Below are 41,005 nucleotides of genomic sequence, written 5' to 3'. Positions count from 1 at the left end.
AAATACAACGAACGTCTTGAAAAAGAGTATCCAGAACATAACATTGATATCCAAGCGCGTAAAAGTGGAGAAACCTTTGTGCAGGAAACGAAAGAAGTTAAATAATGATTGTAGACATGCCGTCCTGTCAAAGGGATGGCTTTTTTCTTTACTAAGCAATGGCATACCTTTAAAACATGAGTCTGTTTGTCAGAAAAGAATGATTGCTATACAATTAGTGTATCTATAGACCAGAGAGTAGGAAGTTCATTGGGGAAAAAGGCAGCAATTATACATTCAGCTATAGAAGTGTTTCAAGAGCAAGGCATAGAAAAGACCAAGATTTCAGATATCGTTAAACGTGCGGGGATTGCGCAAGGAACGTTTTATTTGTACTTTCCATCAAAGTTATCTCTTATGCCTGCAATTGCTGAAGTGATGGTAGCGAAGACAATTGAAATCGTAAAAGATACGGTTGATAACGATGCATCGTATCCAAAACAATTTGAACAAATGGTTGATGCAATTTATGAAGTAAATAGAGAATACTACGAGATTTTAGCGGTTATTTATTCAGGTTTAGCTTCTACAGAACATATCCGTGAATGGGAATCCGTTTATGCACCATTCTACGAGTGGGTCAGTGAAAAACTCGAAGCTGCTAAAAAAGAAGGGGCAATTCGTCAGTCTATTAAACCAGATCGTACAGCTAAATTAATAATAGGCCTCGTTGAATCAACAGCAGAGCAAGTCTTCCTTTACGCGCAGCATGATGAAAATGAGGCGAATCGGCAAAAGGAAGAAGTTCTTGAATTCTTAGCATATGCATTACATTTTCAGAATGTAGAAGGTTAACATAGTAAAATGTTAATCTTTATGGTAAAATGAATGACAGTCAGTCACATGAGTGATGTAAAAAATAAGTAGGAGCGAATGATATGAACAAAGCCTGGTTTTATGTAGCATTAACTAGTTTTTTTGAATTAGTATGGATTTTTGGATTTAACACAGCAACCCACTGGTGGCACTGGATTATCATAGTAGGGTTTATATTTGTGGACTTTCATTACTTAACGAAAGCATGCGAAGGTTTACCGACCGGAACCGTCTATGCGGTATTCGCTGGAATCGGTACAGTCGGTACATCTTTAATGGATGTCATGTTCTTCGGTGAACATATTAGTATAGGAAAGATTTTTTTCATCTTCATTCTAGTATTGGGTGTTGCAGGATTGAAGATAGCGGATGGACAAGATGAAAAGAAAGCGCTGAAGGGAGTGAAAGGCGATGGGTTGGATTCTAGTATTATTGGCAGCACTAAGTGAGTTTGCCGGTGTGATAGGGCTGAAGAAATTCAGTGAAAATAAAACATTGGCGAATGGATTGTTATATTACGGAGGATTCGGTATCGCATTCTTCTTTTTATATAACTCCTTTAAGTTTTTGCAAGTCAGTACAGCGTATGCCGTGTGGATTGGTATAGGTACAGCGGGTGCGGTGCTCATCAACATGCTGTTCTTCGGGGAATCGAAGAGTACAGGTAGAGTAGTCAGTCTACTCCTGATTGTGTTTGGTGTAGTCGGGCTTAAAGCTTTATCATAAAATATGCCCCTTCTATAGAAGAAGAGCAATTTATAAAATAAAAAATGGACGTGCCTGATTGTAATGGGCATGTCCATTTTATTGTATCCGAAAGATCAGCTACTGAGTTTCATCGATTCTAAGGCACGTTTCCGTATCTCACGTTCTAACATTTGGATGAACTCCTGATTCAGTTGATACTTTTGAGCCTGCTGATATGAATAGAGCAACAATTGATCCGATAAATGTAGCACAGTAGAACCGCCTCCCTTTGGATGAATAGAATCTAATCAGTGTGCATACTTCCCTCTAGATGTTATCTATTACTTTACCAAAGGTTCTTTGAAAGAACAAGCGTTCGAATTGTCCACAGTAGGCGTGAGTAAGCTGTGGGTAATGTGTGAATTGTTTACAGAAACTGCTAAGATACGCGGTGGATAATGTGCATAGAGTTATAAACAAAAAGTAATTGTCGAAAGATGTCGAGCGAAACTTGCCGAGGAACTATATGTTTTCTTTCAAATCATTAATAAATCAACTGTCTTGTGAATAGCATGAATAGATTCACAACTCATAGTAAAAGTACAAGCCTGGTTTTCATTTGTAAATAATAGAAATCAATTTGTATATCTTTTCTTTAATGAAAGAAGCAAAATAAAAACAAAAATATTTAGCTATATTTCGATATGCAATATATCGCGTTACAATGCATTTGTAAGCGTATTCAGAGGTTTTAAATTAGTCACAATTAACGAAAAACTTTAAAAATACGGTTGACCTTTGTACGCATACAAGATATGATTACAGCAATCTAGTTCGCAGCTGTGAAAGTATTCACTAGTTGTTCAGAATATTCAACTGAATGAAATTAATGTAATTAGCAATTGATTCGTTCAATTAGTATAGGAGAGATTGCAAATGAGAAGTGACATGATTAAAAAAGGGATCGATCGCGCACCACATCGTAGTTTACTTTACGCAGCGGGCGTTAAAACGAAAGATATGCACAAACCATTTATAGGAGTGTGTAACTCATATATAGATATTATTCCGGGACATATGCATTTAAATAAATTCGCGGAAGTAGTAAAAGAAGCAATCTGGGAGGCAGGCGGGGTACCGTTCGAGTTCAATACAATTGGTGTTGATGACGGAATCGCAATGGGCCACATTGGTATGCGCTACTCATTGCCAAGCCGAGAGCTGATTGCCGACGCAGCTGAAACGGTCATTAACGCACACTGGTTTGACGGAGTCTTCTATATACCTAACTGTGACAAAATCACACCGGGTATGCTGATGGCAGCTGTTAGAACAAACGTCCCTTCAGTATTTGTTTCTGGTGGACCGATGGAAGCGGGGGTTTCCGCAACGGGCGATGTTCTTTCATTAACTTCAGTATTTGAAGGTGTAGGAGCTTACAAGAGCGGTAAGATGTCAGCAGAAACATTACTCGACATCGAACAGAATGCTTGTCCTTCATGTGGGTCATGTTCAGGAATGTTTACGGCAAACTCTATGAACTCACTAATGGAAATGCTAGGAATGGCTCTTCCAGGAAATGCGACAATTCTTGCTACATCTGACGCTCGCCATACACTGATCAAAGATGCGGCTAAACATTTAATGAATTGTATTGAAAATGATATTAAACCACGTGACATTATTACAAAAGAAACAATCGACGATGCATTTGCACTTGATATGGCAATGGGAGGTTCGACAAATACAGTTCTCCATACATTAGCTATCGCTCACGAAGCGGAAATTGATTACAATATTGAAGATGTAAACGATGTAGCTAAACGAGTACCGTACTTATCGAAAATCATGCCAGCATCCGATTATTCAATGGATGATGTTCAACAAGCTGGCGGTGTCAGCGCAATTATCAATGAATTATGTAAAATTGATGGAGCGATGCATAATAAACGTAAGACGATTACTGGCAAGACAATTGAAGAAGATGTCGCTGGATATGAGATCACAAATACAGATGTCATTCGAACGAAAGATAATCCGCATAGTCCAGTAGGCGGCCTGTCCATTCTATTTGGTAACATCGCTCCTGAAGGTTCCGTCATTAAAGTCGGAGCAGTGGATCCTTCAATAAAGGAATTTAGGGGAGAAGCAATTGTCTTTGATTCACAAGAAGCAGCGCAAGAGAATATTGACAATGACACAGTTAAAGCAGGCCACGTAGTCGTGATTCGATATGAAGGCCCTAAAGGTGGACCTGGTATGCCAGAAATGTTAGCACCTACTTCCGCAATTATGGGGAAAGGTCTTGGTAAAGAAGTTGCGTTGATTACTGACGGTCGTTTCTCCGGAGCGTCTCGAGGTATTTCTATAGGTCACATCTCACCAGAAGCAGCATCGGGCGGACCCATTGCACTTGTAGAGAACGGTGATATCATCGAAATCGATTTGACAAAACGTACGATCGAACTGATGGTATCTGATGAAGTTCTTGCAGAGCGACGAAATGCACTAAAACCATTTGAACTTAAAATCAAAAAAGGCTATCTTGCAAGATATGCCCATCTCGTCACTTCAGCCAGTACAGGTGGAGTCATGAAAATTTAATATATAAAACGTTGATGAGGTTAAAGTAGATAGAAACTGTATTCACAGAGAGCCGGCGGTGCTGCGAGCCGGCAATACAACTATTTGCGACATCCCCTCGGAGTGGATTGCTTAAAGGTATACCGACTAGGCAATCCCGGGCTCGATAATCGGGCTCGTTAGCAATGAAAAGGTACGGCTTAGGCATACTTTTTCATAAGGTGACAATTGTCACGAACTAGGGTGGTACCATGAAAGCTTTTTCATCCCTATGTAAAGAGATCAGATTCTTTGCGTGGGATGAAAAGGCTTTTTTTTAGAGAGAAAAGTCACTGGCCAATATATATAGTTGAAAATTGTAAGGAGGAGTTCAGTATGAGTGCTGAAGTACAAGAAAAACAGACTGCATCTACTATGCCAAAGGAACAAGCCGTAAATAAACCTACAGATGGTTCTGCCATCTTGATTCAATCGCTTAAAGAACAGAACGTAGAAATAATCTTTGGATATCCTGGAGGGGCAGTTCTCCCAATTTATGATGCGCTATATAACGACCCGATCCCACACGTATTAGCACGTCACGAACAAGGTGCAATCCATGCAGCAGAAGGATATGCAAGAGTATCCGGAAAAACTGGGGTCGTCATTGCCACATCAGGCCCTGGCGCGACGAACTTAGTAACGGGTATTACAGATGCCATGATGGACTCTCTTCCATTAGTAGTTATTACAGGTCAAGTAGCAAGTACAGTTATTGGATCGGATGCTTTCCAGGAAGCGGATATCATTGGAATCACTCAACCTATTACAAAACATAACTATCAAGTGCAAAGTGTTGCTGACATTCCACGTATTATGCGTGAAGCATTCCACATTGCCTCTACCGGAAGACCAGGACCAGTCGTAGTCGACGTACCGAAAAATATCGCAACAGATCTCTTTGTACCTGTAGAAAAAGAAGATAAAGAAGTGAATCTGCCCGGTTATCAGCCAACTACTACACCGAATTATCTGCAAATTCAAAAAGCTTCAAAGGCCATCTCGGGAGCGAAAAAGCCGATGATCCTTGCAGGCGCAGGTGTACTTCATGCAGGTGGAACGGCTGAGCTGAAGAAACTTGTCGAAACGCATCGTATTCCTGTCGTTAATACATTACTCGGCTTGGGTACAATTCATGGAGAACATGAGTTATTCTACGGAATGGCCGGAATGCACGGAACGGCAACTGCCAACTATGCACTAAGCGAATGTGATTTATTGCTCAATGTCGGTGCACGTTTTGATGACCGTCTAACAGGAAACTTGGATGCATTCTTGCCGAATGCACGAGTCATTCATGTAGACATTGATCCAGCTGAAATTGGTAAAAACGTAGTGACCGAAATCCCAATTGTATCTGACGCGAAAGAAGCGTTAACAGCATTGCTGAAAGCAGATTTCAAATCACCGGATACAGTAGAGTGGGTAAGCTATTTGAATGGTTTAGCAGACCAATATCCGCTTTGGTATCAAACGGATGAGGAAGCTTTATTACCACAACAAGCACTTGAGATCATACATCGTATCACAAATGGTGATGCGATCGTCACGACAGATGTTGGCCAGCACCAAATGTGGACCGCTCAATATTATCGTTTCAATAATCCAGATAACTGGGTAACGTCAGGCGGATTAGGAACAATGGGCTTTGGTTTCCCAGCAGCAATCGGCGCACAATTGGCAAGACCGAAAGATCGTGTAATTGCGGTAGTTGGGGATGCTGGTTTCCAAATGACTGCACAAGAGCTTTCACTTCTTCAGGAAATGCGTATTCCGGTGAAAGTTATCATCTTGAATAACGGTGCACTTGGTATGGTACGTCAATGGCAAGAGACATTCTATGAAGAACGTTACTCACAGTCGCTAGTACCCGTACAACCTGATTTCATTAAATTGGCGGAAGCATATGACCTGAAAGGGTATCGCATTCACAATTTAGAAGAAGCAGAAAAAGTATTTACAGAAGCATTATTATCTGATGAGCCGGTCTTGATTGATTGCCGTGTGAAACAACGTGAAAACGTCTATCCGATGGTTGCTCCAGGTAAAGGATTACAAGACATGATTGGAGTGAGTCCTCAGTGAAACGAATTATTACAGTAACAGTAATTAATCAGAGCGGAGTATTAAACCGTGTAACGGGACTGCTGATGAAGCGTCAATTCAATATTGAAAGTATTACCGTAGGGGCTACTGAACAACCAAATAGATCCAAGATGACATTTCAAGTTCATGTAGAAGATGAAAACAAAATTGAACAACTTGTAAAACAGCTGCAAAAGCAGATTGATGTTATTACAGTGAAAGATATAACAGACAAAGCAATCGTGTTACGTGAGTTAGCGCTAGTAAAGGTGATCTCACCACCACAGATTCGCTCTGAGATGAACAGCATCGTTGAACCTTTCCGTCCGACAATTGTCGACTCCGGAAAGAATGTAGTAACGTACCAAGTAACGGGTGACCCAGACAAAATCGAAGCATTTATCGATTTGCTGAAACCATATGGCATCAAAGAATTAACACGAACTGGCGCAACCGGCTTTGCCCGCGATATGCAAAAGGTTCAAGCACCACAGCTATCGATTTTAAAACAGTAAAACACACACACTTAGGGGGAAATTAAAATGACAAAAATGTATTATAACCAGGATATCAATGAAGGACTATTAGAAGGTAAAACAGTTGCAATTATCGGATACGGTTCACAAGGTCACGCACACGCTCGTAACTTGAAAGATTCAGGATTTAACGTAGTAGTAGGAGTTCGTGCTGGTAAATCATTCGACCAAGCAAAATCAGACGGTCTTGAAGCACTATCTGTTAAAGAAGCTTCTGAAAAAGCAGACTTGATCATGATCTTACTTCCTGATGAAAATCAAAAAGCGGTATATGAAGCAGAGATCGAACCAGCTCTTGCTAAAGGAAAATCATTAGTATTTGCTCACGGTTTCAACGTACACTTCGGTGAAATCAAACCACCTGCTGATGTAGATGTATTCCTAGTAGCTCCAAAAGGACCAGGACACCTTGTACGTAGAACATTCGAAGCTGGCGGCGGAGTACCTGCACTATTCGCAGTGTATCAAGACGTATCTGGCCAAGCTAAAGACGTAGCTCTTGCATATGCAAAAGGTATCGGTTCGGCTCGTGGTGGCGTTTTGGAAACAACATTCGAGGAAGAAACAGTTACGGATCTATTCGGAGAGCAAGCAGTACTATGTGGTGGCTTAACTTCACTAGTTAAAGCTGGATTCGAAACTCTAGTTGAAGCTGGATACCAGCCTGAACTTGCTTATTTCGAAACATTGCACGAAACGAAACTAATCGTTGACTTGATGTATGAAGGCGGAATGGCTGGAATGCGTTACTCAATCTCTGACACTGCAGAGTGGGGCGACTTTGTTTCTGGACCACGCGTAATCGATGCAGATACAAAAGCTCGTATGAAAGATATTCTTACTGACATCCAATCAGGTAAATTCGCAAAAGAATGGATCGAAGAGAACGAAAACGGACGTCCTAAGTTCAATGCAATCGAAGAAGCAGAATCTAAGCACCAAATTGAAGAAGTTGGACAGAAGCTTCGTTCTATGATGCCATTCATCAGCGAAGGAGCTAAATCAAAAGAGGAAGAAGTGGTAGCGAGTGAGAAAAATTGATATTTTCGATACAACTCTTCGCGACGGTGAGCAATCTGCGGGTATTAATCTAAATACAGTAGAAAAATTAGAGATCGCTCGTCAGCTTGAAAAACTTGGGGTAGCCGTTATTGAAGCAGGATTTCCTGCTTCATCCCCAGGTGATTTCGAAGCCGTTCGACGCATTGCCGATACAGTGAAAAACTCAACTGTTACAGGACTTGCTAGGGCGATGAAGAAAGACATTGATATATCATGGGAAGCATTACGCGGTGGTGTAAATCCACATATTCACGTGTTCTTGGCGACATCACCGATCCATATGGAGTATAAGCTAAAGAAATCTCCAGACCAGGTAGTCGAAATTGCAGCAGATACGGTTAAATATGCTAAACAATTTTTCCCTCTCGTTCAATGGTCTGCAGAAGATGCATTCCGTTCCGATAAGGAATTCCTCGTACGTATTATCAATAAAGTAATTGAAGCAGGGGCGACAACGATTAATGTTCCAGACACTGTAGGCTATGCAACTCCTGCAGAATACGGTGCTCTATTCAAGTACTTGAAAGAGAATGTTACAGGTATAGAAAAAGTTAAGCTTTCAGCTCATTGTCATGATGATCTTGGAATGGCTGTTGCAAACTCTATAGCAGCAGTTGAGAACGGTGCCGATCAAGTAGAATGTACGATTAACGGTATTGGAGAGCGTGCAGGCAATGCGGCATTAGAAGAAATTGCCGTCGCTATGCATATTCGTAAAGACTTCTACAACATGGAAACCGGAATTAACTTAAAAGAGATTAAAAAAGCTAGTCAGCTTGTTAGCCGATTGACGGGAGTAGTCATCCAGCCAAACAAAGCAGTCGTCGGAAAGAATGCATTCGCCCATGAATCTGGTATTCACCAGGATGGCATGTTGAAAAACCGAGAGACATACGAAATCATCACACCTGAATTAATTGGTGAAACAGATATGCCGTTAGCGTTAGGTAAACACTCGGGACGTGCCGCGTTTAAAGATCGGGCTATTACAATGGGGTTTGAATTAACGGATCACCAATTGAATGAGGCGTTTGATGACTTCAAAAAGTTAGCAGACCGTAAAAAGGAAATCACGGAAGATGATTTGTTTGTTCTGTTTACTGGCCAGCAATTGTCCGACACCGATACACCGATTTACGAATTGCATAATGTTCAAGTGCAATATGGAACGAATAATATTCCGACAGCTACCGTGACAGCCACTGTGCCAAGCGGAGAAACAGTTACTGTGGCAACAACGGGTGCAGGTTCTGTTGAATCGATCTTCAATGCACTGGAATTAGCTATTAAAGGTGAAGTACTCATTCTGGATTATCGTGTAACATCGATCGGTAAAGGCCGCGATGCACTGGGAGAGGCAGTAGTCAACTTAAGACATAACGGACTCGAGCTTACGGGCCGAGACGTAGCGCAAGACGTGTTAGAAGCGTCTGCAAAAGCTTATTTGAATGCTATCAATCGTCAACTAGTTCGCGAACAATTGCGGAAAGAAGAGTTATTGAAATAGGCAACATACATTAAAGGGATAAAGTATTCGATCGAGTGATACGAGATTGATCAAGGAGGAGAAGTTCTATGGAAAAGAAAGTAGCAGTATTACCCGGTGACGGCATAGGACCTGAGGTAGTAGCAGAGGCAGTCAGAGTATTGGAAGTGATCGGTAGACGTTTTAATCATACATTCCATACAGAATATGGATTAATTGGTGGAGCGGCGATTGATGAAAAGAATAATCCACTTCCCAAAGAGACAATAGAGTTATGTGAGTCAAGCGACGCCATTCTTCTAGGAGCAGTAGGGGGTCCTAAATGGGATCAGAATCCTTCTGAATTACGGCCGGAAAAAGGGTTGCTTGCGATACGTAAACATTTTGATCTATTTGCAAACCTTCGTCCTGTTGCAGCTGTACCTTCTTTGATCCAGGCTTCTCCTTTAAAAGAAGACATCATCAAAGAGGTCGATATGATGATCGTTCGGGAATTAACTGGAGGTCTTTACTTCGGTAAACCGAGTCATCATACAGATCAATCAGCTGTTGATACGCTTGTATATACGCGCAAGGAGATCGAACGTATTGTCGACAAAGGTTTTGAGTTAGCTCGCCTGCGTAAAGGCAAAGTAACTTCTGTGGACAAAGCGAATGTGCTTGAATCCAGTAAGCTTTGGAGAAAGATTGTAGAAGAGAAGAAAGCACAGTATCCAGATGTAGAGGTAGAACATCAGTTAGTAGATTCTGCAGCAATGAAATTAATAACGAATCCAGCACATTTTGATGTAATCGTTACTGAAAACATGTTTGGAGATATCTTAAGTGATGAAGCTTCTGTCATTACAGGATCACTTGGGTTACTACCTTCAGCGAGTGTGCGTTCAGACGGTTTAGGTTTGTATGAGCCAGTTCATGGTTCAGCACCGGATGTAGCAGGTCAGGGAATCGCAAATCCAGCAGCAACAATTCTTTCAGTTGCTATGATGCTAAAGTATTCATTTGGATTGGAAACGGAAGCAACTGCGATTGAAAAGGCTGTTAATACAGTATTTGAAGAAGGTCACTTCACAGCAGATTTAGCTGGTAAAGATCAACGTTCATTAACGACAAAAGAGTGGACAGATAAGATTGTAGACGAGTTGGATCTTCAGTTCGTTTCCAATAGTATCATGTACTCGTATATTTAATAAAATACCGCTGTCTTAGTCTCGACATGCACATAAAGGGCATACCGAAACTGGTGCGCCCTTTATGTATAGCTAGAGAAAAGATTGACGAGTTGAATCACACGCCGCATATTACTATTGGCAATTGCTTGGAAGGGGAAACAATTATGGCTAAAACAATTATTGAGAAGATATGGGATCAGCATATTGTGTATGAAGAAGAGGGAAAACCGGATCTATTATATATTGATCTTCACTTGATTCATGAAGTGACATCACCGCAAGCGTTTGAAGGTTTACGTCTAGCGAACCGTAAAGTGCGTCGTCCGGATCTTTGCTTTGCAACTATGGATCATAATGTTCCGACAAAGAATTTGCCGATCATCAACGATCCTATTGCTAAAAAACAAATTACTACACTTGAAAAGAACTGTGAAGAGTTCGGCGTTCAATTGGCGGATATGCAGCATCCAGATCAAGGTATCGTGCATATAATCGGTCCTGAGCTTGGATTGACACAGCCGGGAAAAACAATTGTTTGTGGTGACAGCCATACTTCTACACACGGAGCATTCGGAGCTATAGCGTTCGGTATCGGGACAAGCGAAGTAGAGCACGTGTTATCTACCCAAACGCTTTGGCAAGGTAAACCGAAGACCATGGAGATCCGTGTAACAGGAGAAATTGGATTTGGTGTAACAGCTAAAGATATCATTCTTGCAATCATTGCGAAGTTTGGAATTGGTGTCGGTACTGGACATATCGTCGAGTATACAGGAGAAGCGATTCGCGCACTTACAATGGAAGAGCGTATGACAATTTGCAATATGTCCATTGAAGCAGGAGCAAAAGCGGGTTTGATTGGACCTGACGAAACAACAATTGATTATTTGCGCGGACGTCGCTATGCACCTCAAGGCGAAGAGTTCGAAGTAGCAGCAGAGCGTTGGCTTGCATTGAATACTGATGAAGGTGCGGAATATGATCAAGTACTTGAAATCCACGCAGATGAAATTGAACCATTCGTAACGTGGGGGACTAATCCATCCATGGGATCGGGTATCTCAGCTACTATCCCTACAACTGCAGATTATGCATCTGAAACAGATAAATCGGCACTTCGTAACGCGATGGAGTATATGGGACTTGAAGAAGGTATGGCGTTGACTGATATTGAAATTCAGCACGCATTCATCGGTTCATGTACGAATGCACGTCTTAGCGATTTGGAAGCTGCAGCGAACGTGGTAAAAGGTAAACACGTTCATCCTACAGTGACTGCGATTGTCGTGCCAGGTTCACGTACGGTGAAGAAACAGGCGGAAGATATCGGTTTGGATAAGATTTTCATAGAGGCTGGTTTTGAGTGGAGAGAGTCTGGGTGCAGTATGTGTCTAGCTATGAATGATGACGTAGTGCCAGCTGGGGAACGCTGTGCATCTACATCTAACCGAAACTTTGAAGGACGCCAAGGTGCAGGCTCACGTACACATCTAGTCAGCCCGTCCATGGCTGCAGCAGCTGCTCTACACGGACATTTCGTAGATGTTCGTAAAGTTGAAGCAACTGTGCAAAATTGAGGAGGGTATTTACATGGAACCAATTAATAAAATAGAGAGTGTACTCACTCCATTAGATAAAAATAACGTAGATACAGATCAGATTATTTCCAAAGAATTCTTGAAGCGTATTGAACGTACTGGATTCGGAAAATATCTATTTTACCACTGGCGTTTTAATGCAGATGGTACGAAAAACGAAGAGTTCGTATTGAATGACCCTCGTTATGATGGTTCGACTATCTTGGTTGCACATGAAAACTTTGGTTGTGGATCATCTCGTGAACACGCCCCATGGGCAATTTTAGATTATGGATTCCGTGTAGTGATTGCACCGAGTTTCGCGGATATCTTCCATAGTAACTGTTTCAAGAATGGAATTTTGCCTATCAAGCTATCGGTGGCAGAAATTGAAGAGTTTTTGCGTAAAGGCCAAGAAGCACCGTATAAATTGACAGTGAGCCTAGAAGATCAAACTGTAGCAGGCGAAGACGGTTCTGTTTACAGCTTTGACGTTGACCCATACTACAAAAAGATGTTGTTGAACGGTTGGGATGAGATTTCTCTGACATTCCAATATGAAGATAAAATTGCAGAGTACGAACAAAAACATGCATAACCTAAAACGGTTCATCGCTTATTTAGCGTGAACCGTTTACTTTTAGTTCTTGTTGAAATAATTATTAAATTATATTTAATAAGTTGAAACTTTTTCTGTTATTCTCCGTCTGTACGGTGCGGTTACGAGAAAGTATACAGACCTAAGGAATATTACCGCCGTAAAGAATGGAACCTTCTTCCTTTACAATGAAAGACCAAATGAAATAGCGGTTATGCTATAATTGTCGAAGGTAACTACATACTAAAATGAATAAAACACAGAGTGGAGTTGATTTCAAAGATGTTAAGCGCTTCAAAAAAGAATGTATTCGCTATTTTTAATTCTTTTCTTATCGCATCGTTAGTTTGTCTCATTGCACTACCAGTAAGCGCCAAAGCAGAAACGGTAAACCAGCGTTTCTCTGACGTAAGTAATGATTTCTGGGCAAAGGATGAAGTAACACAACTAGTAGAAGAAGAAATTATTAACGGTTACCAGGATTTACAGTTCCGTCCAGGAATTAGCATTAAACGTGGACAGGCGGCAAACTTGCTGACCGTCGCCTTAGAATTACCCGAGGCTCCCTACCAGCCGATATTTAAGGACGTCAGCGCAAAGTCTTCGAACTTGCGTGGTGCAATGTCTACTTATGAAGCGGGTATATTTAAAGGGAAACCCGATGGTAACTTTGGTGTGAGCGATGAATTAACACGTGAACAAATGGCGAGTGTGTTAGTCAATGCTTTTAAATTAAAAGATACAGGTGAAACAGTACGCTTCACGGATGAGAATAAAATAAGTGAATCTCACAGATACGGCGTAAAAGTACTTATGCAGCACGGTATTACGACAGGTAAAGAGGACGGATCATTTGCTCCGAAACTCCCCGTTAATCGTGGTTCATTCGCTGTATTCCTACATAGAGCAATGATTCAAGCAGGACTGCTCGAAAAACAGCAACCGATTGTTTTCAATAAAACACAGACAATGGGTAAATTCGATCCTATTCGATTTAATCAATTTATTACGGAAGTTCCGTTGACAGAAGAGGGACAGACATTCTTACGTTCCAATCACTTCTTATCTTTAGCGGCCAAGCGAGTGAAAGCACATGGACATGCGACGGATCAGATTTATGTTTATGGAGTCAGTGAGAGAAAAAACACAAGAGTTACTGTAACAAAACGTGAGTTGCCAAATGGTGACTACTTTACATTTGTTGAGTTGAGAAATCCGGATCGACTGCCGATTCGCGTCGATTTGGTACGGATTGACGGGAATATCAAAACGAATAAAATAGAGCGTTTTGATAAATTTCCTATGAAAAAAGATGTGGATGATACATTTGGTTTTGATATTGCAACTTCTCCTGTCGGTGTCCTTGAAACAATTTCACAGCAGGGAACAGGTCAGCAAATGATTTCGAAAACATATCGTTCGCGCGAACTCGAGCTGAAGTATAGTAGTGGCGCAGTTAGCCACACACGTGAATTGCAGGACGAGAAGGAATCTTACAGTAATATTCTGATGGGCGATACCCGAGTATCGGTATTTGAGTTGAACTCTAGAGGGTATGATGTAGTGGATCAATGGATTCTTTCATCCGATAAGAAGCTTTTCTCTTCAAATGAAAGATTAGATGCATGGCTTCGTGAATCGATTACCAACTATAAAAAGCGTAATAAATGGTATACAGCAGAAGGTCCTTACAACAAGATGGCGACTACCATTGAACCGATGCCGGCTTCGGGTCGCGGATATGGACGCAATTTACTTTTGGTAAAAGAAGATCGTGTCATGTTGTTATACAACCAAACGAAAGAACGTTATTATGAAGATGTTTTGCATAACTCCTTTACAAACTTAGCCGTTTTCAGAGGAAGCAAGCCTTATTGGGAAACAGAAGTAACGAGTACGTATTTGAAGAATTTATATAACTTCACAGCACCATTCGTTGATACGCGTTTCAATGAACAGATTGCATTATTCCTTTATAATGGCGGTAACGCATTCAATCATAAAGATTACAACGACGGTTTACGTAACTATGCAAACTTGCTCGTACAGCAACATAGAAAAGGCAATGTGAACTTCTTGTCTCCAACTGCCTATTATATTCCGGATTACTTCCCGGCAAAATCACAAGTGAAGACCCATACGTCTATGAACCATTTACTTGGCGGCATGAACATTCTCTTGTTGGCATTCCAAGAGTTCAATGATCCAGTATATTTGGAAAATGCCAGTGCAATCGAAAAAGCCATTCGCTTTGAAGAGAAGAACTGGACTCGTTCTAACGGTGACATCTGGTATAAACGTGCACCGAATGGTCAGTTTTCAGGCACAGATTATGTTCATTTGACGTTGGAAGACTTGATTCATTCTTATGAAAAATGGTCACAAATTGATAAATCAAAAGCTAAAGTATTCGAGCGCATGATTAAGTCGAAAGCGGGCTATTTGAATAGTACGAAGCAAGGATATACTACGAAGATTAAAGAAGGCTTGAAACGAATCAATATGTCTAACTTGCTACCAGCAGGTAAAGAGTACACTGACGCATTATAATGAAGCAAACACCATCTCCTTTAATTCAGGAGGTGGTATTTTTATGTAGTAATTAAGCAAGGTCGATTAACGTCACTATCAACTATACAAACAACTTAGCTCATAGAAAAACCACCATGTCCTAAACTCCAGGAGATGGTGGTTTCGCTGATTATTTAGTTTACAAGAGTTGCTAAATCTGAACGGATCCAGCCGTATGGTTCATTGGTTTGTGTGCTTGGGTTGATGTCCATGTGCACTTTGTACCAAACAAAGCCGTCTGCACCGGTTGTACGATCTGTCACTACTAGTGGGTAGCCGAATGCTGCTAGATTACCTGGATGTTTAGGCTTATAAGAGAATAGAATATTATTCTTATTAGCTGCATCTGGGCTTGTCCGGATATTAACTGCTGTATTGCCTGTATATGAAATCACAGCCAATTGTGCTTGGTTCGCATCTTTGTTGCCTAGGAACTGATCGATGCGCCACATATGACCTGCGATCTTACTACCCCAGAAAGGATCGGATGCATACTTCATATTAAATCCGACTGCCTTGTTGCCGGGAGCTGCGCCATTTGCATAAGCACCGAGTGGATTCGCATAGTTTAAGTTGATGTAGCGAGTAATGAATGCATCGACACTTCTTGTTGGATTACCATAGACTTCGCCTTTATCAGGTGAAGAGTCGAAAACGCGGATACCGAAAATATTGTTTTTCTGCTGTGCGTTGCCGCTCATCCCGTAATCACTTTCATGAATCGCTGTCGCTAATATGAACATTGCATTGACGTTATGCTTTTTCTCCATCTGTTTCACATACGTTCCAAGTCCGATTAATTTCGACTTCGAAGTAGCATTTTTATAGCGGGCAATACCTGTTTTTTGTCTAGCAAGTAATGCATTGGAGATGAAACGATCCAGTTCCTGTCCAGTGTAAGTGGAGGGTTGGCGTACCGATTGGAATTGGAAGTACGGATAATACGTAATAGTCGTTGCACCGTTTAATTCTGTAAAGTGGACACCGTCGTTACTCGTATACGTTTGTCCTTTTTTCATTGTCGGAGAAGCAGGGCCTACTGTATACTCTGCGTAACTCCCTTTATATTGTTTTGTCTTACTATCGTATGTACGATAATAAGGTTGGTGAATGAGTAAGCCGTCATTTGTTACTTTGTACTGACTTGCGCCTGTAGATAGTTGAGAAGGAATTAGGTCGATTTCTGCGTGCTTCGCATAATATGTATAGCCACCTACTTCTACTACTACACGTTCTGGGCTACTGCCTACATAATCCAGTTCATAACCTTTCTGGACATATGTGACTTCATTTTTTAATGAAGTGTCGCTATATAGTGACGTATACTGCTTAGGGTTTTCCGAAGCAAACGCCTGACCTGACTTCATCTTAATAATTTTATTATTAACGGAAATCGTCTGAACGATAGAAGAAGCGTTATACGCCGCCAACGCATCTTCAAATGTGATGTAGGACTCATCCGTGACATTCAGTTGACTATTGGAAATCGAACTGACTTTATGCACTTTAGGATTTTCCGTACCGCCAACGTTTGTAGGAGGGCGAGTACTACCTTTTCCGTCAGCGACTGCGAACATCCGGAATAGAAAAGCAGAAGCATGTGCAATCGTTGCGTTACTTGTTGGTTTGAAATATCCTTGATCACCTCGTATGATATTCAATGAAGAAGCTGCTGATACAGCGGGTACGAAGTTCGATGAAATTTTCTTGCTGTCTTTAAATTGAACCGTAGTAGATTTGATTGGAATTTCTAGGAAACGAAATGCCTTAAAAATCATTCCGGCCATTTGTTGACGTGTAATCTGCTGATTCGCTTTGAATGAACCGTCAGGATAGCCAGCTAAAATTCCAGCACCTGCAGCATTTTGAATCTCAATTGTACGGGAGTGGTCTGCTTTCAAGTCATTAAAGGTATAGCGTGTCGAAGTAGGTAATTCCAACGAACGTGCGAGATAGGAAGCGAATTCCCCTCGTGTAACCGCTCGATTTGGATAGACATTCCCTTTTGAGTCCTTTTGGATTACGCCTTTATCTACCCAAAATGTCAGCTCTTGCTGCATCTGATGACCTGAGAAGTCATTTGCACTCGCTACCGGTGTGAAGACAGGAGAAGCTACCAAGAGCAATAGTGTCAGTAATGTTATCAAACGTTTCAAATCAAAACCTCCTATATAAATCTCCTACTATTGTAGCAGAAAGTACTATAATAGGTAAGCATCATTTGGTATATTAATAGACTATTATTACACTAGACTTCTATAAAGTGACAGAAGTATATAGACAGATCGCAGCAGAAATACGGAATAAAGTGCGTATATACCTGCTTAATTTAAATTGCTAAATATAGCAATAAGCGACAATCTATAATTATTCGAAAAGATGCAACGAATGCTTTCACTATTCCGTCCTAGATAGTGATATAATGCAACAAGGAACTAGCAAGCGTAGAAAGGGTTTTATAGACTAATGAATATATGGAAACAGCGATTGGAAAAACAATCCACAAGTACAATATTGGTTGCAGTAGCTGTGATGCTCATTGCATTATTGCTGCCTTCAAAAATAGCATTGCTCGGCACGACCTTATTTTTTGTCTTATTTTCGATTATTAAACCACAGCAGAGTATTCTGTTTCTGGTCATCTATGTGAATATCCGACCTTTTTTGCTGGAAGTGAACAGCGGCCTGAAGTTAATAGGGGATTTAGTAATCTTTGTCGTATTTGCATGGACATTGTTCCACTACAGACATAATATTCGTTCTCTATTTACATTCAAATGGTTTGAATGGTCTTATTTCGCTTTTATTTTATTTGGCTCAATCATAGGATTCTTACATGATGTCACAACAACATCCATCATTTTCCAAGTTCGTACGTTTTTGATTATGTATTTGCTTTACTATACGATTTCAAGAATGAATCTGACGAACAAGTGGTTACAGCAGCTTGCATGGGTGACGGTCTGGTTGAACATTATCATGTCGCTTCATGGTTTAGTAGAAAAACTGTCTTTGCGTCAGTTACTGCTACCGGAAGAATGGAAGTATAAAGTTTTATCTGCAACAAACGCTGTGCGTATTTACGGATTGACGGGCAATCCGAACTCTTTGGCCTTATCCTTATTCTTCGGACTCATTGCGGTCGTCTATTTGCAACACGTTTATCAGCAGAATAAATACAAATGGACATTCCGTGTATTACTCGTATTGTTCTTTGGTATTCTAGTTCTTACCTATTCAAGGGGGACTTGGATTTCGGCAGTTATGTTTGGCGTCGTATTCATTCTTATGACGAGAAAATGGTATCTATTGAAACGACTAGTAATTGCCGGAGTTGCATCTATTATTTTAATTTATTATCCAGTAAACTTGGCTGTTCAATATATCCAAGAGTTAGGTGTGGAAGTAGAACAGAAGCCTGACGGTGCAGGAAGTATCGGTGGGCGCTTCGGAGAGACATTTGATGAAAAGAACTTGGCACTCATGACAGAGAGTGGACGTTTCTTCTATATCCGTAAAGGATTTGAGATCTTTGGTGATCATCCTATAACGGGAACAGGATTTGGATCGTTCGGAGGTTCCGCCACGTTATCTTACGGTTCACCGATTTATGATCACTATGGCATTAGCTCGGATATATACGGTGGGAAGTACTTCTATTCCGATAACCAGTATATTCAAGTGATTGCGGAGACTGGTGTGATTGGCGTATTGATTTTCGCGGTCTTCTTGCTTAGCATGTTGTGGTTCTTCTGGAAATCACGCCATACGAATTTCGGTGTGTTGATGATTGCACTGTGGTTCTCGACCGGTGTTTCTGGAATGTATTATAATATTTGGGAACTTAAAATGTACACGTTGTTTTACTTTATCTTGCTTGGCGCATTTGTTGCGTTTAGTAAGCATCAGCAAGATACATCAAAACCTACGAATGGATAATCCATTTGTAGGTTTTTTCTTTTGGGTTGAGTAATTGGAGGGGGCGTTGATCTGCGTTCCGGTTATGGTATCATTTATAATTCAAGCCTAGAGGGGTGAGGTGATCATAGAATCACGTTGAGCGCTCTATGTTGTCCGGCGACCGCTCATAGAATTGGCGTAACTGCTCTATACTGGTGGCTGACCGCTCATAGAGACGTGTTAATCGCTCTATCACGCCGTGCAGCCGCTCATAGACACCAAACGAATTTACCAAAAGTCATCTTTAATTTGCAAATTCCCCCTTTCTTTCTACCTTTTTCGTCCAAACGGTACATGAAAACATAGGCATTATTTGATAGACTAGAGATTGATAAAGAGTAGAAAAGGTGGAGTTGTGTTATCGGACAAAATACTTTGCTGTCTCGCACGAAGCGGAATGTAGTCATTACCGCTATGTCGGCAGCTATGCTAATCTCGTTGCCATTTTCAGCGGCAGCCAGCACAAAGGTCGTTTCTAGTTACCCTGTGTCTTCTGGTGTTACATATTCTCACTATACATATTCAGCAAGCAGTCACATCAATCACATCGGCGTTGATTTAAATGATCCATTCACGAAATTGAAGATGGGCCTTCCTTCGCCTATTTCGAAGACAGCTCCTACATTAACTTTGGCGAATCGTGATTCGAAAGAAGGGCATAGAGTAGTAGGGGCAGTAAATACTTCGTTCTTCGATATGAAAACTGGTGTGCCAATGTATTTGCTATCTGAAGGCAATGAAATTGTAAACGGTGGTGTCATCTCGAGTTCGAACTCTTACTATGTCAGCCAACCGATTGCATTTGGCGTGACGAAAGATGGCCTTTCGGAAATTGATTACTTCAATTTAGGAGTCGAAGTCGGCGTTCATGGCAGTGTTTTTCAAATGACAGGTCTTAACCGTGAACGACAAGCCGATGAAACGATGATCTTCACACCGCAGCATGTGAAAAACACGACAGGTTCGAATGAATACGGAATTGAATTGGTCGTTGAAACGAATGAACCGATTACGTCTACACATTATGGCCAGCAAGTGCAAGGTAACGTTGTGAAGGTACGTGGCTATGGAGATAAGAACCCTATCACGATTCCAAAGAATGGCTTTGTTGTTTCCATTCACGGCAAAAAAGGTTTGGAGCGCTTTAAATCAGTGACTGTCGGGGATTCTCTTTCATTGAAACTATCAATTGATGATAAATGGAAAGACTCCGAATTCATGATGGCGAGTGGTCCGATGCTTGTTAAAGACGGAAAACGTCATATCACAATGGATACAAATAATGCGCGAGCTACAGCGAAGACAGCAAGAACCGCTATTGCTATTAGTAAAGACAAAAAGCAAGTTCAAATGGTGACGGTTGATTCGAGAGCTGGATACAGTAACGGCATGTCGTTAACACAATTCGCCGATTATTTAGTTTCACAAGGTTATGATCGTGCGTTGAACTTTGATGGTGGCGGATCAACTACGATGGGAATTCGCAATTATGGTAGTAACCAAGTAGTATTGGCTAATCGTACATCCAATTCCTCTCAACGTAGCACTTCAGCTATTCTTGAAGCGGTAAGTACTGCACCAACAGGGCAACCAGCCTATGTAAGTGTATCTCGCCCTCAAATGGGAGAAATGCTAGTAGGCGCAACTGCTGATTTGAAAATTAATCACGTATTGGATGCATATTATAATCCGTTAGTACCGAACGCTTCCCAGTTGAAAACAACATCTGCAAAGGGAACTGTTGAAGGGACGGGTCTAACGTATAAAGCTATTCAACCAGGAGTAGACCGCATGAGCGTCAATTATGGATTAGCTGAACAATCCTTCCCGATTACAGTTGTTGATCAGCCAGCGAGACTTGAAGTGAAAGCTTCGGCGACAAGCGTCAAGCCGAACGAGAAAATTACCTTTACAGCTACTCCGACAGACGCATCTGGTAAACCGATCATTTATCAGCCAGAACAATTAACGTGGAGTGTTGCAGGGAATATTGGATCGATCACTACTTCCGGAACGTTTGCGGCAACAAAAGCTGGAAAAGGACAAGTTCAAGCGACTCTCGGTAAGAAAGTGATTTCTGTACCCATTGAAGTGAAGTCAACTGAAGCTCCACCTGTCGTTGATCCACCGACACCCGTACCACCAATTGTAGAAAATCCAAGTACTGAGTTATTTAAAGATGTGCCATTGTCTTATGCGTACGCAACTGAAATCTACTTCTTACGCGATCGCGGTATAATTAATGGAGATACGGACGGGACATTCAACCCTGGTAATACGTTATCAAGAGAGCATGCGGCAGTCATTTTAAGTCGAGCTTTCAATTTACCACCCGTTGAACAAGCACGTAGAGAGTTCAGTGATGTTCCCAAAACACATCGTTATTACAATGAAATCAGTGCGATTGCGAATGCCAATATTGTAGGCGGTCATTCCGATGGGACGTTTAATCCGACAGGACAGCTGACTCGTTCACAAATGGCCATGATTTTAGTGAAAGCTTATAAGTTAGAAGGGGAGTCTGCACAGAAATTCATTGACGTATCTCCGCAACACGGTGCATACAAGCAGATTCATATTCTAGCTAATCATGGAATTACAACTGGAAATGAAAAAGGCGAGTTCATGCCTGGTAAACCAGTCAACCGTGCACAATTTAGTGCGTTCCTCTATAGAAGTATAGCGAAGTAATTATAGAAGCCTTTCAATCGTTGCATGTCAACGGATTGAAAGGCTTCCTTGTCTTTTAAATACAATAAAAAAGGCTACTCTGCTATACTTGAAACAAATGACCTGTAGAGGATGGTTGAAATTGAGAATAGGAATAGTAGGAAACTATGGAAACGACAACAATGGCGATGAGGCCATTTTATTAAGCATTATATCGCAAGTCACATCCACTTTTAACGTGCCGAGTGATGTGATTACCGTATTCAGCAATAATCCTGAGCAAACAGCGAAACGCTATCAAGTGATGAGCGCACCTTTGTATTATAGAAAAGGAAGCTCAGTGAAAACATTTGGCGCAACGTATCTTAAAAATAAAAAGATCGTTAAAACATTTGACTTACTCATTATCGGCGGTGGCGGTATTCTGATGGATCTGTATAAAACAGAAGCCCCATTATACGGCTCTTATGCGATGATGGCGAAAAATTCTGGCGTTCCTTACGTTGTGTACGGCTGTGGAGCAGGACCTCTCAATAGCGAATTAGGTAAATGGTTTATTCGTTTTATGAGCAAGCATGCAAACAGTATTTCGGTAAGAGATCCTGAATCAGCAGAACTACTGAAATCAATTGGTGTGAAAAAATCTGTTGAAGTAATAGGGGATCCAGCATTTTCCTTAAAACAACAACGCAAAGAAACATCCGACAAGCCATTGAAAATTGGCGTAACAGCTGTCCCATATTACCACGCGGGCTACTGGCCGGAGAGTAAAGAAGAAATTTACCAACAGTATATAGAAGGAATGGCAAGAAACTTGGACGAATTAGCAGCGCAGCAACCCGTCGAGATCACATTCTTTGCCACCAAATTCCCTCAGGATGCCGATGTAACAAAAGATATTCAAGCTCTAATGAAAAAAGCGGAACAAACAACCATTATCGACCACAATCTTTTACCGAAAGACTTATTAGAAATTACAGCCGAACAAGACATATTAATCGGTACAAGACTACACTCCCTGATTTTGGCGACGTGTACATCAACACCTATCATCGCTGTCGGCTATCACCACAAAGTAACAGACTTCATGAAACTAGCAGATCTAACGGAAGTATCCATTCCAATTGGCGAAATGCATAAAGCAGACAACCACTTCTCCAAAGCCTTCGAATCTCTGGCTACAGACTGGAAAGAAACATGCGCCAAAACAGAAAAACTTTCTACTTCTTTATATGAAGAAGCAATGAAAGGCACAAAACAATTTACTGCAGCTATAAAAAAGAACAAATAAAAAAACTGGAGACCAATCCTGCATTAAAAGGATTGGTCTCCAGTTTTTTTGAAGAACGTTCTATCGATAGAAAAATACACTAGTTGATCGTAAGTGCAAGGCGGCGACTCCCGGAGGATCAGCGTGCGCTTTGAGACCCCGCAGAAAGCGTCCGCCTGGAACGTCGATCAACGGTGCCATCCCATTCACTCTATCTGTTTTACTTAAACTAACTAATGCTTAAAACCCTAAAAGCGCACGAACCTCATTCAAATACGTCTGACTAACCGGCAGCTCCGTACCATCTATTAGCTTAATCACAAGATTGGAAGAGAAGTCCCGCGAAATCTTCTCGATACAATTCATATTAATAATATACGAACGATGAATCCTCAAAAAACACCTAGGCAGACGAAGATGCAAATCCTTCAACGTAAAGCTGATATTATAACTCTCACCTGCAGTGTAAAACCACGTCTTCTTATGCAAACTCTCTATATAACTAACTTGATCTAAAGGAATAGGGAACCACTCATCATTTTTCTTGCCTGTTAAGAACTGTAACTGATCCTTCTTTAGTACATGGAAGTTAGGCGGTAGAATAATGATTAACGCTCCTTTATCGCCTTGTACATCAATAGGATAACCAATACCGAAGTACGATGTACCATATAGAGTGTTGTCCATGACTACTTCCACTTTGCGTTGCTCATTGATGGTGATTTCAGCAATACTGCCTGTTTGAATGTGCTGACCTTCTTTTAAATGAATATCATGCATGCCTGGAACGTAGTAGATATAGTGATCAGAAACCGCGATCGCTATAGAGGCGTCTTTTGGCACCCAGTCCTCTAATAAAGCAGCGTATTGATTGAGAATATTTTTTGGGATAGCGGTATTTGACATATTTTTCATATAAACCCCTTTTTATATAGTTAATTTCCAATGTATGCCCTTTCATCCATTCTACCATTCTTTCATCCATGAAAAAAGCCTTTTTGTCGAAATGAACTGACAATTCCGACGCACTGTTATATAGTAATAACTAACGAAGGAAGCTGTTATGAAACAGACTGTAACAGTTACCAGTCGAAAAACCTGGAAGGTGTGAAGTTATAATGTCAACTAGACAAGAACAAATTGCACAATTAGAGAAAAGCTGGGCCGAGGATAGCCGTTGGAAAGGAATCAAACGTAACTACTCTGCTGAGGATGTAGTTAAACTAAGAGGTTCACTTCTAATTCAAAATACACTAGCTGAAAAGGGTGCTGCTCGCCTTTGGGAATCTCTTCATGAAGAAGATTTCATTAATGCACTAGGTGCACTAACGGGTAACCAAGCAGTTCAACAAGTAAAAGCTGGTCTACAAGCAATCTACCTAAGCGGATGGCAAGTTGCTGCTGATGCAAACCTTGCAGGACAAATGTATCCTGACCAAAGTTTATATCCAGCAAACTCTGTACCTGCAGTTGTTAAGCGCATCAACCAAGCACTTCAACGTGCTGACCAGATCGACCATGCAGAAGGCCGTGAAGACGGATTTAACTGGTTCGCTCCAATCGTTGCTGACATGGAAGCAGGTTTCGGTGGTCCATTGAACGTCTTTGAATTGATGAAAGGCATGATCGAAGCTGGAGCTGCTGGTGTTCACTTGGAAGACCAATTAGCATCAGAAAAGAAATGTGGACACTTGGGTGGTAAAGTACTTCTACCAACTCAAAACGCAGTTCGTAACCTAACAGCTGCACGTCTAGCTGCTGACGTACTTGGTGTTGATACAGTAATCATCGCTCGTACTGACGCTGACGCTGCTGACATGGTAACTAGCGACATCGATCCAATCGACGCTCCATTCATCACTGGAGAGCGCACGAACGAAGGATTCTTCAAAACTACTCCAGGTATCAAACAAGCAATCGCACGCGGACTTGCTTATGCTGAATACGCTGACCTAGTTTGGTGTGAAACTTCTCACCCATCACTTGAAGAAGCTCAAGAATTCGCTGATGCAATTCACGCGAAATTCCCTGAAAAAATGCTTGCGTATAACTGTTCACCATCATTCAACTGGAAAGCGAATCTTGATCAAGAAACAATCGCGAAGTACCAGGTTGAACTTGGTAAGATGGGTTACAAGTTCCAGTTCGTAACACTTGCTGGTTTCCACTCACTAAACCACAGCATGTTCGAATTGGCTCACGGTTACAAAACTCGCGGAATGGCTGCTTACTCAGAGCTTCAGCAAGCTGAGTTTGAAAACGAAGCAAAAGGATATACTGCTACTCGTCACCAACGTGAAGTTGGAACAGGTTACTTTGACGAAGTTACACAGGTTATCTCTGAAGGCCAATCTTCAACAACTGCTATGTCTGGTTCAACTGAAACAGCACAGTTCTAATTGTACGAATGGTTTACCGAATGTGACTTTTGGGAGAAAGTCTCATTCGTTGAAGCAAAGGGGTATTAATATGATAACGGGGTCACAACATCTTCCAGTAGATGAAGTGAAAGGTGGGAGGGAATTGGGTGTATATCCAATTCCCTCTTTTTCTTTTGTTTGAAAAATTTAGATAGTTTGTATAGTATTAAGGCGACGTACTTCATTAAGAGGAGGAATAATATGATGAGAAATAAAGAAATGTTGTTAATTCCTGGACCGACTCCGGTAGTAGATTCTATTTATGATGCGATGGCAAGTGAAACGTGGTCACATACGGATCCGCGTTTCGTGAAAATCTATAAACATACTATTGATCAGACAAGAGAGATATTCAACACAGACGGAGAAGTATTCGTAGTTGCCGGTTCTGGAACGATCGGAATGGAAATGGCGATTGTCAATACGGTGGCAGAAGGTGAAAAACTTCTCGTCGTGAGCCAAGGATACTTTGGAGATCGTTTCATCAAACTGGGACAAGCGTTTGGAATTCAAGTCGATGTATTACAATCTGAATGGGGGCAGCAAGTATCTCCTGAAGAGATCGACAAAAAGTTATCTGAAGGCAACTATAAAGCTGTTACTTTGACACACGCGGACACTTCAACAGGCGTGAAGATTGATTTGGAATCCGTTGTACCTGTGATTAAGAAGCACGACGCTCTTGTCATTGTAGATGGTGTTTGTGCAACGACTGCGATGGACGAAGATATGAGTAAAGAATATGGCGGAGCAGGTAACACGATTGATATCGTATTGACTGGATCGCAGAAAGCTATTGGTGTGCCACCCGGCATTGCATTGGTCGCATTTAATCAAAAAGCTTTGGATGCACGCGCCGCTATGAAACGTGTGCAAGCATACTACTGCGATATTTATAATTGGCTACCTGTCATGCACGATCCATCGAAATATTTCGCAACGCCTGCAGTCAACTTAATCTATGCGCTAGAAGAAGGTTTGCGTATCGTATTGGAAGAGGGAATAGATGCACGCATTGCCCGACATAAAGCGTTCGGGCGCGCTGTACGACAGAGTCTAGCAGTCTACGGAATGAATGCAATCGCTTCAGAAGAAGTAGCGGCACCAACGCTGAGCTGCATTTTGTATCCTGAAGGTATCGATGACGCGAAGTTCCGTGCGGCAATGGCGGAGAAAGGGACGGTTCTATCCGGCTCACTCGCTCACTTAGCAGGGAAGGCATTCCGTATCGGACATATGGGGAATACTACGGCGGATATGTTGGAGAAAGCTGTTATGCAAATAGGTGAGACGCTGAGCGAAATGGGACGTGAAGTGGATATTTCTAAAGCGCAAGAAGTTTTCGCCAAAGAGATTAGTCAGCTGACTGTATAATATAATGATCCGTTATGAGAGGTTTGCTTCTTATAACGGTCTTTTTTTGTCTTAGTAAGTAGGGGAGACAGGAAGTGTGTAGGGTGGTTCGGGTAGTTGTTTTTACTCGTTGTTGAAGTGCTGTCGCATTACGTTTCTGTTAAGAGTGCGTAAGAAGCGGCAGTGGGTTGTAATTCTTGCACGTGCATTTTCTGTTTCCTGTTTGAGCAGGAGGTTGTGGTTTAGCTGCCTATGTAAGTGGAGAGTTCATTGTCCTCACTTCGGCGCTGGTGGATGGCTTTCGCGCTGAGCCATAGACAGGAAGTTCGCCTGTCTTTGTCTCAGCGCTACGCCTACCACAGCAGGCGCCTTCGTTAGATCGTGTGTAGGGCAGTTCCTACACTACCTTCGCAAGAAATACATAATAGATATCACGATGTCACTGATCTTTTACCTATTAGAACCCTAACCGAAATAAACACCACTCAGTAGCGCAGGCACAACTGCGGGGTAGGCCGTGGCCCTGAGACAACTGGCAGCACCACCGCCAGCTGGCTCAGGGCTGTAGGCAATCCCCCACGTGCCTGCGCGAGTCCAGAAAGCAGACACTCACTAACTTGAGTGCCTAACCACGCGTCGAGCAACGTCCCCAACAGAAATTAACAAAGTCGCGCAACCGCATAGTCGTTCCACCAACCGCACTTCTAAGTCGGATACTATATGCACTTTCTCAGTTTACTAGTTTCATGAAAACCGCAAACTAAAAAATGACCACACAACCGGCATTCATTCCATAAAAAACCTCCTAGAACATATCTAGGAGGGGAGAGACATTATTGTTTGCTGTAATACTGGTATAAACCTGTGTAGATGGCATCAGCATAAATATTCAAATACTGCTCGCTAGTCAACTTCGCATAGTCCTGAGAGTTTGTAATAAAGCCTAACTCTACAAGCACAGCTGCTACGTTATTATTCTTGATTACATAAAAACCTTTATTCTTCACGCCGCGATCAGACATATTGGCTTTTTGCACAATATTACGCTGAATGAATGAAGCCAAATCACGGCTTTCTGTTGCGTTTATGTTGGAAGAAGAATCATAGAAAACTTCTGTTCCTTTTGCTGCAAAGCCAGCAGAGTTCACATGAATCGCGACGAAAGCTTCTGCATAATTCTTCTTAGCGAAATCTGTACGTGCTTGCAATGAATAATACGTATCATTCGAACGCGTCATCAATACTTTGGCTCCCGCATTCTTTAACTTAGCTTCCACTTTCTTGGATACATTCAAAGTGATAGCCTTTTCTGTCTGACCATTCTTGCTAGTACCTGGGTCATGTCCGCCGTGCCCTGCATCAACAACGATGATGCGGTCTTTCAGTGGGTTACCTGTTTGATTCAATAACTTCAAATACGTCTTGTGTACATAACCTGTTGTACTGCCTGTGCGGATCTTTGCCCAGTAACCAGACGTAGACAGGACTTCTACTTTCTGACCGGCTTGTAGCTTACCAACAGTTGGTGCACTGGAATTACCTGCAGAACGCATATTTAAATTATTTACCGTTACTTTACCCATTGTTTTCGCAACAGGCGTTGGAGTCGGTTTTGGTGTTGTGACAGGTGGTGTTGGAGTCGGTTTATTTGGTGTCGCATCATTTATATTAGTAGTCGTGAAATATTCATGAATATATCCTTCTACTCCGTTAATATTTACTTTCAGCCATGTAGTTGTACTGCCAATTACTTCTACCAATGTACCGTTAGGCAACACGTGGATAATAGCAGAAGACTCGGAAGGTGCACTGCGCACGTTCAGTGGATCTGTATCATCACCAGTTGCTACGCGTACATACTTTACGCTAGATTGCTGGTCAGGAGTTTTAACAGTCAATGCAAATTGCTTGTCCATTGCGCGTGCAACGAATAATGCAAATTGCTTACGTGTTAACTTATTGTTTGGCAAGAACTTCTTGTTGTCGCCTTGTGTAATACCTGCATAATACAAACCGTTGATACGATCAGCGTATTTGTGGCTTTTTACGTCATCCATGCCCAAAGGTTTTTGGCTCGTGACTTTTTCGGATAAATTGAACGCTACAGACATAGCATAGGCCATCTCATCGCGTTTAATTTCTTCGTTCGGTTTAAAGTTATTTGCGTCAGTATTAGGGAAGAATCCTTTTTGAAGCGCGATATTAGCAAACTTGTATTGTTCACTAGAAGGCTTCAAACCATTGACCTCCATATTTTTCAACTGTGTATCTTGTGTTCCAGTTGCGATGACAAGCATTTTGGCAACATGTGAACGTCGTAAATTGTCTTGCGGATTAAATTTAGGAGTTTGATTAATAATACCTTTTTCCGCTATGTAATGAACTTCTTTGAAATATTCACTGTTAGTGGGGACGTCGGAAAACTTAAAGCTTGCCAATGACTGGAGAGGTGAGAGAGCTAAGATGGTGAGCAGCAACAGTCCAACTGTTGCCCATTTAAATTGTTTCATGAGATCCTCCTCGAATATATTATTTGTTACTAGACTCATAGGTTCATTTTACCAGTAAAGAAAAATGATTACTAGATGTTTTTGTCATGGTTCGTAAAATAGTAATATCTCTTGAATGATTCTTCATTACTACTCATGGATAGTTAATACGTAGGGGGCATATATGTGAATTCAGAGAAAACCGAATGCTCTAGTTAGAACATTCGGTAGGGGGAGTTAATTATTGATACGGTCGATGAATTTATGTAGTTGTCCAACTGATACTTTATCTGTCAAACCAAACGTTCCATCTCCATAACCAGTTGTAATTTCATTGTAGAATAAGATGTTAATGTATTCTGTTGCCCAGTGACCGTTCGGAACATCAGAGAAGTTCGCGATAGCAGAGTGTCTAAGTTCAAATGCTTCGACTAAAACTTTTGCTAGTTGAGCACGAGTCAATTCTTTATTCGGATTAAACTTCCCTGCGTCGCCTGTGAAAATCTTCGCCTCAGCTACTGCAGCAATTGCTTTATAATGTTTATTGGATTCATCGACGTCATCGAATGTGACGTTAGCTGTTGTCATGTCGAGATCTAATTTCTCAGCCAATACTTGTGCTACTTCTGCACGTGATGCATAAACGATTTCTTTAACGGGTGCAGCAGCAGCAACTTGTGATTCTTCTTTAGTTACATTATCACTAAAGTCTGCTACACGACGAGCACCGATGTAACGGCTTTTCCAGTAGTATGGGTCGTCCAGTGATGATACCATTACGCCTTTACTTACAGAAGCGTGGATAAAGTTATTAGAACCTGAGTAGATTCCTACGTGTGATACACCGCGACCTGATGTATTGAAGAATACCAGATCTCCAACTTCTAGATTGCTTTTGGAAACGGAAGTTCCAATAGCCATTTGTTGGCCAGTCGTTCTTGGGATAGAAAGACCTTCTTTATTGAAAACGTATTGTGTGAATCCTGAACAATCAAAAGCGGTTGGAGTTGTCCCACCTAATCGGTAAGGTGTTCCCATATATTTTTTCGAGGTATTAATTAATGATGTTGGTGAGTTTGCGGAAGCAAATTCTGGCACGAATGAAAAGAATAGTAGACTTGCCATAACTAGAGTTAATAGACGTTTCATGCTGATCTCAAATTCCCCTTTCGCACAATCACTGTTGCGCTTTGTAATCTAGGAATATATTAGCACTTATAAACGTGTTATTTATTACATTTATATTACAAGAGAATTACATGCCGACATATGAATGAAATGTTAGTACAAACGCCTAGTGAGTTATTTTAATGGTCTAAACAAATGAAATAATCAGTTAATGGTGAATGCAACAATATATTAGCGCGGTATGTGGTATAATCATCAACATATAAAAAAGCTAACTTGTATATGACAGTATGCAATAAAGGATGAGTTATTAGTGACTAAAGTAGTAGTATTCAGCAATATGTATCCTTCCGCAGAGCATCCTACCTATGGAATCTTTGTTAAAAACCAAGTGGAGCAATTAAAAAGTAATGGAGTAGATGTTCAAGTCATCGCCATTCATGATCCGGGTAAAGGAAAGATCGGAAAAATAATCAACTATCTATCATGGGGAATGCGATCCCTTCTATATGTAATACAACATAAAAATACAATTAACATCACGCATGCACATTACGCATTTCCTACTGGAATGGTTTCATTAATTGCAAAGAAATTATGTAAAATCCCTTATGTTGTCACAGTTCACGGTGGAGATTTGGATAAAATGGCTAAGAAGAGTGCGAGAATCGCAAATTTCACTAAAAGTATTTTGCAAGAATCCTCAGCCGTTATTACAGTAGGGGAGAAGTTGCGAAGTGATGTGATCAATGACTATGGCATTTCACCAGACAAAGTGGAAGTCATGAGCATGGGGGTCGATACGAGTATCTTTAAACCGATGGGTCAGGAAGAAGTTCGGCTTCTATTAGATGTACCGTTGAATGAACGTGTAATACTGTTTGTTGGGAACGTCATCGAAGCGAAGGGTGTTGTGGAATTAATAGATGCATTTGAGAAATTGCAAGAAACAAAGAATGATCTCCTTCTATATATAGTAGGTTCACAAAAGGACCAGCGCTTCGCGACGGAAGTGAAAAATAAAGTTATCCATAATGCGGATATCCGTTTTAAAAAACCAGTAAGTCAAACTGAGCTGGCGAAATGGATGTCAGCTGCAGATATCCTTGTACTACCGTCCTATCACGAAGGTTTTGGATTGGTAGCACTCGAAGCTCTTGCGTCAGGAGCCAAAGTCGTCGCAACAAATGTGGGCGGTCTTCCTTATTTATTGAAAGATGATGTGGGAACTCTCGTTGAACCGCGTAATGCGCAAGCTTTAGCTGCTGGACTCGAAGAAGCACTTGCAAATGAAGTGACAAGAGAGCAGCATGAAGTTACGCAACAAGTGATTCAGCAACATTCTTCAAAAGTAATCGTCAAGAGATTGAACGATATCTATGAACAGAATGGAAAGGGACCTTACAAATGAGTAAATTATTTAAGATCATCGGTGGGGTTGCCATTATCAATATTTTGGCAAGACTATTCGGCTTCGGTCGAGAAGTCGTCATCGGCAGACAGTATGGTACGTCTACAGTGGCGGACGCCATTGCGACAGCCTATACTATTCCGAACTTTATTTATCTAGTGCTAGGTGGAGCATTGACGACTGCATTTATATCAGTTTATCATTCCTCTAAGATGGACAAGCCGTTATTTGTCCGCAAGGCGTTTACGACGGTTGTGTTAAGCGCAACGCTTGTCACGGTAGTTATTATCGCATTGACGAATCCGATTTTGCACCTGTTCTTCAAAGAATTAAATGAAGAAGACTATACATTGGTACGAAATCTCTTCCTCTGGATGATGCCGTCTTCCATCGTGCTGGTCATGTCCACTTGGATGAGCGGGTTATTGAACATCAATGATCGCTTCCAGTTATCGAGTTTAGCGATCTTATTATATAACGCGACGTTCGTCAGTATAGGTTTTGCATTGACGAAATGGCTTGGGCCAGAATCGTACGGTGTAGGAGCGATGGTGAGTGCGGTTTTGATGGGGTTGTTCCTTTACTGGGGAATCAAACGTGCAGACTTGTCTTCACTGAAGCCTTCATTCGGCATGCCTACGGATATTAAAAGAATGTGGTGGCTGGCATTACCTATTTTATTCGGCGGCGCATCACTGCAGTTTTATTTCGTCATTCATCGGATTGCGGCAGGTGGACTAGGCGAAGGTGCGATTTCATCCATTAACTATGCATCCAAACTAACAGGCTTCCCACAAGCAATCCTCATGACGGCTGTTACAACGGTTATTTATCCCATGCTCGCAAAGAAAGAAGGCGAAGGGGATACGGATATGATTAAGAAGCTCTACAAAAAAGGTATGCTGTACATGGTCGTGCTGCTAGTACCTACTACCGTGTTCTGCTATATCTTTGCCGAGCCATTGATCCAGTTAGTATTCGGCTTCGATGAAAAATCCATCATTCTAACGGTGCCGGTGTTTAAAGTATTTGCTCTGTCGATGTTCTTCTTGGCAGCCAATACTTACATCACTCGTTTCTACTATGCAAAGGGCAACTCCATTATGCCGATTATCTTTAGTTTGATTAGTGTGTTCGGTATTAATATTGGGATCATCTATGCATTCGTCGATCAGATCGGCGCACAGGCCATTGCCTACGGTACGGTCATTAGTGCCGCGGTCAATTTCTTGTTGCTTGCAGGCTATGCTCGATTTAAATGGAAATTGTAATAACAGGAAAAGCTTCCGCTCAGTAAATTGAGAGGAAGCTTTTTGTGGTTTTATGGATTGTGTTTCCGTGAGAATCGACATAGGATGGTGGTTCTTTCACGTGCTTTTGCTGTTTCGTGTTTGGTCACAGGATTGTTGTTTAACTGGTAATGTAAGTGGAAAGTCCATTGCACCCACTACGGCGCTGGCGGATGGCTCATCGCTACGCCTACCACAGCAGTCGCCTTTGTTGAATCTTGTGTAGATCAGTATTTAGACTTCTTTCTCATGAAATATATATAGTAGATAGAACCACAACCAAAGTAAATAGTACTTAGTAGCACAGGCACAACTGCGGGGTAGGCCGTGGCCATGAGACATCTGGCAGCCCTACCGCCAGCTGGCTCATGGCTGGAGGCAATCCCCCACGTGCCTGTGCGAGTCCAGAAAGCAGACACGCACTAACTTCAGTACCCAATAACCAGTCGAGCAACGGCCCAACCATCCCAACGCTACAGCATAAAGAAGTTATCTTCACCGATTTTTTCATACAAGCCACTTCGTTTGAATAGGCTCACTTTCTCAGGAGGTACTCTTTTGAAGATTAGGCGCTTGTTCTGTCGCTTCGCTTCGTCGAGCATGGCAGAAAGGGCTGCTTCGCCTGTTGCATCAATAGCTGTTAGATTTTTCATGTCTAAAATGATCGTCTTCTGCCCAAGATTCAATAGTTCAGGATATCGATCCTCGAAATGTTTCGCTGTACCGAAGAACAAGGGACCAGAGATTTTAAACTTGATCAGCTCGGATTCATTTCCGGTAGACAACTTGAACTTTTCGACGTCGGTCAGTTTACTCTTTTTAATATCCAACGAGCCACTCATCTTACGTAAGAACGACAGGGCAGCGAGTAAAATACCGACTTCGACTGCGATCGTTAGATTCACGAATATCGTCAACAAGAAAGTCGTCAGTAGCACAATTGAATCCCCTGAGCGTAATGAAGCGATCTGGACGAAGGCTTTACGTGAACTCATATTCCATGCGACAAACATCAAAATTGGCGCCATTGCGGCTAGCGGTATATAAGATGCGTAAGGTGCAAATAGTAATAAGAATGCTAATACAAATAAACTTTGCACGACGCCTGATATCGGACTGACTGCCCCTGAGCCGATATTTGTGGCGGTACGAGCGATGGCGCCCGTAGCTGGGATTCCACCGAATAACGGCGTAATGATATTCGCTATACCTTGGCCGAATAATTCTTTCTTGGAATCATGCTTAGGAACTTTGCTTTTCATTCCATCTGCAACGACTGCGGAGAGCAAGGACTCAATCGCACCGAGTGCAGCAATGATTAAAGCGGGTTGCCATAAATTCACCAGTTTAGTAAATGTAATCTCGGGAAAATGAAAACTAGGTAAATGTTGCGGAATGCCGCCGTATGCTGTACCGATCGTTTCCACTTTACCTGGGAAAAACCATATCGAGCAGATCGTAGGAACTAGCAATGCAATGAGTAGCAATGGAACCTTAGGAGCGATCTTCGGTAAAATGAAGATAACGGCCAAACCAATTACGGCAGTCAAGATACTAAAGGTGTTGATGGTATGAAAATTATGAGCGATTTCTATCATGCTTTCATGGAAGAACTCTTTTTTCTCAACACCTGTTAATCCAAAGAAGTTTTGGAATTGGCCGGTGAATATAATGACCGCTATTCCAGCGGTGAATCCTATCGTCACTGATCGTGGCACGAAATGAATAAGATTACTGACACCGAGAAAGCTCATAATGACAAGAAGAATACCTGCGAGAAATCCAGCGATTAAAAGATCTTCGTAACCATATTGCAGTACAATAGCTAGTAATATGGGAATGAATGCACCTGTAGGGCCTGCAATTTGGTAACGTGAACCACCTAACAAGGCGACTAGAAGACCTGCGATAATCGTAGTATACAGTCCGTATTCAGGTTTTACACCGGAAGCAATAGCAAAAGCCATCCCAAGCGGAATGGCCACAATACCAACAGTAATCCCTGCAATTAGATCCTGCCGGAAGCCCGCTGCATTATAATGAAGATAACGTTGATCTTTGAACATAATTGTTCACTTCTTCCATTTGTAGAGTATATATACATCTTCTATTATACCGTATGCACAGAGGCTATACAAGGTGTGCATAAAGTGAAAGCGTTAGAAACAACTAATGCCAGATAAAGATATTGACAATCCGAATAATTGAACAGAATATAGTTTAGTGTTAAACTATATGATAGTAACAACAATAAAGGAGAGATATAGTATGGGCAGATTACAAGACAAAGTAGCATTCATTACAGGTGGAGCATCTGGTATGGGTGAAATGATGGTAAAGCAATTCACAACAGAAGGTGCGAAAGTAATTGCAGCTGACATCAATACAGCAGCACTCGAAGAAAAGTGGGGCGGTCAGGACAATATTTTCACTATCAAATTGAATGTAACTGAAGATGCAGAGTGGGAAGACGCAATGAAAAAAGCAGTCGATCACTTCGGTAAAATTGATATTCTTGTGAATAATGCTGGTATCTCAACTGAAAAAACTGTGGATCAGATCACGATTGAAGATTGGCGCAGACTTTCAGACATCAACAGCTTCGGTACATTCTTAGGTATGAAGCATGCTTCGAAATATATGACAGAAGCGAAAAAAGGTTCAATCGTTAATATTTCTTCATATACAGCTTTAATTGGCATGGGCTTGAATCCATACTCTGCTTCTAAAGGTGCAGTACGTGCGATCTCTAAAGCGGCGGCAGCGGAATATGGACATGCAGGTATCCGTGTGAACACAGTATTCCCAGGGGTTATCCAAACACCAATGGTTGCGAATCTTGAAGATTCTAAAGCACAGTTAGAAATGTTGATTAAAATGACTCCATTGCAACGTTTGGGTCAACCGGAAGATGTGGGGAATGCAGTATTATTCTTGGCATCGGATGAAGCATCTTATATTACAGGTGCTGAGCTTGTAATTGATGGCGGATATTCTGCACGATAATTAATTAAATACAAAAAACGGGTTGTCCTACAAGTCATTATGACTTACAAGACAACCCGTTTTTCATTGATTATTTCACATCTATAAAGCGTTTAAAGCCCATGAAGTGTGAGCTCCAATAAGAAGAATCTAATGAAGCAATTTCAATTTCTTTTGTACCCGCATGAATGAATTTATTGTCTCCAAGGTAAATACCGATATGTGAGATACCTGGTCGATATGTATTTTCAAAGAATAATAAATCGCCTACTACCGGATCTTTGATGAATATTGAACGGTTAAAGAAACCGATTGTATCTAGTCTAGGTACTTTCACGCCTGCTTGGTTGAATGCATAATAGATGAACCCACTGCAATCGAATCCTGCTGGAGTAACGCCTGCCCATACATAAGGTGTTCCTAGTAATGGTTGCGTAAGATCTACTAACTTTTTGCCAAGAGCTTGGTTAGTAGTAGGTAAACTTGGCTTAACTACAGGTGAGTTTGGCTTAACCACAGGGGCGCTTGGTTGAACTACAGGTTTGATTGACGAAAGGGAACCATGTAATGAATTAGTAGAAGAAACAGCTTTTGATGTGTTTACTTTATTTTCTACTACTAGTTTCTGTTTAACTTTGATATCATTAGAAGTAAGAGAATTCAGACGTTTCAGCTCGGTTACCGTAATCTTGTACTGATTGGAAATCTTGTAAAGAGTTTCTCCAGGTTGCACGATATGCGTTTTTGATGCAGCGGCCACGCTACCAACTGATATGCTTGTTGCAAGCATAAGAGAGGCGATCGCGGTGAGGGCAAATTTCTTCATTTCGGCGTATCTCCTTTAAGTATAATAGATTTGGTACTTTGTACTGCTGAGTATTATTCTTATATTAATGCTATAAACCTATCATACAATACTCTTCTGGATATTAAACGTATCTTTAGACTTATTTTTTGGTGATTATTTAATAGATTAATAGAATTAACGGATATGTAAGTACTATAAAATGAAGTTCTAATATAAAGTTAACAGTATAATAGAACTGTTTTTGTTTGCTTAAAGTTCTGCGTATCCAATAAAAAAAGCCCGTGAAAAATCCGTAATTATACGGATTTCTCAGGGCTATTCTATTGTTTAAGAACGTCCGATTGGCCAGTCAAATGGAATGGATCCAGGAGGAGAGTGCTTAATGATATCGATCATTGGTATCGTATACGCGAATAAAATCAATGCGATCGTAATACCAATCCACAAATACCAGTTCTCCAAAATCTTTGGTGTCTTTTCTGCATCTATTTCTTCTTCAGCGATTGGGTATTCTTCATAACCACGTGGTGCGAAGAATGCTAATTGGATGAAGATGTAGAACATTAATAGGATACCTATGAATAGAATCGTTCCACCGACAGCTTGCCACATTTGATAACTAATCCATGTTGCAACTTGATCTCCACCTGCGTACTCAGAGAATGCTGAACGACGAGGTCCACCTATCAAGCCTTGAATATGCATAGATCCTGACATGATTGTCATACCGATTACCCAAATGAATGTCTGAATAATTCCTAGTTTATTCAATTTAGGAGTCAAGCGGCGACCCGTCAAGTGAGGGATCAACCAGTACGCAATACCGAAGAACGTCAAGATAACTGTTGTTGCCACTGTTAAATGGAAGTGACCTGTAATCCAAATCGTGTTGTGTACAAGAGAGTTTACTTGGTGAGAAGCGTTGATGATACCGCCTGCTCCACCCGGGATGAATGCTACCATACCAACGAATGGCGCTAAGAAACGAACATCTTTCCAAGGAAGCTTTTTGAACCAGCCAAATAAGGATTTGTGACCTTTTCTTCTTCCTGTGATTTCAAATGTAGCGAATAAAGAGAATGCAGTCATCAATGAAGGGATGACAACCATGAATGTTAAGACTACTTGAATGAACTTCCAAGTGGGATCAATACCTGGTTCAGTCAATTGGTGGTGGAATCCGACTGGAATCGAAAACATCAACAATAGAATGAATGCAAGTCTTGCAAGTGAATCACTAAATAGCTTTCCGCCGATGATTTTCGGGATAATTGCGTACCAAGCCATATAAGCAGGTAATAACCAGAAATAAACTAGCGGGTGACCGAAATACCAGAATAATGTACGTGTCAATAATACGTTGACTGTTGCTACATAACCTAGAGACCAAGGTAAAATCAATACAATAACTGAGTACGCTACACCAAGAGTCGCAACGAACCACATAATCATGTTAATAACGACCATGAATGCAAGTAAAGGAGATTTTTCACCTTTATGAGCTTTCTTCCATACATATAATTGACGGAAGTTCGTGAACGCAGCAATCCAACTTCCTACTATAACTAAAGTCAGCCCAATGTAGAAAATAGGGTGTGCACGAAGTGGTGTATAGAATGTATACAACACAGAAGCTTGACCAGTTAAGATCATCCAAGCAGATAATACAGTACCAACCAACATGACCCAGAATGAAATCCAGCCCCACATTAATTGTTTGTCAGAGATCCCGACTGTTTTTCCCATAAGAGAAAACTGGAAACCGACGATGAAGAATGTTGTTAAAACCAGGCCGAGAATGACACCGTGCGTTGTTAAAATTGTGTAATAATCGATATTGAACGGTAATTTGTATTTACCTGATCGAACTAATGTCTGCAGTAGTCCCATTAATCCACCGACTAAAAGAGATACGAAAGTGACGTGCATGAAAGCCATATACAATCTGGATTCTTTTTTCGAGAAGTTAAATATCTGCATGGTTTAGTACACCTCCACTGTGCCGAACATCAGATGGTGTCCGATGCCGCAATATTCGTTACAGACGACCGTGAATTCGCCGCCATTTTTCATAACCGATTCGTAGCGACTGATATGTCCCGGCTCGACCATCATATTAACGTTTGTGCCCGCCACTTGGAATCCGTGGACAACGTCTTTACTTGTTACTTGGAATAGCACGGTGGAACCTTTTGGTACGCGGATCGTCTTAGTAGCTGTTCCGTCTTCCTCTTTACCGAAGTCGTAGTTAAATGCGGAAGCGACGATATTCACAACATATTTACCGTCAGCAACTTCTGTCAAACCAAGGTTCTCGGGTTGGAATGATTCGTTAGCTTCGACATTTTGTGGATCGATCGTTTCAATGTGACTTTGTGGATGTGTTCCTTTCCAGAACGCTGCAAAGCCGATAATGAGTAAGAATAATAACAATGATGCTAGACCGAATACAAGCCATACTTTTTCATACTTATGCAAGTGCATAGTGTTTCCTCCTTAAGTGCTAGTTATTATCTGGATATGAATAAACCGTAAGCGCCAAACCACATGACAAGAATAATGATACCTAAGATTAAAACCATGATTAATGTACCCTTTAAATTTGCCTCTTCTTTTGGTGGATTTGTAGAAGATACTTTTTTCTTGCTCAATACAGCCACCTCCTTGTCTTAAATTAATTCGTACTCTAATAATAATCCTAGAGAAGGAATAAAGAATTAGGGAAATCCCTATGAATAGGAAATAAGGTTTAATGTTCACAATATGTTCAATCACTTAACATGTATTTGACATACACATTTCATTGTTTTTGTGATTCGAATTGTAATGAAGAAACTAACGAAATAGTCCGTCAGTTGCATGGGGATGTAAAGGTGTAACAATGAGTACAACAGGGAATGCTATGTGAGTAAAAATGGTATTTATTGTTGACCATATGTGAAATTGAAATTACAATATAATAAGGTAAAACCTAGGAAGCCGGTGTGAGAAATGGAAAACATTAAGTGGATTAAAGTTGAAAGTCCTGAAGAAGGCGCGAAGAAAGTATTTACATTGATTTCTGAAGAACTTCAAAATGATAGATTGCATGTGCTTGGACTAGCTACAGGCAGCACCATGATCCCGGTCTATAATGAATGGACAAATTCAACGCTAGACTTTTCAAACGTAACAGCGTTTAACTTAGATGAATACGTTGGCATCGCAGCTGACAATCCAAATAGTTATGCATACTTTATGAACGAGCATTTATTCAGCAAAAAGCCGTTCAAGGAAACGCATATTCCAAACGGGATGGCAGAAGATTTGGATGAAGAATGTAAAGAGTATGAAAATCAATTAAACGCCCACCCATTAGATATTCAGCTTCTCGGAGTAGGGGAGAATGGTCATATCGCATTTAACGAACCAGGAACTCCGTTTGATTCTGTAACACATGTTGCGACATTGACGGATTCGACGCTTGGCGTAAACAGTCAGTATTTCGAAAATGACGACAAAATCCCGAATATCGCATTAACGATGGGTATTTCATCTATTACGAATTCGAAGAAGCTGATCATGATCGCGTTTGGTGAGAAAAAACGTGCGGCTATGGAGATGTTGAAAGCAGGCGAAGTAACAGCGGAGTGGCCGATTACGAAGTTGTTGCGCCATGATGATGTTGTCGTGATCACGGATTTACAGATTGATTGAGTAGTAAAGTTTTCTATTAAGGCTATTTCGAAGTTGCAAGACGACTTCGAGATAGCCTTTTTTTGTTTGGACAGAGTAAGTAGGAAGTGACGGTGGGTAGTGGTTTTGCGAGGGCTTTTCTTTTCTGTGTTCTGTGCGGAGGTAGCGGTTTGACTGGCAAAGTAAGTGGGGCGGTCATTGGCCCCACTTCGGCGGTGGTGGATGGCTTCCGCAATGAGCCAGACAGGAAGAGCACCTGGCTGTCTCATTGCTACGCCTACCACTGGCAGCCGCCT

At 41.3% G+C, this 41,005-nt stretch carries 31 protein-coding genes and 1 other annotated feature; of the genes, 21 read left to right on the top strand and 10 right to left on the bottom strand.

The annotated features are described in order from the left end of the window. Window positions 1-249: 249 nt before the first annotated feature. From Q7P97_RS04470 to Q7P97_RS04460, 3 genes are all read left to right on the top strand, one after another. Window positions 250-834, top strand: a complete 585-nt coding sequence (locus Q7P97_RS04470; protein WP_303967137.1) for a TetR/AcrR family transcriptional regulator — start codon at window positions 250-252, stop codon at window positions 832-834. A gap of 83 nt (window positions 835-917) precedes the next feature. After that, on the top strand, window positions 918-1,304 hold the full coding sequence (locus Q7P97_RS04465; protein ID WP_303967135.1) for a DMT family transporter: 387 nt from the start codon (window positions 918-920) through the stop codon (window positions 1,302-1,304). Beyond that, window positions 1,267-1,581: a DMT family transporter gene (locus tag Q7P97_RS04460; RefSeq protein WP_303967132.1), complete on the top strand. Its 315-nt coding sequence runs from the start codon at window positions 1,267-1,269 to the stop codon at window positions 1,579-1,581. Before Q7P97_RS04465 ends, Q7P97_RS04460 begins: the two co-directional genes overlap by 38 nt. A gap of 95 nt (window positions 1,582-1,676) precedes the next feature. Here the strand turns inward: Q7P97_RS04460 and sda are convergent, their stop codons facing one another. Further along, window positions 1,677-1,814, bottom strand: coding sequence for a sporulation histidine kinase inhibitor Sda (gene sda / locus Q7P97_RS04455; RefSeq protein WP_099625931.1), 138 nt, complete (start codon window positions 1,812-1,814; stop codon window positions 1,677-1,679). Between the two features lie 664 nt (window positions 1,815-2,478). Between sda and ilvD the strand changes: the two genes are divergently transcribed. From ilvD to Q7P97_RS04410, 9 genes are all read left to right on the top strand, one after another. Next, the gene (gene ilvD / locus Q7P97_RS04450; protein ID WP_303967129.1) at window positions 2,479-4,146 is read left to right on the top strand and encodes a dihydroxy-acid dehydratase; all 1,668 of its coding nucleotides are present in this window, start codon (window positions 2,479-2,481) and stop codon (window positions 4,144-4,146) included. Between the two features lie 2 nt (window positions 4,147-4,148). Further along, window positions 4,149-4,399: a binding site (T-box leader), on the top strand. Between the two features lie 101 nt (window positions 4,400-4,500). Beyond that, a complete protein-coding gene (ilvB, locus tag Q7P97_RS04445) occupies window positions 4,501-6,249 on the top strand; it encodes a biosynthetic-type acetolactate synthase large subunit (protein ID WP_303967126.1) in 1,749 nt (582 codons plus the stop codon). Further along, window positions 6,246-6,764: an acetolactate synthase small subunit gene (gene ilvN, locus Q7P97_RS04440; protein ID WP_083035136.1), complete on the top strand. Its 519-nt coding sequence runs from the start codon at window positions 6,246-6,248 to the stop codon at window positions 6,762-6,764. Before ilvB ends, ilvN begins: the two co-directional genes overlap by 4 nt. A gap of 27 nt (window positions 6,765-6,791) precedes the next feature. Next, window positions 6,792-7,826, top strand: a complete 1,035-nt coding sequence (gene ilvC / locus Q7P97_RS04435) for a ketol-acid reductoisomerase (protein ID WP_303967114.1) — start codon at window positions 6,792-6,794, stop codon at window positions 7,824-7,826. Beyond that, window positions 7,813-9,354: a 2-isopropylmalate synthase gene (locus Q7P97_RS04430; protein ID WP_085428333.1), complete on the top strand. Its 1,542-nt coding sequence runs from the start codon at window positions 7,813-7,815 to the stop codon at window positions 9,352-9,354. Before ilvC ends, Q7P97_RS04430 begins: the two co-directional genes overlap by 14 nt. 68 nt (window positions 9,355-9,422) lie before the next feature. Continuing rightward, a complete protein-coding gene (gene leuB, locus Q7P97_RS04425) occupies window positions 9,423-10,523 on the top strand; it encodes a 3-isopropylmalate dehydrogenase (RefSeq protein ID WP_085428334.1) in 1,101 nt (366 codons plus the stop codon). Between the two features lie 146 nt (window positions 10,524-10,669). Next, window positions 10,670-12,082, top strand: a complete 1,413-nt coding sequence (gene leuC, locus Q7P97_RS04420; RefSeq protein WP_303967109.1) for a 3-isopropylmalate dehydratase large subunit — start codon at window positions 10,670-10,672, stop codon at window positions 12,080-12,082. Between the two features lie 13 nt (window positions 12,083-12,095). Continuing rightward, on the top strand, window positions 12,096-12,680 hold the full coding sequence (gene leuD / locus Q7P97_RS04415; RefSeq protein ID WP_099693171.1) for a 3-isopropylmalate dehydratase small subunit: 585 nt from the start codon (window positions 12,096-12,098) through the stop codon (window positions 12,678-12,680). A 282-nt stretch (window positions 12,681-12,962) separates the two neighbouring features. Next, window positions 12,963-15,230 (top strand): S-layer homology domain-containing protein, encoded by a 2,268-nt coding sequence (locus Q7P97_RS04410; protein ID WP_303967102.1) that lies wholly within the window; start codon window positions 12,963-12,965, stop codon window positions 15,228-15,230. Between the two features lie 155 nt (window positions 15,231-15,385). On the opposite strand, the gene Q7P97_RS04405 is transcribed toward Q7P97_RS04410, so the two are convergent. After that, window positions 15,386-17,407 (bottom strand): S-layer homology domain-containing protein, encoded by a 2,022-nt coding sequence (locus tag Q7P97_RS04405; protein ID WP_303967099.1) that lies wholly within the window; start codon window positions 17,405-17,407, stop codon window positions 15,386-15,388. Between the two features lie 310 nt (window positions 17,408-17,717). Between Q7P97_RS04405 and Q7P97_RS04400 the strand changes: the two genes are divergently transcribed. The 3 genes from Q7P97_RS04400 (at window position 17,718) to Q7P97_RS04390 (ending at window position 23,172) form a co-directional block, all read left to right on the top strand. After that, complete coding sequence (locus Q7P97_RS04400; protein WP_303967096.1) at window positions 17,718-19,190, top strand: O-antigen ligase family protein; 1,473 nt, start codon at window positions 17,718-17,720, stop codon at window positions 19,188-19,190. A 435-nt stretch (window positions 19,191-19,625) separates the two neighbouring features. Continuing rightward, window positions 19,626-21,902 (top strand): S-layer homology domain-containing protein, encoded by a 2,277-nt coding sequence (locus Q7P97_RS04395; RefSeq protein WP_303967094.1) that lies wholly within the window; start codon window positions 19,626-19,628, stop codon window positions 21,900-21,902. Between the two features lie 121 nt (window positions 21,903-22,023). Continuing rightward, window positions 22,024-23,172, top strand: coding sequence for a polysaccharide pyruvyl transferase family protein (locus Q7P97_RS04390; RefSeq protein ID WP_303967092.1), 1,149 nt, complete (start codon window positions 22,024-22,026; stop codon window positions 23,170-23,172). A gap of 219 nt (window positions 23,173-23,391) precedes the next feature. Here Q7P97_RS04390 and Q7P97_RS04385 read toward each other — a convergent pair whose 3' ends face one another. Next, window positions 23,392-24,066, bottom strand: coding sequence for a LytTR family DNA-binding domain-containing protein (locus tag Q7P97_RS04385; protein WP_303967089.1), 675 nt, complete (start codon window positions 24,064-24,066; stop codon window positions 23,392-23,394). Between the two features lie 203 nt (window positions 24,067-24,269). Between Q7P97_RS04385 and aceA the strand changes: the two genes are divergently transcribed. Together aceA and Q7P97_RS04375 are read left to right on the top strand one after the other, a co-directional pair. Next, window positions 24,270-25,550 carry an isocitrate lyase gene (aceA, locus tag Q7P97_RS04380; protein WP_303967085.1) on the top strand — a complete coding sequence of 427 codons (1,281 nt, stop codon included), beginning with the start codon at window positions 24,270-24,272 and terminating at the stop codon, window positions 25,548-25,550. A 225-nt stretch (window positions 25,551-25,775) separates the two neighbouring features. Beyond that, a complete protein-coding gene (locus tag Q7P97_RS04375; RefSeq protein WP_303967140.1) occupies window positions 25,776-26,945 on the top strand; it encodes a pyridoxal-phosphate-dependent aminotransferase family protein in 1,170 nt (389 codons plus the stop codon). 812 nt (window positions 26,946-27,757) lie between these two features. Here Q7P97_RS04375 and Q7P97_RS04370 read toward each other — a convergent pair. Continuing rightward, window positions 27,758-29,434 (bottom strand): N-acetylmuramoyl-L-alanine amidase, encoded by a 1,677-nt coding sequence (locus Q7P97_RS04370; RefSeq protein ID WP_303967082.1) that lies wholly within the window; start codon window positions 29,432-29,434, stop codon window positions 27,758-27,760. A gap of 216 nt (window positions 29,435-29,650) precedes the next feature. Further along, window positions 29,651-30,562 (bottom strand): C40 family peptidase, encoded by a 912-nt coding sequence (locus Q7P97_RS04365; RefSeq protein ID WP_303967079.1) that lies wholly within the window; start codon window positions 30,560-30,562, stop codon window positions 29,651-29,653. A gap of 292 nt (window positions 30,563-30,854) precedes the next feature. On the opposite strand from Q7P97_RS04365, the gene Q7P97_RS04360 reads away from it, so the two are divergent. After that, entirely contained in the window at window positions 30,855-31,952 is a 1,098-nt protein-coding gene (locus tag Q7P97_RS04360) for a glycosyltransferase (protein ID WP_303967076.1), read from the top strand. Further along, complete coding sequence (murJ, locus tag Q7P97_RS04355; protein WP_303967074.1) at window positions 31,949-33,223, top strand: murein biosynthesis integral membrane protein MurJ; 1,275 nt, start codon at window positions 31,949-31,951, stop codon at window positions 33,221-33,223. Before Q7P97_RS04360 ends, murJ begins: the two co-directional genes overlap by 4 nt. 491 nt (window positions 33,224-33,714) lie before the next feature. Here murJ and Q7P97_RS04350 read toward each other — a convergent pair whose 3' ends face one another. Then, window positions 33,715-35,307 carry a SulP family inorganic anion transporter gene (locus tag Q7P97_RS04350; RefSeq protein WP_303967071.1) on the bottom strand — a complete coding sequence of 531 codons (1,593 nt, stop codon included), beginning with the start codon at window positions 35,305-35,307 and terminating at the stop codon, window positions 33,715-33,717. A gap of 202 nt (window positions 35,308-35,509) precedes the next feature. Here Q7P97_RS04350 and Q7P97_RS04345 point away from each other — a divergent pair, with 202 nt between their 5' ends. Next, window positions 35,510-36,247 (top strand): SDR family NAD(P)-dependent oxidoreductase, encoded by a 738-nt coding sequence (locus tag Q7P97_RS04345; protein ID WP_303967068.1) that lies wholly within the window; start codon window positions 35,510-35,512, stop codon window positions 36,245-36,247. Between the two features lie 70 nt (window positions 36,248-36,317). Here the strand turns inward: Q7P97_RS04345 and Q7P97_RS04340 are convergent, their stop codons facing one another. From Q7P97_RS04340 to Q7P97_RS04325, 4 genes are all read right to left on the bottom strand, one after another. Beyond that, complete coding sequence (locus tag Q7P97_RS04340; RefSeq protein WP_303967065.1) at window positions 36,318-37,052, bottom strand: C40 family peptidase; 735 nt, start codon at window positions 37,050-37,052, stop codon at window positions 36,318-36,320. A 309-nt stretch (window positions 37,053-37,361) separates the two neighbouring features. Beyond that, window positions 37,362-39,014, bottom strand: a complete 1,653-nt coding sequence (locus Q7P97_RS04335; protein ID WP_303967062.1) for a b(o/a)3-type cytochrome-c oxidase subunit 1 — start codon at window positions 39,012-39,014, stop codon at window positions 37,362-37,364. 3 nt (window positions 39,015-39,017) lie between these two features. Continuing rightward, window positions 39,018-39,518 (bottom strand): cytochrome c oxidase subunit II, encoded by a 501-nt coding sequence (locus Q7P97_RS04330; protein WP_085428352.1) that lies wholly within the window; start codon window positions 39,516-39,518, stop codon window positions 39,018-39,020. A gap of 26 nt (window positions 39,519-39,544) precedes the next feature. Beyond that, window positions 39,545-39,685: a cytochrome c oxidase subunit 2A gene (locus tag Q7P97_RS04325; protein WP_232319539.1), complete on the bottom strand. Its 141-nt coding sequence runs from the start codon at window positions 39,683-39,685 to the stop codon at window positions 39,545-39,547. A gap of 340 nt (window positions 39,686-40,025) precedes the next feature. Here Q7P97_RS04325 and Q7P97_RS04320 point away from each other — a divergent pair, with 340 nt between their 5' ends. Further along, the gene (locus Q7P97_RS04320) at window positions 40,026-40,730 is read left to right on the top strand and encodes a glucosamine-6-phosphate deaminase (protein WP_303967056.1); all 705 of its coding nucleotides are present in this window, start codon (window positions 40,026-40,028) and stop codon (window positions 40,728-40,730) included. Window positions 40,731-41,005 lie beyond the last annotated feature (275 nt).

It is taken from the genome of Sporosarcina ureae, from assembly GCF_029267015.1.
Taxonomy (GTDB): Bacteria; Bacillota; Bacilli; order Bacillales_A; family Planococcaceae; genus Sporosarcina; species Sporosarcina ureae_D.
Note: the sequence above shows the minus strand (reverse complement) of the source record. Positions and strands in the feature narration are given on the sequence as shown.

Excerpts from the sequence above, each read along its gene's own strand:
- Q7P97_RS04465 (WP_303967135.1), top strand. The coding sequence starts at position 918 with ATGAACAAAGCCTGGTTTTATGTAGCATTAACTAGTTTTTTTGAATTA.
- Q7P97_RS04460 (WP_303967132.1), top strand. The coding sequence starts at position 1,267 with ATGGGTTGGATTCTAGTATTATTGGCAGCACTAAGTGAGTTTGCCGGT.
- ilvD (WP_303967129.1), top strand. The coding sequence starts at position 2,479 with ATGAGAAGTGACATGATTAAAAAAGGGATCGATCGCGCACCACATCGT.
- ilvB (WP_303967126.1), top strand. The coding sequence starts at position 4,501 with ATGAGTGCTGAAGTACAAGAAAAACAGACTGCATCTACTATGCCAAAG.
- ilvC (WP_303967114.1), top strand. The coding sequence starts at position 6,792 with ATGACAAAAATGTATTATAACCAGGATATCAATGAAGGACTATTAGAA.
- leuB (WP_085428334.1), top strand. The coding sequence starts at position 9,423 with ATGGAAAAGAAAGTAGCAGTATTACCCGGTGACGGCATAGGACCTGAG.
- leuC (WP_303967109.1), top strand. The coding sequence starts at position 10,670 with ATGGCTAAAACAATTATTGAGAAGATATGGGATCAGCATATTGTGTAT.
- leuD (WP_099693171.1), top strand. The coding sequence starts at position 12,096 with ATGGAACCAATTAATAAAATAGAGAGTGTACTCACTCCATTAGATAAA.
- Q7P97_RS04410 (WP_303967102.1), top strand. The coding sequence starts at position 12,963 with ATGTTAAGCGCTTCAAAAAAGAATGTATTCGCTATTTTTAATTCTTTT.
- Q7P97_RS04400 (WP_303967096.1), top strand. The coding sequence starts at position 17,718 with ATGAATATATGGAAACAGCGATTGGAAAAACAATCCACAAGTACAATA.
- Q7P97_RS04395 (WP_303967094.1), top strand. The coding sequence starts at position 19,626 with ATGTCGGCAGCTATGCTAATCTCGTTGCCATTTTCAGCGGCAGCCAGC.
- Q7P97_RS04385 (WP_303967089.1), bottom strand. The coding sequence starts at position 24,066 with ATGAAAAATATGTCAAATACCGCTATCCCAAAAAATATTCTCAATCAA.
- aceA (WP_303967085.1), top strand. The coding sequence starts at position 24,270 with ATGTCAACTAGACAAGAACAAATTGCACAATTAGAGAAAAGCTGGGCC.
- Q7P97_RS04375 (WP_303967140.1), top strand. The coding sequence starts at position 25,776 with ATGAGAAATAAAGAAATGTTGTTAATTCCTGGACCGACTCCGGTAGTA.
- Q7P97_RS04370 (WP_303967082.1), bottom strand. The coding sequence starts at position 29,434 with ATGAAACAATTTAAATGGGCAACAGTTGGACTGTTGCTGCTCACCATC.
- Q7P97_RS04365 (WP_303967079.1), bottom strand. The coding sequence starts at position 30,562 with ATGAAACGTCTATTAACTCTAGTTATGGCAAGTCTACTATTCTTTTCA.
- murJ (WP_303967074.1), top strand. The coding sequence starts at position 31,949 with ATGAGTAAATTATTTAAGATCATCGGTGGGGTTGCCATTATCAATATT.
- Q7P97_RS04350 (WP_303967071.1), bottom strand. The coding sequence starts at position 35,307 with ATGTTCAAAGATCAACGTTATCTTCATTATAATGCAGCGGGCTTCCGG.
- Q7P97_RS04345 (WP_303967068.1), top strand. The coding sequence starts at position 35,510 with ATGGGCAGATTACAAGACAAAGTAGCATTCATTACAGGTGGAGCATCT.
- Q7P97_RS04340 (WP_303967065.1), bottom strand. The coding sequence starts at position 37,052 with ATGAAGAAATTTGCCCTCACCGCGATCGCCTCTCTTATGCTTGCAACA.
- Q7P97_RS04335 (WP_303967062.1), bottom strand. The coding sequence starts at position 39,014 with ATGCAGATATTTAACTTCTCGAAAAAAGAATCCAGATTGTATATGGCT.
- Q7P97_RS04330 (WP_085428352.1), bottom strand. The coding sequence starts at position 39,518 with ATGCACTTGCATAAGTATGAAAAAGTATGGCTTGTATTCGGTCTAGCA.
- Q7P97_RS04320 (WP_303967056.1), top strand. The coding sequence starts at position 40,026 with ATGGAAAACATTAAGTGGATTAAAGTTGAAAGTCCTGAAGAAGGCGCG.